The organism is Rhizobacter koreensis, assembly GCF_013366375.1.
In the GTDB taxonomy this organism is placed as follows: domain Bacteria; phylum Pseudomonadota; class Gammaproteobacteria; order Burkholderiales; family Burkholderiaceae_C; genus Schlegelella_A; species Schlegelella_A koreensis.
The window spans coordinates 112,739-169,047 of sequence record NZ_JABWMJ010000007.1; the positions used below are offsets into that span (position 1 = coordinate 112,739).

Annotated in this window: 52 protein-coding genes (2 of these 52 running past the window's edge); 29 read left to right on the forward strand and 23 right to left on the reverse strand. The window is 71.5% G+C overall.

The genetic code is table 11. The features are described from left to right. A protein-coding gene (locus tag HQN59_RS15470) for a response regulator (RefSeq protein ID WP_176070021.1) crosses the window boundary here: on the forward strand, nt 1-250 show its final stretch. Its footprint begins 947 nt before the window's first position; only the last 250 of its 1,197 coding nucleotides appear in the window; the start codon falls outside the window, past its left edge; it ends in the stop codon at nt 248-250. 159 nt (nt 251-409) lie between these two features. Here HQN59_RS15470 and HQN59_RS15475 read toward each other — a convergent pair whose 3' ends face one another. The 3 genes from HQN59_RS15475 to HQN59_RS15485 all read right to left on the reverse strand — a co-directional run bounded on the left by HQN59_RS15475 (nt 410) and on the right by HQN59_RS15485 (nt 2,832). Continuing rightward, nucleotides 410-1,114, reverse strand: coding sequence for a 2OG-Fe dioxygenase family protein (locus HQN59_RS15475; RefSeq protein ID WP_425342735.1), 705 nt, complete (start codon nt 1,112-1,114; stop codon nt 410-412). A gap of 163 nt (nt 1,115-1,277) precedes the next feature. Next, the gene (locus tag HQN59_RS15480) at nt 1,278-2,297 is read right to left on the reverse strand and encodes an LLM class flavin-dependent oxidoreductase (RefSeq protein WP_176070022.1); all 1,020 of its coding nucleotides are present in this window, start codon (nt 2,295-2,297) and stop codon (nt 1,278-1,280) included. A 67-nt stretch (nt 2,298-2,364) separates the two neighbouring features. After that, a complete protein-coding gene (locus HQN59_RS15485) occupies nt 2,365-2,832 on the reverse strand; it encodes a cupin domain-containing protein (RefSeq protein WP_176070023.1) in 468 nt (155 codons plus the stop codon). A 302-nt stretch (nt 2,833-3,134) separates the two neighbouring features. Here HQN59_RS15485 and HQN59_RS15490 point away from each other — a divergent pair, with 302 nt between their 5' ends. Continuing rightward, a complete protein-coding gene (locus HQN59_RS15490) occupies nt 3,135-3,344 on the forward strand; it encodes a cold-shock protein (RefSeq protein ID WP_176070024.1) in 210 nt (69 codons plus the stop codon). 220 nt (nt 3,345-3,564) lie between these two features. Further along, nucleotides 3,565-6,699, forward strand: coding sequence for a PAS domain-containing protein (locus tag HQN59_RS15495; protein WP_176070025.1), 3,135 nt, complete (start codon nt 3,565-3,567; stop codon nt 6,697-6,699). Here HQN59_RS15495 and gorA read toward each other — a convergent pair. Beyond that, nucleotides 6,696-8,048 carry a glutathione-disulfide reductase gene (gene gorA, locus HQN59_RS15500; protein ID WP_176070026.1) on the reverse strand — a complete coding sequence of 451 codons (1,353 nt, stop codon included), beginning with the start codon at nt 8,046-8,048 and terminating at the stop codon, nt 6,696-6,698. The genes HQN59_RS15495 and gorA overlap by 4 nt on opposite strands. Before the next feature lie 75 nt (nt 8,049-8,123). On the opposite strand from gorA, the gene HQN59_RS15505 reads away from it, so the two are divergent. Further along, entirely contained in the window at nt 8,124-8,300 is a 177-nt protein-coding gene (locus HQN59_RS15505; RefSeq protein ID WP_176070027.1) for a hypothetical protein, read from the forward strand. A gap of 18 nt (nt 8,301-8,318) precedes the next feature. Here the strand turns inward: HQN59_RS15505 and HQN59_RS15510 are convergent, their stop codons facing one another. Next, a complete protein-coding gene (locus HQN59_RS15510) occupies nt 8,319-8,591 on the reverse strand; it encodes a hypothetical protein (protein WP_176070028.1) in 273 nt (90 codons plus the stop codon). 116 nt (nt 8,592-8,707) lie between these two features. Between HQN59_RS15510 and HQN59_RS15515 the strand changes: the two genes are divergently transcribed. Further along, nucleotides 8,708-9,262, forward strand: a complete 555-nt coding sequence (locus HQN59_RS15515) for a YaeQ family protein (protein ID WP_176070029.1) — start codon at nt 8,708-8,710, stop codon at nt 9,260-9,262. Continuing rightward, nucleotides 9,259-9,906, forward strand: a complete 648-nt coding sequence (locus tag HQN59_RS15520; protein WP_176070030.1) for a DUF924 family protein — start codon at nt 9,259-9,261, stop codon at nt 9,904-9,906. The genes HQN59_RS15515 and HQN59_RS15520 overlap by 4 nt, the downstream gene beginning before the upstream one ends. A gap of 29 nt (nt 9,907-9,935) precedes the next feature. On the opposite strand, the gene HQN59_RS15525 is transcribed toward HQN59_RS15520, so the two are convergent. The 3 genes from HQN59_RS15525 to HQN59_RS26175 all read right to left on the reverse strand — a co-directional run bounded on the left by HQN59_RS15525 (nt 9,936) and on the right by HQN59_RS26175 (nt 13,585). Then, complete coding sequence (locus HQN59_RS15525) at nt 9,936-10,352, reverse strand: YXWGXW repeat-containing protein (RefSeq protein WP_176070031.1); 417 nt, start codon at nt 10,350-10,352, stop codon at nt 9,936-9,938. Between the two features lie 130 nt (nt 10,353-10,482). Next, entirely contained in the window at nt 10,483-12,201 is a 1,719-nt protein-coding gene (locus HQN59_RS15530) for a long-chain fatty acid--CoA ligase (RefSeq protein WP_342451218.1), read from the reverse strand. A 19-nt stretch (nt 12,202-12,220) separates the two neighbouring features. After that, nucleotides 12,221-13,585, reverse strand: coding sequence for a serine/threonine protein kinase (locus HQN59_RS26175; protein WP_246294946.1), 1,365 nt, complete (start codon nt 13,583-13,585; stop codon nt 12,221-12,223). Nucleotides 13,586-13,720: 135 nt separating this feature from the next. On the opposite strand from HQN59_RS26175, the gene argG reads away from it, so the two are divergent. Together argG and HQN59_RS15540 are read left to right on the forward strand one after the other, a co-directional pair. Further along, the gene (gene argG / locus HQN59_RS15535) at nt 13,721-15,061 is read left to right on the forward strand and encodes an argininosuccinate synthase (RefSeq protein ID WP_176070033.1); all 1,341 of its coding nucleotides are present in this window, start codon (nt 13,721-13,723) and stop codon (nt 15,059-15,061) included. A 19-nt stretch (nt 15,062-15,080) separates the two neighbouring features. Further along, complete coding sequence (locus HQN59_RS15540) at nt 15,081-15,836, forward strand: ZIP family metal transporter (protein WP_176070034.1); 756 nt, start codon at nt 15,081-15,083, stop codon at nt 15,834-15,836. 20 nt (nt 15,837-15,856) lie between these two features. Here HQN59_RS15540 and HQN59_RS15545 read toward each other — a convergent pair whose 3' ends face one another. Together HQN59_RS15545 and murB are read right to left on the reverse strand one after the other, a co-directional pair. After that, nucleotides 15,857-16,651: a glycine-rich domain-containing protein gene (locus HQN59_RS15545; protein ID WP_176070035.1), complete on the reverse strand. Its 795-nt coding sequence runs from the start codon at nt 16,649-16,651 to the stop codon at nt 15,857-15,859. A gap of 13 nt (nt 16,652-16,664) precedes the next feature. Continuing rightward, entirely contained in the window at nt 16,665-17,747 is a 1,083-nt protein-coding gene (murB, locus tag HQN59_RS15550) for a UDP-N-acetylmuramate dehydrogenase (protein ID WP_176070036.1), read from the reverse strand. A gap of 102 nt (nt 17,748-17,849) precedes the next feature. On the opposite strand from murB, the gene HQN59_RS15555 reads away from it, so the two are divergent. Both HQN59_RS15555 and HQN59_RS15560 read left to right on the forward strand, forming a co-directional pair. Beyond that, nucleotides 17,850-18,338, forward strand: coding sequence for a YajQ family cyclic di-GMP-binding protein (locus HQN59_RS15555; protein ID WP_176070037.1), 489 nt, complete (start codon nt 17,850-17,852; stop codon nt 18,336-18,338). Between the two features lie 2 nt (nt 18,339-18,340). Beyond that, nucleotides 18,341-18,997 (forward strand): retropepsin-like aspartic protease family protein, encoded by a 657-nt coding sequence (locus tag HQN59_RS15560; RefSeq protein WP_176070038.1) that lies wholly within the window; start codon nt 18,341-18,343, stop codon nt 18,995-18,997. 54 nt (nt 18,998-19,051) lie between these two features. On the opposite strand, the gene HQN59_RS15565 is transcribed toward HQN59_RS15560, so the two are convergent. After that, on the reverse strand, nt 19,052-21,409 hold the full coding sequence (locus HQN59_RS15565) for an NADP-dependent malic enzyme (protein ID WP_176070039.1): 2,358 nt from the start codon (nt 21,407-21,409) through the stop codon (nt 19,052-19,054). Between the two features lie 185 nt (nt 21,410-21,594). On the opposite strand from HQN59_RS15565, the gene HQN59_RS15570 reads away from it, so the two are divergent. The 11 genes from HQN59_RS15570 (at nt 21,595) to HQN59_RS15620 (ending at nt 34,332) form a co-directional block, all read left to right on the forward strand. Beyond that, nucleotides 21,595-22,782: an acyl-CoA dehydrogenase family protein gene (locus tag HQN59_RS15570; protein ID WP_176070040.1), complete on the forward strand. Its 1,188-nt coding sequence runs from the start codon at nt 21,595-21,597 to the stop codon at nt 22,780-22,782. A gap of 143 nt (nt 22,783-22,925) precedes the next feature. Then, nucleotides 22,926-24,062: an acyl-CoA dehydrogenase family protein gene (locus HQN59_RS15575; RefSeq protein WP_176070041.1), complete on the forward strand. Its 1,137-nt coding sequence runs from the start codon at nt 22,926-22,928 to the stop codon at nt 24,060-24,062. A gap of 117 nt (nt 24,063-24,179) precedes the next feature. Continuing rightward, nucleotides 24,180-24,428: a hypothetical protein gene (locus tag HQN59_RS15580; RefSeq protein WP_176070042.1), complete on the forward strand. Its 249-nt coding sequence runs from the start codon at nt 24,180-24,182 to the stop codon at nt 24,426-24,428. 142 nt (nt 24,429-24,570) lie between these two features. Continuing rightward, on the forward strand, nt 24,571-25,608 hold the full coding sequence (locus tag HQN59_RS15585) for a P1 family peptidase (protein ID WP_176070043.1): 1,038 nt from the start codon (nt 24,571-24,573) through the stop codon (nt 25,606-25,608). Between the two features lie 49 nt (nt 25,609-25,657). Continuing rightward, nucleotides 25,658-27,052, forward strand: coding sequence for an alpha/beta fold hydrolase (locus HQN59_RS15590; protein WP_176070044.1), 1,395 nt, complete (start codon nt 25,658-25,660; stop codon nt 27,050-27,052). An 86-nt stretch (nt 27,053-27,138) separates the two neighbouring features. Further along, nucleotides 27,139-27,858, forward strand: coding sequence for a pseudouridine synthase (locus HQN59_RS15595; RefSeq protein WP_176070045.1), 720 nt, complete (start codon nt 27,139-27,141; stop codon nt 27,856-27,858). 7 nt (nt 27,859-27,865) lie between these two features. Beyond that, nucleotides 27,866-28,900, forward strand: a complete 1,035-nt coding sequence (locus HQN59_RS15600; protein WP_176070046.1) for a bifunctional riboflavin kinase/FAD synthetase — start codon at nt 27,866-27,868, stop codon at nt 28,898-28,900. Nucleotides 28,901-29,016: 116 nt separating this feature from the next. Next, entirely contained in the window at nt 29,017-32,049 is a 3,033-nt protein-coding gene (gene ileS, locus HQN59_RS15605) for an isoleucine--tRNA ligase (RefSeq protein WP_176070047.1), read from the forward strand. Nucleotides 32,050-32,080: 31 nt separating this feature from the next. Then, complete coding sequence (lspA, locus tag HQN59_RS15610; protein WP_176070048.1) at nt 32,081-32,578, forward strand: signal peptidase II; 498 nt, start codon at nt 32,081-32,083, stop codon at nt 32,576-32,578. Between the two features lie 243 nt (nt 32,579-32,821). After that, nucleotides 32,822-33,853: an LLM class flavin-dependent oxidoreductase gene (locus tag HQN59_RS15615; protein ID WP_176070049.1), complete on the forward strand. Its 1,032-nt coding sequence runs from the start codon at nt 32,822-32,824 to the stop codon at nt 33,851-33,853. After that, nucleotides 33,853-34,332, forward strand: a complete 480-nt coding sequence (locus HQN59_RS15620; protein WP_176070050.1) for a methyltransferase family protein — start codon at nt 33,853-33,855, stop codon at nt 34,330-34,332. Before HQN59_RS15615 ends, HQN59_RS15620 begins: the two co-directional genes overlap by 1 nt. 140 nt (nt 34,333-34,472) lie before the next feature. Here HQN59_RS15620 and HQN59_RS15625 read toward each other — a convergent pair whose 3' ends face one another. Next, nucleotides 34,473-35,462: a quinone oxidoreductase family protein gene (locus HQN59_RS15625; RefSeq protein WP_176070051.1), complete on the reverse strand. Its 990-nt coding sequence runs from the start codon at nt 35,460-35,462 to the stop codon at nt 34,473-34,475. Nucleotides 35,463-35,532: 70 nt separating this feature from the next. Between HQN59_RS15625 and HQN59_RS15630 the strand changes: the two genes are divergently transcribed. After that, complete coding sequence (locus HQN59_RS15630; protein ID WP_176070052.1) at nt 35,533-35,844, forward strand: putative signal transducing protein; 312 nt, start codon at nt 35,533-35,535, stop codon at nt 35,842-35,844. A gap of 7 nt (nt 35,845-35,851) precedes the next feature. On the opposite strand, the gene HQN59_RS15635 is transcribed toward HQN59_RS15630, so the two are convergent. Both HQN59_RS15635 and HQN59_RS15640 read right to left on the reverse strand, forming a co-directional pair. Beyond that, a complete protein-coding gene (locus HQN59_RS15635; RefSeq protein WP_176070053.1) occupies nt 35,852-36,634 on the reverse strand; it encodes an SDR family oxidoreductase in 783 nt (260 codons plus the stop codon). Between the two features lie 37 nt (nt 36,635-36,671). Beyond that, nucleotides 36,672-37,535: a DMT family transporter gene (locus tag HQN59_RS15640; protein WP_176070217.1), complete on the reverse strand. Its 864-nt coding sequence runs from the start codon at nt 37,533-37,535 to the stop codon at nt 36,672-36,674. 154 nt (nt 37,536-37,689) lie between these two features. On the opposite strand from HQN59_RS15640, the gene HQN59_RS15645 reads away from it, so the two are divergent. After that, nucleotides 37,690-38,949, forward strand: a complete 1,260-nt coding sequence (locus tag HQN59_RS15645; protein WP_176070054.1) for a putative Na+/H+ antiporter — start codon at nt 37,690-37,692, stop codon at nt 38,947-38,949. 3 nt (nt 38,950-38,952) lie between these two features. On the opposite strand, the gene HQN59_RS15650 is transcribed toward HQN59_RS15645, so the two are convergent. The 7 genes from HQN59_RS15650 to HQN59_RS15680 all read right to left on the reverse strand — a co-directional run bounded on the left by HQN59_RS15650 (nt 38,953) and on the right by HQN59_RS15680 (nt 46,934). Beyond that, the gene (locus HQN59_RS15650) at nt 38,953-40,560 is read right to left on the reverse strand and encodes a gamma-glutamyltransferase family protein (protein WP_342451219.1); all 1,608 of its coding nucleotides are present in this window, start codon (nt 40,558-40,560) and stop codon (nt 38,953-38,955) included. A 144-nt stretch (nt 40,561-40,704) separates the two neighbouring features. Next, nucleotides 40,705-42,213, reverse strand: a complete 1,509-nt coding sequence (locus HQN59_RS15655) for a tripartite tricarboxylate transporter permease (RefSeq protein WP_176070055.1) — start codon at nt 42,211-42,213, stop codon at nt 40,705-40,707. Between the two features lie 21 nt (nt 42,214-42,234). Next, nucleotides 42,235-42,702: a tripartite tricarboxylate transporter TctB family protein gene (locus HQN59_RS15660; RefSeq protein ID WP_176070056.1), complete on the reverse strand. Its 468-nt coding sequence runs from the start codon at nt 42,700-42,702 to the stop codon at nt 42,235-42,237. A gap of 91 nt (nt 42,703-42,793) precedes the next feature. Further along, nucleotides 42,794-44,677 (reverse strand): type IV pilus assembly ATPase TfpB, encoded by a 1,884-nt coding sequence (gene tfpB, locus HQN59_RS15665; protein WP_176070057.1) that lies wholly within the window; start codon nt 44,675-44,677, stop codon nt 42,794-42,796. After that, nucleotides 44,674-45,483 (reverse strand): spermine/spermidine synthase domain-containing protein, encoded by an 810-nt coding sequence (locus HQN59_RS15670; RefSeq protein WP_176070058.1) that lies wholly within the window; start codon nt 45,481-45,483, stop codon nt 44,674-44,676. Before HQN59_RS15670 ends, tfpB begins: the two co-directional genes overlap by 4 nt. Continuing rightward, nucleotides 45,480-45,998, reverse strand: coding sequence for a DNA-deoxyinosine glycosylase (locus HQN59_RS15675; RefSeq protein WP_246294947.1), 519 nt, complete (start codon nt 45,996-45,998; stop codon nt 45,480-45,482). The genes HQN59_RS15670 and HQN59_RS15675 overlap by 4 nt, the downstream gene beginning before the upstream one ends. 120 nt (nt 45,999-46,118) lie before the next feature. Then, entirely contained in the window at nt 46,119-46,934 is an 816-nt protein-coding gene (locus HQN59_RS15680) for a TatD family hydrolase (protein WP_176070060.1), read from the reverse strand. A 151-nt stretch (nt 46,935-47,085) separates the two neighbouring features. On the opposite strand from HQN59_RS15680, the gene HQN59_RS15685 reads away from it, so the two are divergent. The 4 genes from HQN59_RS15685 (at nt 47,086) to HQN59_RS15700 (ending at nt 51,153) form a co-directional block, all read left to right on the forward strand. After that, complete coding sequence (locus HQN59_RS15685; protein ID WP_176070061.1) at nt 47,086-48,063, forward strand: S1C family serine protease; 978 nt, start codon at nt 47,086-47,088, stop codon at nt 48,061-48,063. Nucleotides 48,064-48,125: 62 nt separating this feature from the next. Then, the gene (locus HQN59_RS15690; protein ID WP_176070062.1) at nt 48,126-49,118 is read left to right on the forward strand and encodes an AAA family ATPase; all 993 of its coding nucleotides are present in this window, start codon (nt 48,126-48,128) and stop codon (nt 49,116-49,118) included. Further along, nucleotides 49,115-50,116, forward strand: a complete 1,002-nt coding sequence (locus tag HQN59_RS15695) for a DUF58 domain-containing protein (RefSeq protein ID WP_176070063.1) — start codon at nt 49,115-49,117, stop codon at nt 50,114-50,116. The genes HQN59_RS15690 and HQN59_RS15695 overlap by 4 nt, the downstream gene beginning before the upstream one ends. Continuing rightward, nucleotides 50,113-51,153 (forward strand): VWA domain-containing protein, encoded by a 1,041-nt coding sequence (locus tag HQN59_RS15700; protein WP_176070064.1) that lies wholly within the window; start codon nt 50,113-50,115, stop codon nt 51,151-51,153. The genes HQN59_RS15695 and HQN59_RS15700 overlap by 4 nt, the downstream gene beginning before the upstream one ends. A 387-nt stretch (nt 51,154-51,540) precedes the next feature. Here HQN59_RS15700 and HQN59_RS15705 read toward each other — a convergent pair whose 3' ends face one another. Together HQN59_RS15705 and imuA are read right to left on the reverse strand one after the other, a co-directional pair. After that, nucleotides 51,541-53,166 (reverse strand): DNA polymerase Y subunit UmuC family protein, encoded by a 1,626-nt coding sequence (locus HQN59_RS15705; protein ID WP_176070065.1) that lies wholly within the window; start codon nt 53,164-53,166, stop codon nt 51,541-51,543. Between the two features lie 36 nt (nt 53,167-53,202). Continuing rightward, the gene (imuA, locus tag HQN59_RS15710; RefSeq protein WP_176070066.1) at nt 53,203-54,087 is read right to left on the reverse strand and encodes a translesion DNA synthesis-associated protein ImuA; all 885 of its coding nucleotides are present in this window, start codon (nt 54,085-54,087) and stop codon (nt 53,203-53,205) included. A gap of 247 nt (nt 54,088-54,334) precedes the next feature. Between imuA and HQN59_RS15715 the strand changes: the two genes are divergently transcribed. Beyond that, nucleotides 54,335-55,978: a 3-(methylthio)propionyl-CoA ligase gene (locus HQN59_RS15715; RefSeq protein ID WP_176070067.1), complete on the forward strand. Its 1,644-nt coding sequence runs from the start codon at nt 54,335-54,337 to the stop codon at nt 55,976-55,978. Between the two features lie 55 nt (nt 55,979-56,033). Then, a protein-coding gene (gene rarD / locus HQN59_RS15720) for an EamA family transporter RarD (protein ID WP_176070068.1) crosses the window boundary here: on the forward strand, nt 56,034-56,309 show its 5' end (the start). The gene runs 627 nt beyond the window's last position; only the first 276 of its 903 coding nucleotides appear in the window; its start codon is at nt 56,034-56,036; its stop codon lies beyond the right edge, outside the window.

Here is a 56,309-nt window from a genome sequence, read left to right on the forward strand (position 1 = left end):
CGTCGTGATCACCGACGTCGAGATGCCGCGCATGGACGGCTTCGAACTGACGCGGCACATCCGCCGCGACCCGGCGAGCGCGCACGTCCCGGTCATCATGATCACCGCCGCCAACGACAAGCACGGCGCCGATGCCAGCAGTGCCGGCGTCAGCGTGCTGCTCGGCAAGCCCTACTCGGAAGACGAGCTGATCGCGTACATCCGATCGGCGATGCAGCCGCGGGCGCAGCGCGCGGACGTGGCGGCGTAAGCGCCACTCGCCGGGTCCGGTCGACGCGACCGTTCGCGAACAGTTCGTCAGGACGATCGGCGAGGGCCGCCTCGCCAGCCGGTCCCGCGGGCTGCTCGCCGCCGGCGCGAGCCTGTTGCGCTGCAGCCCGCTTGCCGAGCCGCGCGCGGAGGATGCCCGCTACGCCGTCGGCGCCGGGTCCTGGAACCCGCCCCGCCGCAGCGTCACCACCAGCGTGTCGCGGTGCCCGTGGGCGCCGGTCGGCTGGATCGGCGTGCTCTCGTGGATCACGCGCGCGTCGTCGAGCAGCAGGCAGCTCCACGGCTCGCGCAGCGTGAAGCGCAGACCCGCAGGGCCGGCGGCGTCGAACACCCGGGTCTCGGCGCCCTTGATGCCCTCGCGCGCGACCAGGATCACCGCGACCAGGTCGACGCCGTCGCGATGCGCGCCCTCGGGCGTCGGCCGGCCAATGCCGTCGGTGGTGTCGATGCGGAACTGGTGCGCCTCGACGAACCACGGCTGCGCACTGCGCAGCCCCGACGCCAACGCCCCGAGCGCGCGCAACAGCTGGCGCCAGGCGGTGCTCTGCGCCACCGCCGGCTCGACCGGCTCGAACCAGCGCTCGATGCCGCCGTGCAGCGCGTTGTAGTCGACCGGCTGCCAGTGGGCGCGGTGCGGAACGTCGCGGACTGCGTCGCCGTCGACCACGTACGAGGCGTGGCGGCGCCGCCGGTAGCGCCCGCCGTCGCGCAGGTAGCGGTCGGGCGGCAAGTCGTTCCACGACGCGCCCAGCGCCGCGAAGTCGGCAAGCGGCGTCGCTGCGAGTGCGGCGAGGCTCATGGCATCGAGCACCGCGTGGCCACGGTCGCGCAGCGCGGCCGCCAATGCGGGAAGCGGCGTGAGCGGCGGCGCGAAGCTGCCGGCGTCGGCGTCGGCCGGCGCGGCAGCGCTCGGCGCGACGCCGCTCGGCCCTGCGCCGTGAGCGTACGGGGCTTCTGCAGCAGGGTCCGCGGGACGCCCGTCGACCTCGGTGGGCTGCGCCGCGGCGTCAGCCACCCACGCTCTCCCCGGCCCGCCGCGGCTCGAGCCCGAACACCTTGGCGAGCAGGCCGTAGGAGAGCCGCCGCACCGCCGGGTCGTAGGCCCAGGTGTTGACGACGAGTTCGTTCATCTGCAGCTCGGCGGCCAGGCGCGCGAGCTTGGTCTCGACCGTGGCGGCGCTACCGACGAACGCCTTGCCGCGCATGTTGTTCAGCATCGGCTGCTCGTGACCGGCGAAGCCGCGCGCCGCGATCGCATCGGGCGACTGCAGCGGACCGAGCACGCCGCGTTCGCGGTCGATGCGCCAGCGCTCGCGGCTGAGCGCGTGGTGCGCGGCGTCGGCGTCGCTGTCGGCGGCGAGCGCCCACACGCAGACCGTCGCCTGCGGCTCGGGGTGACGCTCGCTCGGCCGGTAGAGCCGGCGGTAGAGGTCGAGCGCCGCCGCAGCGCCCTGGCCGTCGGTGAAGAAATAGGCGAACGCGTACGGCAGGCCGAAGTGCGCGGCGAGCTGCGCGCCGTAGCTCGAGCTGCCGAGGATCCATACCTCGGGCGCGTGCGCGCCGGTCGGGTGCGCGGTGATGCCGCCGTGCACGCCCGGCGGCGTGGTCCACGCCTGCAGGTCGCGCACCTGGTCCGGAAAGTCGTCGGCCGCGTGCACGGCGTCCGGGTTGAGCGCGCGCGCGGTGCGCATGTCGCCGCCGGGCGCGCGCCCGACGCCCAGGTCGATGCGACCGGGCGCCAGCGCCTCGAGCACCCGGAACTGCTCGGCGACCTTGAGCGCGCTGTAGTGCGGCAGCATGACGCCGGCGCTGCCGATCCGGATGGTCGAGGTGCGCGCGGCGATCGCCGCCATCAGGATCTCGGGCGCGCTGCCGATGATCGTGGGCAGCCCGTGATGCTCGCTGACCCAGAAGCGCGAGTAGCCGAGCCGCTCGCAGTCGACCGCGAGCGCCAGCGTGTCGCGGATCGCCGCGTCCTCGCCGTGGCCGGCGAGCGCCACCGACTGGTCGAGCACGGAAAGGCGCATCAGGAATCTCCCGAACGGTTCGACCATTGGCTGCCCGCCGCCCTCCAGGCGGTGCGCGTCGCCGCGCTCATCCGCGGTGCACCGGGTCGATCCACGGCACGGTCTCGGGCTTCTCGACCGGCTCGATGTCGAGGTTGATCGCGGTCGCCTCGCCGTCGCTGCGCACCAGCACGCACTCGAGCGTCTCGGTCGGGCTGGCGTTGATCTCCTGATGCGGCACGTACGGGGGCACGTAGATGAAGTCGCCCGGCCCCGCTTCGGCGGTGAACTCGAGCGCGTTGCCCCAGCGCATGCGCGCGCGACCCTTGACTATGTAGATCACGCTCTCGAGCGGGCCATGGTGGTGCGCACCGGTCTTGGCGTTGGCGTGGATGTGGACAGTGCCGGCCCAGAGCTTGCGGGCGCCGTTGCGCGCGAACGTGATCGCGGCCTTGCGGTCCATGCCGGGGGTCTGGGCGGTGTTCGAATCGAGCTGGTCGCCGGGCACGACCTGAACCCCGTCGTGCTTCCAGGCTGGCGTCGTGGTGTCGGGCATCGGCGTCTCCTCGCGCGTCGCGGCATCGATTGTGAAGGGCACGGCGCGGCGGCGCTGCCGACCGATCGCGCGCAGCACCGCACGCGATCGTGGTGCACGCCGCCCTCACATCGAAACGGTCATCGCGGTCCGTGTACACTGCTCCCACAGTTATACGCAAGACAGTGCTTCGTTGAGATTCTGCTTCTGCCCACTGCGGTCCTCGCGGTGGCTCGCTCCAGAAATCCCCTGATCGGTTCTTCCGTGTTGCTGCATGCGGCGCATGTGCGTCGCATTCATTTGTAAAGATAGGATCTAGTTCAATGACGACCCAAACCGGAACCGTGAAGTGGTTCAACGAAGCCAAGGGATTCGGCTTCATCGCTCAAGACGCCGGCGGTGCCGACCTCTTCGCCCACTTCCGGGACATCGCCGGCACCGGCTTCAAGACGCTCGTCGAGAACCAGCGCGTCGAGTTCGAAGTCAAGCAAGGCCAGAAGGGCCTGCAAGCAGCCAACATCCGGGTGCTGTAAGTCGCCGGCGGGCTCGAGCCCGCCGCCGGCCGGGGCTTCGGCCCCACCGAAACGAAGCCGCGGCACTGCCGCGGCTTTTTTTGTGCCCGGCGTCCGCGCGCGGGCGCCGCGATGCAACCCGGCGCATCACGCGGAGAGCCCCGCGCGCGAGCGTGGTGCCGCCCCGGCCCATCGGTCGGACCATTCGCGGCCCGGTCGCGACGCTAGACTCGCCCGGCTCATGACCGTCCCGGCCTCGCCACCCCCGACCGACGCGCTCGACGCCATGCCCGCGGCGGTCTGGCGCGCGCTCGCCGAGCAGAGCCGCGAGCTGCTCGCGATCAGCGATGCCGAACGGCGCCTGCTCTGGGGCAACGCGGCGTTCGTGGCGTGCCTCGCGCTGCGGCCGGGCGATCGCTGGCCGCCGCGCGTCGCGGCCGCGGACGGCTCGCCGCTCGACGATGCCGTGGAAGCCGGCCTCGCCGGCGGCCGGCTCGGGCCGATCGAGCTCGACCTGCCCTGCCCGTCGCCGGGCACGTGCACGGTGCGCGCCGAGGCGCGCCGCATCGGTCGCTTTTTCGTCTGGACTCTCCAGGACCTCACCGAGTCGCGGCGCGCGAGCGCCCAGCTGCGGCGCCAGAACGAGCTTCTCGAGATGGCGCGCGAATTCGGCCGCATCGGCATTTGGGAGCGCGACATCGCGACCGGCAGCGGGCGCTGGGACCGCCAGGTGTTCGCGTTCTGGGGCCTCGATCCCGAGCACGGCACCCCGAGCTACGACGAGGCGGTGCAGCGCATCCACCCCGATGACCAGGTCCGCATGAGCTACCCGGCGAGCATGCGCAGCCCGGGCCGCTACGCGCAGCGCTACCGCGTGGTCCATCCCGACGGCAGCACGCGCTGGATCCACTCGCAGTGGGAGGTGCAGAAGTCGCCGGACGGCACCCCCGGCCGCGCGGTCGGCATCATGATGGACGACACCGAGGCGTACGAGGCGGCGCGCACCCTGCACGCGGTGAACGCCCAGCTCGAGATGGCGGTCGATCTCGGCAACATCGCGGTCTGGCGCCAGGACCTGCGCACGCAGGTCGCGCACTGCAATGCGGCCGCCTTCGGCCTCCTCGGCTATGCGCCGCGCGGCGACGGCGTGCCGGTCGGGCGTGCGCGCGCGCTGGTGCATCCCGCCGACCTCCCCGCGGTCGAGGCATCCGCGCGGCGTGCGCTGCGCACCAACCGGCCGAGCGACGTCGAGGCGCGTTATTGCCACGCCGACGGCAGCTGGCGCTACCTGCTGACGCGCCGCGTCGTGCAGCGCGGCCCCAGCAACGAGCCGCTGGCCTTCGTGGGCGTCTCGCTCGACGTCACCGACCGCGTGCTGCCGCTGCGCACCGCGCAGGATCTGGCGCGCCGGCTCGATGCCGCCGCGACCGCAGCGCGGCTCGGCATCTGGACGCTCACCGTCGGCGGCGGGGCCGAATGGAACGCGCAGATGTTCGAGCTGTTCGACGTCGATCCACGCGCGGGGACGCCGACCGTGCACGCCTGGCTCGAGAGCTGCGTCGATCCGCGCGACCGCGCGCGCGTCGCCCGTCTCGCGCTCGAGTACATCCACCACGGCAGCGGGCGCTACGAGATCGAGTTCCGCACCCGGCGCCGCGACGGCAGCAAGCGCTGGATGGTGGTCCGCGCCGACGTCGACCCGGAGCCCGGCGGCACGCGCCGCCTGCTCGGGGTCGCCCTCGACGTGACGGAGCAGCGGCAGATGCTGGAGGCGCTGCGCGACGCCAGCGAGCGCTCGGCGCTGATCACTCGCCATGCCGGCATCGGGACCTGGGAAACCGACGCCGCCGGTGGCCACGAGCGCTGGGACGACCAGATGTTCCACCTGCGCGGCCTGTCGCCGCACGACACCGTGCCGAGCCCGGCCGAGCGGCTCGCCCTGGTGCACCCCGACGATCGAAGCCGCGCGCTCGAGGAGCGCAACCGGGCCGTGGGCTCGGGCCAGCCCGGCGCCTACGAGTTCCGCGTGCGCTGGCCGGACGGCAGCTACCGCTGGCTGGCGTCGCGCTCGGCGCCGCTGCTCGATGCCGACGGCCGCGTGCTGCGCCAGGTCGGCGTCAACTGGGACATCACCGAAAGCAGGAACGCGGAGCTTGCGCGCGCGCAGGCGGCGATCGCCGAGCGCGACATGCAAGCCAAGTCGCAGTTCCTCTCGCGCATGAGCCACGAGCTGCGCACGGCGCTCAATGCGGTGCTCGGCTTCACCCAGCTGTTGCAAATCGAGGCCGAACGCGACGGCATGCAGAGCCAGCTGGACAAGCTGGCGCACATCCGCGCGGCCGGCGACCACCTGCTCTCGCTCATCAACGACGTGCTCGAGCTGTCGGGCATCGAGTCGGGCGACGTCAGGCTGGCGCCGCGGCGCGTCGAGATCGCGACGCTGGTCGGCGAGGCGCTGCCTCTGGTGGCGCCGATGGCCGACCGGCAGCGCGTCACGCTCGGCACCGGGCGGCTCGACGGCGTGGTGCACGCCGACCCGACGCGGCTGCGCCAGGTCCTGCTCAACCTGCTCTCGAACGCGATCAAGTACAACCGCGCCGGCGGCCGTGTCGACGTCGAGAGCACCGCCGCCGGCGAGCGGATGCGGCTCGCCGTTACCGATACCGGACGCGGCCTTGCCGCCAGCCAGCTCGAGCACCTGTTCGAGCCGTTCAACCGCTTCGGCGCCGAGCGCGAAGGCATCGAAGGCACGGGCATTGGTCTGACCATCGTGAAGACGCTGGTCGAGGGCATGGGTGGCTCGATCGCCGTGACCAGCACGCCGGGCCTCGGCTCGCGCTTCGAGCTCGACCTGCCGGCGACCGCACGCTTGGATGATCGCGGCGAGGCAGGTGCGCCCCCAGGCACGGCACACCCGACGTCGCCAGAGGGCGCGGCGCGGCAGCGCGACACGGTGCAGCCTTTCGCGGCCGGCGCCGCCCCGACGCGCCACGCCCGCCTGCTCTACATCGAAGACAACGCGGTCAACGTGCTGCTGGTCGAGGAGCTCGTGCGCAGCATCGGCAGCCTCTCGATCGAGGCGGCGTCGACCGGCGCCGAGGGCGTCGAGCGGGCGCGAAGCCTCCGGCCCGATCTCATCCTCGTCGACTTGCAGCTGCCCGACTTCGACGGCTACGAGGTGCTGCGCCGCCTGCGCGCCGACCCGGCGACGCGCGACATTCCTTGCGTCGCGCTCTCGGCCAACGCCATGCCCGAAGACATCGAACACGGCCTCGAGGCGGGCTTTTGCGAGTACTGGACCAAGCCGATCGACTTCGGCGTGTTCATCGCCGCGCTCGAGCGGCGCTTTCCGCCCGAAACCAGCCAAGCCGGCTAGCTCGCCGGCACCGGCGTTCGCATCGTCACGAACTCCTCGGCCGCGGTCGGGTGGATGCCGATCGTCGCATCGAAGACTGCCTTGGTCGCACCTGCCTTCATCGCGACGGCGAAGCCCTGCACCGTCTCGCCGGCATCGGCGCCGACCATGTGCAGGCCGACGACGCGATCGCTCGCCGCGTCGACCACGAGCTTCATCAGCGTGCGCTCCGAGCTGCCCGAAAGCGTGTGGCGCAGCGGGCGGAACTCGCTCTTGTAGATGCGGACCGACGCAAAGCGGGCGCGCGCATCATGCTCGGAAAACCCCACCGTGCCGATGCTCGGATGCGTGAACACCGCGGTCGGGATGTTCACGTAGTCGACGAAGCGCTCGCCCTCGCCGAACAGATGGTCGACGAGCACCATGGCCTCGGCGAGCGCGACCGGGGTGAGCTGCACGCGATCGATCACGTCGCCGATCGCGTGCACGCTCGGCACGCTGGTGGTGAAGCAGTCGTCGACCAGCACCGCGCCGTTCGGCGCGAGCTTGACGCCGACGTCGTCGAGGCCGAGTCCGCGCGTGTTCGGCTCGCGGCCCATCGCGTACAGCACCGCATCGGCCTGCAGCACGCCGCCGCCGTTGAGCTCGACGTCGATCGCGTCGCCGTTGCGGGCGAGCGCGATCGCCTCGTGCCGGGTGCGGATCGAGACGCCCTTCTTGACCATCTCGACGGCGACGAAGTTGCGGATGTCGTCGTCGAAGCCGCGCAGCACCTGATCGCCCCGGTAGAGCTGCGTCACCTCGGCGCCGAGCCCGTTGAAGATCGACGCGAACTCGCATGCGATGTAGCCGCCGCCGACGATCACCAGCCGACGCGGGAACTGCGGCAGGTCGAACACCTCGTCGGAGGTGATCGCGAGCTCGGCGCCCGGCACCTTCGGCCACACCGGCCGGCCGCCGGTCGCGACGACGATGTGTCGGGCGCGATGGCGCTGGCCGAGCACCTCGACCTCGTTCGGCCCGACGACGGTCGCGCGCCCGCGCAGCATGGTCACGCCGGCGCCTTCGAGCAGCGATGCGTAGACGCCGTTCAGGCGCGTGATCTCCATCGCACGGCGCGACTTCAGCGTCGCCCAGTCGAGCGTCGGCTCGCTCGTCGACCAGCCGTAGCCGTGCGCCTCTTCGAACGACTCGCCGTAGTGCGCGGCGAAGCTGTAGAGCTTTTTGGGAATGCAGCCGAGGTTGACGCAGGTGCCGCCGAGGGCGGCGTCTTCGGCGACGCCGACACGCAGACCGCGCTGCCCGGCGACCCGTGCGGCGCGAACGCCGCCGCTGCCGGCGCCGATGATGAACAGGTCGAAATCTTCCATCGGGGCACTGTAGCGTGCCGCCCGCTTGCCCGTGCGCCGGGGGGCGGTCACACTCGCGGCGCCTCGGGAGCCGGAATGAATCGTTGGACCTGGATCGTCGTCGTGCTGGTGATCGCCGCCGCGCTGGTGGTACTGGTGCGCTACCTCATGCCGGCACCGGTGAAGGTCGCCGCGCCTGCGCCCACGTCGACCGGAGCCCCGGTGCCGGACACGGTCGCATCCGACCCTGCCGTCGACGCGCCGGCCGGCTGAACTCGCCGCCGGCGCCGCTCACTCGAGCCCGCGCTGCAGCAGTTCCGCCGTCAGCGCGTTGAGCCCGCCGTCGTGGCCGGCGGCGCGCTCGTGCAGCGCCTTCACGAGGTTCCCGGGCAGCTTGCAGGCGAACGGCACCAGGCCTGCAGCGGCATCGAGCCGGCGCTGCTCGCGGCGGTCGATGGCAGCGCCCGAGCCGGCGGCGAAGCGGTCGGGGATGCCGGCCGCCTTCATCTGGCCGCCGATCTTGAGGCCGAGGTTCTTCGCGAGGTCGGTCTTCTTGAGGCTCATGGAAAGGGCGGGCCGAGCGGCCTTGCTGCGATCGGGCGCCGATGCTGACACAAGGTCGGGCCGCCGCGACCGCGGGCCGGCAGCGCCCGGCCACGCTGTGGCACAGTCGCGGCCTCATGGCGATCAAGGCAACCATCTTCAAGGCAAACCTCCAGATCGCCGACATGGACCGCCACGTCTACCGCGACCACGCGGTGACGCTGGCGCGGCACCCGTCCGAGACCGACGAGCGGATGATGGTGCGGCTGGTGGTGCTCGCGCTCAACCTGCCGGCCGACGCGGAAGCCGGCACGCTCGAGATCGCCAAGGGCATGTGGGACCCGGACGAGCCCGAGCTCTGGCACCGGGACCTCACCGGCCGCATCCTGCACTGGATCGAGGTCGGCCAGCCCGACGAGCGGCGCCTGCTCAAGGCGAGCGGGCGTGCCGACCGCGTCAGCGTCTACAGCTACAGCGCGAGCCCGCAGCTCTGGTGGGACCCGATCGCCGGCCGCGTCGCCCGCGCCCGCAACGTCGAGGTGTGGCACATCGATCCTGCTGCATCGAGCGCGCTCGCCGCGCTCGCCGAACGGAGCATGCAGCTGCAGGTCAACATCGAAGGCGGCTCGGCGTGGGTGACGAGCGCCGACCGTACCGTCGAGGTGAGCCCGCGCCGGCTCGAAAGCAGATGAACGACTTCCAAGACACGCCCGCCACGTCCGGCAGCACCACGACCGTTGCTGCAAGCCTCGATCCGCGCGCGCGCGAGGTGCTGGACTTCTGGTTCGGCCCGGCTGAAGCCGGCATCACCGACGTGCAGCGCCAGACCTGGTTCTCGAAGGACGAGGCGTTCGATGCGGCGATCGCGACCCGCTTCGGCACGCTGATCGAGCAGGCGCTGCGCGGCGAGCTCGAAAGCTGGGGCGCCGACCCGCACGGCGCCCTCGCCGAGATCCTGCTGCTCGACCAGTTCACGCGCAACGCCTTTCGCGGCACCCCGCGCGCGTTCGCGGGCGATCCGCGCGCCCTCGGTGCGGCGAGCGCGCTCGTCGGTTCGCGCGGCGACCTCACGCTCGAGGTGGAATGGCGGGCGTTCGCCTACATGCCGTTCGAGCACGCCGAGAGCCTGGCGATGCAGGACGAGGCGGTGCGTCTCTTCACCCGGCTGGTGCAGGACGCCGGACGCGAACGCTTCGCGTCGATGCTCGACTATGCCGAGCGGCATCGTGCGGTGATCGAGCGCTTCGGCCGCTTCCCGCATCGCAACCCGATCCTCGGGCGCCAATCGACGCCCGAGGAAGCGGTCTACCTGAGCGAGCCCGGCGCCGGGTTCTGACCCTCGTCAGCCGGCGCGGGGCTCGGCGCTCAGCGCCGGTACGGGTTGTTCGGGCTGTCGTCGCGCCGGTTCGGCACGCCGTCCCCGTCACGGTCTCGATCGAAGCGGTTCGGCACGCCATCGCGGTCGCGGTCGCGCCGGCCGCGCTCCCAGCCGCCGCGCTCGTAATACCAGCGCCCGTTGCGCTCGACCCAGGTCGGCGCCGCGTACACGTAGCCGGGGCGTTCGCGAACCCAGCTGCCTTCGACCCACACGTGGCGACGGCCGCGCCATTCCCAGTGACCCGGCGACCAGACCCAGCCGCGACGCGGCGCCGGCACCACCTCGTGACGCGGCGGCGGCGGGGCGACGTTGATCTCGATGCGCGGCTGCGCGATGGCGGGAGCGGCGACTCCGCCGCCCAGCGAGGCGGCGACGAGGGCAGCGGCGAGCAGTGTTTTCTTCATCACGGAATCTCCGTTGTGAGGGACGCCGGAGTCTTTTCCAGGGACCGCGAAGCCTCCATCGGCGATCCGCGAATGCGCTTGTAGGCGTCGTTCCCACCCCGTAAAGAACCGCTGCTGCCGCGTGAAGCGGCTATGCCCGAGCGGCCGCCTCCTTCTCCTGCAGCAGGCGCCACATCACCTTGCCCGAGCCCGACTTCGGCAGGGCATCGACGAATTCGACGAGCTTGGGCGCCTTGTACGCGGCCATGTGCTCGCGCGCCCACGCGATGATCTCGTCGGCGCTGGTCACGCCCTTGGCCTCGGCGCGCAGCACGATCACCGCCTTGACGGTCTCGCCGCGATAGGCGTCACGTGCCGCGATGATGCAGGCCTCCTGCACCGCCGGATGCTTGTAGAGCAGCATCTCGACCTCGGCGGGCCAGACCTTGAAGCCGCTCGCGTTGATCATTCGCTTGAGGCGGTCGGTGATGAAGAAGTAGCCCTCCTCGTCCATGCGCCCGAGGTCGCCGGTGCGGAAGAACGAACGGCCGTCGAACTCGACGAACGCGTCGCGCGTCGCCTCGGGGTGCTGCCAGTAGCCCTTGAACACCATCGGACCGCGCGTGATGATCTCGCCGACCTCGCCGGGCGGCAGTTCCTCGAGTGTCGTGGGGTCGACCACGCGCGAGTCGACGCCGAAGATCGGGATGCCCAGGCACTGCAGCTTGGCGCGCTCGGGCGGGTTGGCGTGGCTCGGCGCCGCGGTCTCGGTGAGGCCGTAGCCTTCGGCAAAGGTCAGACCAAATTCGTTCTGCAGGCGCTCGGCCACCGCGTGCGGCATCGCCGCCCCGCCGCCGCTCATGTAGCGCATGCTCGAGAGGTCGAAGCTGCGGTAGTTGGGGCTTCCGAACAGGTCGATCACCATCGTCGGGATGCAGGTCCAGTGGGTGATGCGATGGCGCGAGATCAGGCGGCCGGCAAGCTCGCGGTCCCAGCGCGGCATCAGCACGTGGGTCGAGCCGCTGTGCACCACGCCGAGTACGCCGTAGAGCATGCCGGTGATGTGGAACATCGGGACCACGCCGAGGCCGATCGACTCGGGACCGGCGTAGCTCCACTGCCCGCCGACGGTGTTGTGCATCAGCGTGCGGTGCGTGTGCATGCAGCCCTTCGGCAGGCCCGTGGTGCCCGACGTGTACGGCAGCATCGCGAGGTCGTCGGGGCCGGCGGTGTGCGGTCCCGGCACGTGGCCGGACGCGAGCACGTCGGTCCAGCGCACGCAGCCGTCCGGCAGCGGCAGGTCGAGGCGCAGCCACGCCTCCATCGCCGGCGACGGCGTCTCGTCGGGATCGAGCGCGCCCTCGGGCATCGCGTCGGCGTAGCGCGTCGCGATCACGTGGCCGAGGCGCTGCTCGTCCGGCAAGGCACGGTTGGCGTCGTCGACCACGCAGGCGAGGTCGGCGCTGCAGATGACGACCTTGGTGCCCGGGTCGGTGATGTAGTGCCTGAACTCGTCGGCACGATTCATCGGGTTGACCGGCACCACCACCGCGTTGGCGCGCAGCACGCCGTAGTAGGCCGCGGCGAACTGCGGACAGTTCTGCATGAAGAGTGCGACGCGGTCGCCCGCCCCGACGCCCGCGTGCTGCAGCCAGCCGGCAATCGCCTCGGCCTGCGTGTGCAGTTCGCGGTACGAGAGGTCGCGCCCGAAGAAGCGGTACGCCGCCTTGTCCGGGAAGCGCCTGGCCGCGACCTCCAGGTTGAACCAGAGCGAGGTCTCGGGCACGACCAGCTCGCGCGGCAGGCGCTTGGGCCAGATGCGGAAGTGCGGGCGGTCGGCGGGAACGTGGAAGTCGTTGTCGTCGGTCACGGGTTCCTCGGCGGTTGAGTCAGCGCGCGGCGCGCGCCGGTGGATGTCGCTCGGTGGCGCGCGACGCGGCGCCGGATGCCTCGGGGCGCGGGGCGACGCCGCGGCGCGCCGGCACGGTGGTGACCACGACGCCGCTGGCCGCGACCTCCCGCTTCGCGAAGGCGCGTTCCTCGGCGGCATTGAGCAGCGCGATGGCGAGCGCGCCGACCAGCGTGGCAAGGCCGAGGATCAGCACCGCGACGAGTGGCGTCAGCGGCAGCGACAGCCAGCGGCGCACGTGGCGCGGCTCGGCCGCCGGCGGGTGATCGGCGCCGCCCGGCGTCGTCGCGCGCAGGTCCGCGTCGGCGGTGCGGCGCAGCGATGGGGCCGCGGCGGCGGGTGCGTCGGGTTCAGTGGTCGCCGCATCGGCGGCAACGTCGCGGGCGTCGGCCGCCACCACCGTCGCGGCGTCGTCCAGCGGCACCTCGGCGACCCCGTCGAGCACCGCACGCAGCGCCGCGACGTTCGGCGGCCGCCGCTCGGGGCGCACCTCGAGCATCCAGGCGACCGCCTCGACGAAGCGCGGCGAGACGCCGGCGACGATGCGCGCGCCGATCCCCTGCGAGTCGGGCCGCCGCGCACGAGTCGGCGCGGGCGCCGGCGCAACGCCGAACAGCAGCGCGTGCAGCACCGCGCCGAGCGCGTAGAGGTCCGTCCACGGACCGAGGCCACGCGCCTGCGCGTGCCCGCCGTACTGCTCGGGCGCGGCGAAACCGGCGCTCAATGTCGACTCGGGGACCCCGGCGTGCTCGGCGAGCACGCGACGCGCCGCGTCGAAGCCGAGCAGCAGCGGCGGCCCGTCGGCGGGGATCACGATGTGCGTCGACGCGATCGCGCCGTGCACCACGCCCTCGCGGTGCAGGCGGTCGAGGGCGCCGAGCAGCGGCCCGACGAGGCTGCGCAGCCACGGCTCGTCGGGCGGGTACGGCATCGAGCGACGCAGGTCGCGCAGATCGATGCCGCGGGCATCGCGCGTCACGCGGTAGGCCGTACCGCGGTCCTCCCAGAAGCGCTCGACGCGGGCAAGCGACGGATGTTCGAGGCGCGCAAGAAGGCGCGCCTCGTCGACGAACGCGCGCAGGCCGGCCTGATATGCCGCTCCGGCCCCCGCATCGCGCAGGACGACGTCGCGGCCGTTCGCGCGCTGCGCCAACGCCCGCGGCAGGTATTCGTCGAGGACGACCTCGCGATCGTGCGAGCGGTCGCGCGCCACGTAGGCGATGCCGACGTCGTCGACGGCGAGCACGTGCTCGACCTCGAACTCGGCGAAACGGGTGCCGGCTGCGAGCGCGCCCGGCGCGCCGGAAGCCGGAGGATGCGCGGGATCGGGCGCCAGGGTGCTCATCGGACGGGGCCGCGCGGAGGAAGGCGTCGAGCTTACCCGTCGGGCAGCCCGCGCCGGAAGGCCCGACCCTGGGTGAAACCCCGGGTGGCGGCATCGATCCACTTAAGATCGCGCCTTCCGCATCGCTCCTTCGCCATGGCCACCATCCTCCAGCAGCTGCCCGTGGGGCAGAAAGTCGGTATCGCGTTCTCCGGCGGCCTCGACACCAGCGCCGCGCTCCACTGGATGCGCCAGAAGGGCGCCGTTCCGTACGCCTACACCGCCAACCTGGGCCAGCCCGACGAGCCGGACTACGAGGAGATCCCGCGCAAGGCGATGCAGTACGGCGCCGAGGAGGCGCGCCTCGTCGACTGCCGCGCCCAGCTGGTGGCCGAAGGCATCGCGGCGCTGCAGGCCGGCGCCTTCCACATTTCGACCGCCGGCATCACCTACTTCAACACCACGCCGATCGGGCGTGCGGTGACCGGGACCATGCTGGTCGCGGCGATGAAGGCCGACGACGTCAACATCTGGGGCGACGGCAGCACCTACAAGGGCAACGACATCGAGCGCTTCTACCGCTACGGCCTGCTCGCCAACCCCGCGCTCAGGATCTACAAACCGTGGCTCGACCAGGCGTTCATCGACGAGCTCGGCGGCCGCGCCGAGATGTCGGCGTTCATGAGCCAGGCCGGCTTCGCCTACAAGATGTCGGCCGAGAAGGCGTACTCGACCGACTCGAACATGCTGGGCGCGACGCACGAGGCGAAGGACCTCGAGCACCTCGACAGCGGCATCAAGCGCGTCGAGCCGATCATGGGCGTGGCGTTCTGGCGCGAGAGCGTCGACGTGAGGCGCGAAGAGGTGCGCGTGCGCTTCGAGGAAGGCCGCCCGGTCGCGCTGAACGGCACCGAGTACCCCGACCTGGTCGAGCTGATGCTCGAGGCCAACCGGATCGGCGGCCGTCACGGCCTGGGCATGAGCGACCAGATCGAGAACCGCATCATCGAAGCGAAGAGCCGCGGCATCTACGAGGCTCCGGGCCTCGCCTTGCTGTTCGCCGCCTACGAGCGCCTCGTCACCGGCATCCACAACGAAGACACGATCGAGCAGTACCGGGAGAACGGCCGCAAGCTCGGCCGCCTGCTGTACCAGGGCCGCTGGTTCGATCCGCAGGCGCTGATGCTGCGCGAGACCGCGCAGCGCTGGGTCGCGCGCGCGATCACCGGCGAGGTGGCGTTCGAGCTGCGCCGCGGCAACGACTACTCGATCCTCGACACGCGCTCGCCCAACCTCACCTACCACCCCGAGCGCCTGACGATGGAAAAGGGCGAGTCGACGTTCTCGCCGCAGGACCGCATTGGCCAGCTGACGATGCGCAACCTCGACATCGCCGACACCCGCACCAAGCTCGAGACCTACGCCAAGGTCGGGCTGCTGACCGCCGGCGGCAACGAGCTGCTGCCGCAGCTCGGCAGCGACCAGCCGGGCGAGTGAACCCCGCGAGCCCGCCGCGATGCCGACCTGGCTGATCGCCGCGGGCTGGGGCCTCGTCGCCGGCGCGGCGCTGGTGATCGGCGCCGCCCTGCCCTACGTCGTCAAGGTGCCGACGCGGCTGGTGGCCGCGATCATGGCGTTCGGCAGCGGCGTGCTGATCTCGACGCTGTCGTTCGAGCTGATGGACGAGGCGTTCCAGCGCGGCGGGTTCGGCGCGACCGCGACCGGGTTCGTCGCCGGCGCGGCGATCTACTCGCTCGCCAACGCATGGCTGTCGCGGCGCGGTGCGAGGCACCGCAAGCGCTCGGGAGAACAGCAGCCGAGCGAGGCCGACCACGGCGGCAGCGGCCTCGCCATCGCGGTCGGCGCGCTGCTCGACGGGATCCCCGAATCGATGGTGATCGGCCTCAGCCTGCTGCAGGGCGGCGCGGTGAGCACCGTCGCGGTGATCGCGATCTTCCTGTCGAACCTGCCCGAGGGTCTGTCGAGCGCCGCCGGCATGAAGCAGGCGGGCCGCAGCCCGCTCTACGTGTTCGGCGTGTGGGGCGGCATCGCGCTGATGTCGGGCCTCGCCGCGCTCGCCGGCTACGTGCTGTTCGCCGGCACCTCGCCCGCGGTGGTCGCCGCGACCACCGCGGTCGCTGCCGGCGCGATCCTCGCGATGCTCGCCGACACCATGATCCCGGAGGCGTTCGAGGAGGCGCACGACTTCGCCGGGCTGATCACGGTGATCGGCTTCCTGGCCGCGTTCGCGCTCAGCAAGCTGGCTGGCTGATCGCGGCGCGACGCCGGCGTTCAGTCGCCGCCGCAGCCGCTCCCGCCGTCGCCGTCGCCGCCGCCACCATCCGACGATTCGGCCCCGCCGAAGGAGTCGGCGTCGCCGCTGAAGCCGTCGTCGCCGAAGCTGGTGCCGCAGTAGACCGCGCCGTCGCTGCCGCCGGCCGCGCTCTTGGCGAGGATGTCGCGGCAGTCGGTCACGTAGACGAAGCCGCCCGCGATCGCGAGCTTGCGGTCGAGCGCGAACAGGAGCGGCAGCCGCGACGGCTTGCGCGGGTCGATCGACTCGTCCTTGCAGCTCCAGTACCAGGCGCGGCGCAGGCCGTCGTTGTCGCTGGCGCGCGCGCCGAGCGCCTCGGCCGGCGTGTGGTGCAGGAAGCGTCCGAGCGCGAGGTCGCACCACTCGGCATACGCCCGCGTGTGCAGGATGAAGGCGTGCCAGAACGTGTCGACCGCGCGCGAGGGCATCGCCACGAACGCGCGATCGCTGCGTGCGCAGGCGAGGAAGAACTGCCGGAAGCCGCGCTCGACGAGGTCGCAGTCGGCGCCGTCGAGGTGCGGATGCTGCTCGCGGAGCTTGCGCTTGAGGAACGCCGGCAGGGTGCGCTCCCGGATCACGCGCTCGCGCTGCCAGCGCACCCACGCGGTCAGCGCGCCGGCGCCGACGAGCACGACGGCACCGAGCGCGAACCACCACGGACGCGGCCGCGCGCCCATCACGACGGCGCCGACCAGCATCAGCACGGCCATGCCGAGAAGCAGCGCACGCCACGCCGCTGCGCGGCGAAGCAGCAGGCGGGCGGCGGGCGTCATGCGCGCTGGCCGGTCAGACGATCACCGGCTCGGGTTCGAGGCGGATGCCGAAGCGCCCGTAGACGCTCTCCTGGATCGCGCGGGCCAGCGTCATCACCTCGGAGCCGATCGCGGCGCCGCGATTGACGAGCACCAGCGCCTGCTTCTCGTAGACGCCGGCGCCGCCGACGCTCTTTCCCTTCCAGCCGCAGACGTCGATCATCCAGCCTGCGGCGAGCTTCACGCTGCCGTCGGGCAACGGGTAGTGCACGATCTCCGGGTCGCGGCCGATGATGTCGCGGCACTGCTCGGGCGTGACGACCGGGTTCTTGAAAAAGCTGCCGGCGTTGCCGATGGCCGCCGGGTCGGGCAGCTTGGTGCGCCGGATCGCGACGATCCAGTCGTGGATCTGGCGCGGCGTCGGGTTCGTGACACCCGTCTCGAGCATCTTGCGCTGCAGTTCGAGGTAACCGAGCACCGGCTGCCAGGGCCGCGGCAGGCGAAAGCGCACCCGCGTGATCACCTGGCTGCCGGGCGGCGTGCTCGCGCTGCCGGGTGCGGGCGCCGCGGCCGGGGGCGTGTCGTCGACCGGCTCGAACGACGCGCCGCGCTTGAACGCGCTGTCGCGGTAGCCGAAGCGGCAGCGCGCGGCGTCCCAGGTGCGGGTCTCGCCGGTCGCCAGGTCGACCGCATCGAGCGACTCGAAGCGGTCCTTGAGCTCGATGCCGTAGGCGCCGATGTTCTGCACCGGCGAGGCGCCGACCGTGCCGGGAATCGACGCCATGTTCTCGAGGCCGGGGCAGCCCGCCTCGAGCGTGAACGCAACGAGGTCGTCCCAGCCGACGCCGCCGCCCGCCTCGACGATCCACGCGTCGGCGCGCTCCTCGACGACGGCCATGCCCGGCACCTCGACCTTCAGCACCACCTGCGGCATGTCGCGCGTGAGGATGATGTTGCTGCCGCCGCCGAGCACGAACTTGGCGGCGGGGCCGAGCACCGGGTCGGCCACGACCCGGCGCACGTCGTCGTCGCTGCGCACGCGTACGAGCGTGCGCGCCACCGCCGGCAGACCGAACGTGTTGTAGGGTTTGAGGCTCACCCCGGAGTCGACTTGCATGGGAGAATTTTCGCCGATCCGACGCGGCGCAACCGCCTGCCCGCGCTCCCCCCACAGTCGCCGCTCGCGCGTTCGAGCCGGCCCGCCACCGAGGACTCGCCGATGCCCAGCTTCGACACCGTGGTCGACCCGAACCTCGTCGAGGTTCGCAACGCGGTCGACCAGAGCGCGAAGGAGATCGCCACGCGCTTCGACTTCAAGGGCTCGTCGGCCCGCGTCGAGTTGAAGGAGAAGGAGCTGACGCTCTATGCCGACAGCGACTTCCAGATCGGCCAGGTCACCGACATCCTCATCGCCAAGCTGACCAAGCGCAACGTCGACGTGCGCTTTCTCGACCGCAGCGCCAAGATCGAGAAGATCGGCGGCGACAAGGTCAAGCAGGTGCTGCTCGTCAAGAGCGGCATCGACAGCGACACCGCCAAGAAGATCCAGGCCGCGGTCAAGCAGAGCAAGCTCAAGGTACAGGCCGCCATCCAGGGCGAGAGCGTGCGCGTCACCGGCGCCAAGCGCGACGACCTGCAGGCGGCGATGGCGCTGATCCGCAAGGAAGTCGCCGACGTGCCGCTGTCGTTCGACAACCTGCGCGACTGACGATGCCGGACCATACGCGTGGCGCGGTCGCCGCGGCCCTCGCCACGCTCGCGCTGTGCGTCGGCAATGCCGGCGCGCAGACCGTCTCGCTGAGCGGCAGCCTCGGCAGCAAGGCGCTGCTGATGATCGACGGCAAGCCGCGCAGCATCGCGGTCGGCAGCACGGTCGACGGCGTGCGGCTCGTGTCGGTGAGCGGCAGCGAGGCCATCGTCGAAGTCAAGGGCCAGCGCATCACACTCGCGCTCGGCGCCGCGCAGGTGAATGCCGGCGGCCAGCCGAGCCCCGGCAGCGGCAGCCAGATCGTGCTCAGCGCCGACATCAACGGCCACTTCTTCACCGCCGGCACGATCAACGGGCGCGCGGTGCGTTTCGTCGTCGATACCGGCGCGACCTCGATCACCATCGGACAGGTCGAAGCCGACCGCCTCGGCATCGACTACCGCTCGGGCCGCCGCACCTACACCAACACCGCCAACGGCGTCGTGCCGGCATACGGCGTGTCGCTCGGCGTGGTGCAGGTCGGCGACGTCCAGGTCTACAACGTCGACGCGATCGTGCTGCCGGCCGCCATCAGCCACGTGCTGCTCGGCAACAGCTTCCTCACGCGCTTCCAGATGCGGCGCGACAACGACCGCCTCACGCTCGAGCGCCGCTTCTGAGGCGACGCGGCCGCTGCCCGCGAAGGCAGCGGCCGCGCCCGGGGCGCGAAGCCGTCAGGCGGCGTTCGGAACGCCGGCGGCTGCCGGTTCGGTCGCCGCGCCGTACATCGCACCACCGACCGCGAGCGCCGTCATGTTGATGACGCGGCGCGTGGTCGCCGACGGTGTGAGGATGTGCGCCGGCTTGGCCGCGCCGAGCAGGATCGGGCCGATCGTCACGCCCTGGCCGCCCACCACCTTCAGGACGTTGAAGAGGATGTTCGCGGCGTCGAGGTTGGGCAGCACCAGCACGTTGGCCTCGCCGGTGAGCGCGCTGTTCGGCAGGTAGCGCTCGCGGATCACCGCCGAAAGGGCGGCGTCGCCGTGCATCTCGCCGTCGCACTCGATGTCGGGCGCCATCTGGCGGAAGCGGTCGGCGGCGCGCCGCACGCGCTGCGCGGAGGCGCGCTTGGACGAGCCGAAGTTCGAGTGCGAGAGGAACGCCACCTTGGCCGGGAGGCCGAAGCGCCGCACCTCGTTGGCCGCCATCAGCGCGACCTCGGCAAGCTGATCGGCGGTCGGCTCCTCGTTGACGAAGGTGTCGGTGATGAAGAGGCTGCGCTCGCCGAGCGTCAGCGCGTTGAGCGCCGCGAAGGTGTTGGCACCGGGCGCGAGGCCGATCACGTCGCGCACGTGCTCGAGGTGGCCGTCGAAGCGACCGACCAGGCCGCAGAGCAGCGCGTCGGCGTCGCCGCGGTGCAGCATCAGCGAGCCGATCAGCGTGTTCGAGCGCCGCACCGCCGCCTTGGCCATGTCGGGCGTGATGCCCTCGCGGCCCATGAGCTCGTGGTAGTTCTCCCAGTAGGCGCGGTAGCGCGGGTCGCCCTCGGGGTCGACGATCTCGAAGTCGCGACCGGCCTGCAGGCGCAGGCCCGCACGCTCGATGCGCATCTGCACCACCGCCGGCCGGCCGATGAGGATCGGCTTGGCCAAGCCCTCGTCGAGCACCACCTGCACCGCGCGCAGCACGCGGTCGTCCTCGCCTTCGGCGTAGGCGACGCGTGCCGGCTTGGCGCGCGCCACCGCGAACAGCGGCCGCATCATCATGCCGGTCTGGTAGACGTAGCGCGCGAGCGACTGACGGTACGCCTCGATGTCGGCGATCGGCCGCGTCGCGACGCCGCTCTCGGCAGCGGCCGCCGCCACGGCCGGCGCGATGCGCAGGATGAGGCGCGCGTCGAACGGCTTCGGGATGATGTAGTCGGGGCCGAACTTGAGTTCCTGCCCCGCATAGGCGGCGGCGACCTCGTCCGACAGCTCGGCCTTGGCGAGCGCCGCGATCTCGCGCACGCAGGCGAGCTTCATTTCCTCGGTGATGCGCGTCGCGCCGCAGTCGAGCGCGCCGCGGAAGATGTACGGGAAGCAGAGGACGTTGTTGACCTGGTTCGGGTAGTCCGAGCGACCGGTCGCGACGATGCAGTCGGGCTTGGCTTCCTTCGCGAGCTCGGGGCGAATCTCCGGCTCGGGGTTGGCGAGCGCGAGGATGATCGGCTGGTCGGCCATGGTCCGCACCATGTCGGGCGTCAGCACGCCGGCGGTCGAGCAGCCGAGGAAGACGTCGCAGCCGACGACCACGTCGGCGAGCGTGCGCGCCGCGGTCTTCTGGCAGTAGCGCTGCTTCGATTCGTCGAGGCGGCCGCTCCTGGCGTCCTCGCGCTGGTCCTGGATCACGCCCTTCGAGTCGACCGCGTAGATGTTCTCGCGCCTGACGCCGAGGCCGACCATGATGTCGAGGCAGGCGATCGCCGCCGCGCCGGCGCCCGAGGCGACGAGCTTGATCTCGCCGATCGACTTGCCGACGAGTTCCAGGCCGTTGAGCAGCGCGGCGCCCGAGATGATCGCGGTGCCGTGCTGGTCGTCGTGGAACACCGGGATCTGCATGCGCGCCTTGAGTGCCTTCTCGATGTAGAAGCACTCGGGCGCCTTGATGTCCTCGAGGTTGATGCCGCCGAGCGTGGGCTCGAGCGACGCGATGATCTCGATCAGCTTGTCGGGATCCTTCTCGTCGAGCTCGATGTCGAAGACGTCAATGCCGGCGAACTTCTTGAACAGGCACCCCTTGCCTTCCATCACCGGCTTGGCGGCGAGCGGACCAATGTCGCCGAGGCCCAGCACCGCAGTGCCATTGGTGACGACGCCGACCAGGTTGCCGCGCGAGGTGAATTCGGCCGCCTTGGCCGGGTCTTCCTCGATCGCGAGGCACGGGTAGGCGACGCCGGGCGAGTACGCGAGCGAGAGGTCGCGCTGGTTCGACAGCGCTTTGGTCGGCGTGACGGAGATCTTGCCGAACGACGGCGAGCGGTGGTATTCGAACGCCGCGTCGCGCAGGAGTTTCTCGGCATCGCTGAGCGGTTTTTCTTGTGGGTCGGTCATGGACGGTCCTCGTGCCGGAATGCGCCAACCATCGCCGCGCCGGCGTGCCGCGACAAGGGGGGAAACCGCAAGGCTACCGCCTGCGCGCACCGCGTGCCCTCCCGAGCCGCAGCCGGTCGAAACCACGAGCCGGCGATCAGCACGGTCGTGCTAAAACCGCCGCCAACATTGCGACGGAGACTGCGATGAAGCTCGAATTCACGCCCGAGGAACAGGCCTTTCGCGAGGAGATCCGCGCCTGGGTCGCCGAGAACCTGCCGCCCGACATCAGCCACAAGGTGCACAACGCGCTGCACCTGACCAAGGACGATCTGCAGCGCTGGGCCCGCATCCTCGGCAAGCAGGGCTGGCACGGCTGGGGCTGGCCCAAGGAGTTCGGCGGGCCGGGCTGGAACGCGGTGCAGCGCCACCTTTTCGAGGAGGAATGCGCGCTCGCCGGAGCACCGCGCGTGATCCCGTTCGGCCCGGTGATGGTCGCACCGGTGATCATGGCGTTCGGCTCGCCCGAGCAGCAGAAGCAGCACCTGCCGGGGATCATGAGCGGCGAGGTCTGGTGGAGCCAGGGCTACAGCGAGCCCGGCTCGGGCTCGGACCTCGCGTCGGTGAAGACGCGCGCCGAGCGCGTGATGAAAGACGGCCGCGAGGTCTACGTCGTCAACGGCCAGAAGACCTGGACCACGCTCGGCCAGTACGGCGACTGGATCTTCTGCCTGGTGCGCACCAGCAACGAAGGCAAGCCCCAGACCGGCATCAGCTTCCTGCTGATCGACATGAAGAGCCCCGGCATCACGGTGCGCCCGATCATCACGATGGACGGCGAGCACGAGGTCAACGAGGTCTGGTTCGAAAACGTCGAGGTGCCGGTCGAGAACCGCGTCGGCGAGGAGAACAAGGGCTGGACCTACGCCAAGTACCTGCTCGCGCACGAGCGCACCAACATCGCGGACGTCAACCGCGCCAAGCGCGAGCTCGAGCGCCTCAAGCGCATCGCCAAGGCCGAGGGCGTCTACGACGATGCGCGCTTCCGCGACCAGATCGCGCAGCTCGAGGTCGACGTGGTCGCGCTCGAGATGATGGTGCTGCGCGTGCTGAGCGCCGAGAAGAGCGGCAAGCAGTCGCTCGACGTGGCAGGCCTGCTGAAGATCCGCGGCAGCGAGATCCAGCAGCGCTACACCGAGCTGATGATGCTGGCCGCCGGCCCGGCGAGCCTGCCGTTCGTCCGCGAGGCGATGGAAGCGGGCTGGCAGGGCGACCAGGCGCTCGCCGCGGTGGCGCCGCTCGCGCCGACCTACTTCAACATGCGCAAGACGACGATCTACGGCGGCTCGAACGAGGTGCAGCGCAACATCGTCGCGCAGACGGTCCTCGGCTGAAAGCCGAGACCGTTCGCGCCGCGCAGGCGGACAGGGTTGCTCCTTTCCCTGCCCTGTCCCTCCGGGAGGGAAAGGGTTCCAGTCAGATCGACCAAGGCATGGCGACGGTCGGCGGTGTCCGACGACAGCCCAGGAGACACGAGATGGACTTCGATTTCAGCGACGACCAGGAAATGCTGCGTGATTCGGTGCGGCGCTGGGTGGAGCGCGGCTACACGTTCGAGCGCCGGCGCGGCATCGTGCAGGGCGGCGGCTTCGCCCGCGACGCCTGGCAGGAGATCGCCGACCTGGGCCTCCTGGGCCTGCAGGTGCCCGAGCAGCACGGCGGCATGGGCTTCGGGCCGGTCGACGCGATGGTCGTGATGCAGGAGCTCGGCCGCGCGCTCGTCCTCGAGCCGTACGCGCCGGTCGCGCTCGTCGCGACGAGCCTGCTCGCCGCGGGCGATGCCGGTACCGCTGCGTCGTGGCTCGAGGGCGTCGCGAGCGGCGAGAAGATCGTCGTGCTCGCGCACCAGGAGCGCCGCGCGCGCCATCGGCTCGAGCAGATCGAGACACGCGCCGAGCGGGCCGGCGACGGCTGGCGCCTCACGGGCACCAAGATCGTGGTGCCGGCCGCCGGTCATGCCGCTGCGTTCATCGTGCCGGCGCGAGTGGCCGACGCGCCCGAGGGCGCCGGCGGCATCGGGCTCTTCCTCGTCACGGCCGGCGACGGCGTCCGGGTCGATGCCTACGTCACCCAGGACGGCGCTGCATCCGGCGACCTGCGGCTCGACGGCGCGAGCGGCACCGAGCTGCTGGCTCCCGGGGCGGCGTTCCCCGCGCTCGAGCGCGCCGTCGACGTCGGCATCGCCGCCCTCGCGGCCGAGGCGGTCGGCGCGATGGACCGCTTGGTCGAGGTCACGGTCGAGTACATGAACACGCGCAAGCAGTTCGGCGTGACGATCGCGACCTTCCAGGCGCTGCGCCACCGCATCGCCGACGTGAAGATGCAGCTCGAGCTCGCGCGCTCCATGAGCTACTTCGCCACGCTCAAGCTCGACGACCCGGAGCCGCAGCGCCGCCGCGCCCTCTCGCAGGCCAAGGTGCAGCTCGGTCAGTCGATGCGCTTCGTCGGCCAGCAGTGCATCCAGCTGCACGGCGGCATCGGCGTGACCGACGAGTACATCGCGGGCCACTACTTCAAGCGGCTCACGGTGATGGAGATGACCTTCGGCGACACCCTGCACCACCTGGGCGAGGTGTCGGCGCGCATGGAAGACACCGCCGGCGTGTTCGCCTGATGACGCCCGCGTGCCGCCGCGCGGGCGGCGCGGCGCCCGTGTGCGCGGTGTCGGCGTTCCCCTACAGCTCTCGCGCGCGACGGTTGCTAAGCTGGCCTTTTCACCCCAGGAGGCAGCATGCAGGAACCGTCATCCGATCCGCATCCGCTCAGCGACCTCGCGTACGACTGGATCACGCTGATCCAGAACAAGGCGCAGGCGCTGATCGCCTACGACCAGTACATCAAGGACGCCGAGGCCGCCGGCTCGCCCGAGTGCGCCGCGTTCTTCCGCAAGGTGCACGACACCGACAAGGCGCAGCTTGCCGAAGCCAAGGAGCACCTCGTGATGGTGCTGCAGGGCAAGATGGGCGCCGGCACGCGGTAGGGGCCCCTTGCATGGCCGCAGCCAGCGCAGCGCGCGCTGCGGCGTTTCCACCCGAACGGTTCGCGCGCGCGGGTCGGCATCGGCCGAGCGACACGTGCGGCTCGAACGCCGCGATCGGCGCCGCGGGCGAGGCGGCCTGCCGATGAGCCTGGCACGTGCCGCCTCGGACGCCGTGGCCGGGCCCGCACCGTTCGGCCTCACCGCCGTCGCCGGTCTCGAGGTCGGCCACTTCACGGACTCGCGCCGGCCGACCGGCTGCACCGTGGTCCTCGCGACCGACGGCGCCGTCGCCGGCGTCGACGTGCGCGGCGCCGCGCCCGGCACGCGCGAGACCGATCTGCTGGCGCCGCTCAACACCGTGGACCGCGTGCACGCGGTGCTGCTCGCGGGCGGCAGCGCGTTCGGGCTCGACGCCGCAGGCGGCGTGATGCGCTGGCTCGACGAGCGCGGCGTCGGCTTCGCGCCGCTGCCGGCCGACCCCACGCTGCGCGTGCCGATCGTGCCGGCGGCGATCCTGTTCGACCTGACGGTCGGCGACCCGCGCATGCGCCCCGATGCGGCCAGCGGCTACGCCGCGTGCGAGGCGGCGAGCACGGCGACGCCGGCCGAAGGCAGCGTCGGCGCGGGCGCGGGCGCGAGCGTCGGCAAGCTGTTCGGCATGGAGCGCGCGATGAAGGCCGGTGTCGGCACTGCGTCGATCTGCGTCGACGGCGTGACCGTCGCCGCGCTGGTCGCCGTCAACGCGTTCGGCGATGTGGTCGATCCGTCGTCGGGTCGCACGCTCGCCGGCGTGCGCGGCGCGGCTGGCAAGCCGATCGGCGCGATGGCCGCGCTGCGAGGCGGCGAATGGCCGCCCGCGCTACCTTCCGGAGCCGCGACCACGCTGGCGGTCGTGGCCACCGACGCCATCGTCGGCAAGCCCGCCGCGAGCCACATGGCGCGGATGGCGCACGACGGGCTCGCCCGCACGATCAACCCGGTTCACAGCGCGAGCGACGGCGACGTCGTGTTCGCGCTCGCGACCGGGCGCGCCGGTCGCAGCGCGCACGTCAGCTGGCTCGGGGCGCTCGCCGCCGACGTGCTCGCCGAAGCGGTGCTGCGCGCGGTGCGCGCCGCCGGGCGTGTGTCGGGGCCCGGCGTTCCGGACCTGCCGACCGCCGCCGAGCTCGGCACGGCCTGAACGCGGTGCACGCCGCCGAACCCCTCTTTCCCAGCCTTCACGAGGTCTCATGTCCGATCGATCCTGGAGCCGGCGCCGCTGGCTCGTCACCACCAGCAGCGCGGCCGCGCTCGTGAGCACGCTCGGCGCGTGCGCCACCGGCGCGCCGTCGGGCGTCGCGCACCCGCCGATCGTCTTCGTGCACGGCAACGGCGACACCGCCGCCCTGTGGACGACGACGATCTGGCGCTTCGAGTCGAACGGCTGGCCGCGCGACCGCCTGTACGCGATCGACCTGCCGTATCCGCTCGCGCGCGACGACGACGGCCGCGCTCAACCGGGTCGCACCTCGACCACCGAGCACATGCAGTTCCTCGCCGCCGAAGTGCGCAAGGTGCTCGCCGCGACCGGCGCGAGCAAGGTCGTGCTGATCGGCAACTCGCGCGGAGGCAACGCGATCCGCAACTACATCGCCAATGGCGGCGGGGCGGCGCTGGTCTCGCACGCGATCCTCGGCGGGGCGGTCAACCACGGCGTCTACGCCGACCCGAACCGCGCGCCGGGCAGCGAGTTCAACGGCGCCGGCCCGTTCCTGCGGGGGCTCAATGCGCCGCAGCCGAGCGGCGACGAGGTGACGCCGGGCGTGCGCTGGATGACGATCCGCTCGGACAACAACGACAAGTACGCGCAGCCGGACGGCGTGTGGCTCGGCCGGCGCGGCGAGCCGACCCACGTGTCGTACGACGCGCCGGCGCTCAAGGGCGCCGAGAACCTCGTACTCCCCGGCGTCGATCACCGCGAGACGGCGTTCAGCCCGCAGGCGTTCGCGGCGATGTATCGCTTCCTCACCGGCCGCGAGCCGGCAACGACGACGCCGGTGCCGGAGGCGCGCGTCGTGCTCGACGGCGTGGTGAGCGGCCTCGGCCTCGACAACGCGCAGGGCAACTTCCCGACCAACCTGCCGCTGGTCGGCGCGACCGTCGAGGTCTACCCCGTCGATCCGGCGACCGGGGAGCGGCGCGCGATCGCCATGCACCGGAAGACGATCGGCGCCGACGGCCGGTGGGGCCCGTTCACCGGCGAGCCCGACGCGACCTACGAGTTCGTGATATCGGCGCCGGGCTACGCGACGACGCACGTGTACCGCTCGCCGTTCGCGCGCTCGTCGCGCATCGTCAACCTGCGCGCCGAGCGCCTGCTGGACGCCGACAAGGACGCCGCCGCGGTGGTCACGCTGACGCGTCCGCGCGGCTACTTCGGCGTGCCGCGCGACCGCATCGAGCTCGACGGCAAGAGCCCGCCGGCCGGCATCCCTCCCGGTGTCGCCGGCGTCTCGTCGTCGAAGCTGAAGATCACCGATGCCGCCGGCCGCGCGGTCGCGGGCGCCTTCAACGACGAGCGCATCGTCGGTCGCGCGTGGCCGGTTGCGGGCAACCACGTCGTCGTGCTCGAACTCACGTACTGACGGCACGCCGCGCTGCACGCGCCGCGCGTCGCTCGGCCGCGTTGCCGGGCGCGCGCCGCGCTCTCCGACCCGACTCACGAACCGCCGTGGAACTCTCCAAGCTGCTCTTCTCGCAAGGCTTCGGCGCGCGTCGCGAGTGCGAAAGCCTGGTCGCCGCCGGCCTCGTCACGGTCGCCGGCAGCGTCGTCGACGACCCCTGGTTCGAGGTCGAGCCGGCCGGCCTCGAGTTCACCGTGCGCGGCGAGCGCTGGGCGTACCACGAGCGCGCCCTCGTCGTGCTGAACAAGCCGGCCGGCTACGAGTGCTCGCAGAAGCCCAAGCACCATCCCAGCGTCTACAGCCTGCTGCCGCCGCCGCTCAGGACGCGCGGCGTGCAGGCGATCGGCCGGCTCGACGAGGACACCACCGGACTGCTGCTGCTCACCGACGACGGCGCGCTGATCCACCGCCTGACCTCGCCGAAACACCACGTGCCGAAGGTCTACGAGGTCGGCTGCAAGCACCCGGTCGACGCCGATCAGGTCGAGCGCCTGCTCGGCGGCGTCACGCTGGTCGACGACCCGGTGCCGGTGCGCGCTGCCGCCTGCGAGGCGACCGGCGAGCGGACGCTGCGCCTGACGCTCACCGAAGGCAAGTACCACCAGGTCAAGCGCATGGTCGCGGCGGTCGGCAACCGTGTCGAGACGCTGCACCGCAGCCGGGTCGGCAGCCTCGAGCTGCCGGCCGACCTGCCGCCCGGCGGGTGGCGCTGGGTCGACGACGTCGCCAGCGTCGGCGGCCTGGCGCCGGCGGGTCGCGCCCGATAATTCCCCGATGCGCGTCTTCCACGGCTTCCACCATCCCGGGGTGGCCGACGCGTGTGCGGTGACGATCGGCAACTTCGACGGCGTGCATCGCGGCCATCAGGCGATGCTGGCGCTGCTGGCCTCGGAAGCCGCGCACCGCAACCTGCCGTCGTGCGTGCTCACCTTCGAGCCGAACCCGCGCGACTTCTTCGCGCTCAAGAGCGGCAAGCCCGAGCTCGCGCCACCGCGCATTGCGACGCTGCGCGACAAGCTGGTCGAACTCGAGCGCTGCGGCGTCGACCAGACCGTGGTGCTGCGCTTCGACGCCGCCTTCGCGGCGCAGTCGCCCGACGCCTTCGTGCGCAACGTGCTGGCGGGCGGCGTCGGCGCGCGCTACGTGCTGGTCGGCGACGACTTCCGCTTCGGCGCCCGACGCGCCGGCGACTACGCGATGCTCGACGCCGCCGGCCAGGTTCACGGCTTCGACGTGGCGCGGATGATGAGCTACGAGGTGCACGGCATCCGCGTCTCGAGCTCGGCGGTACGCGCCGCGCTCGGCGCCGGCGACATGCAGCAGGCGCGCACGCTGCTCGGCCGGCCGTACAGCATCAGCGGTCACGTGATCCACGGCGCCAAGCTCGGGCGCGCGCTCGGCGCCAGCCGCGCGGGCGCGGGCGACGGCTTCCGCACGCTCAACCTGCGCTTCCCGCACCCGCGGCCGGCGGCGATGGGGATCTTCGTCGTGCGCACGCACGGCCTCGGCCCGGAACCGCTCGACGGCGTCGCGAGCCTCGGGCGCCGCCCCACGGTCGACGACAGCGGCCGCGTGCTGCTCGAGGTGCACTGCTTCGACTGGCCTGCCGAGCTCGGCCCCGAGGGGGGCTACGGTAAACTCGTCCGCGTGGAATTGCTGCACAAGCTGCGCGACGAAGCGCGTTACGAGAGCCTCGACGCGCTGACCGCCGCCATCGCGCGCGACGTCGCCGACGCCCGCGCGATCGCGCTCGCCCAGCCGGCCGCGCCGGCGGCGACCGCACGCCAGACCACGCGCGACCGAATTTGACCGTCGGCGGCGCGGCGCCTGCCGAGCGCCGCCGTCCAGCCGCCGAACCGCCGCTCGGCGCCCCTCCCCGCCCGTTGCCGCTGCACCGCGTGTCGGCGCAGCACCGAAGGACTGCCATGGCTGACGAGTCGCCCGCTCGCCCCGACTACCGCTCGACCCTCAACCTTCCCGACACGCCGTTCCCGATGCGCGGCGACCTGCCCAGGCGCGAGCCGGGCTGGGTGAGGCAATGGAACGACGAGGGCGTGTACCAGCGCCTGCGCGACGCGCGCTGCGAGAGGCCCCGCTTCGTGCTGCACGACGGCCCGCCGTACGCCAACGGGCAGCTGCACGTCGGCCACGCCGCCAACAAGATCCTCAAGGACATGATCGTCAAGGCGCGTCAGCTCGCCGGCTTCGACGCGCGCTACACGCCGGGGTGGGACTGCCACGGCCTGCCGATCGAGAACCAGGTCGAGAAGACGTTCGGGCGCAACCTCGGCCGCGACGAGGTGCAGGCGAAGAGCCGTGCCTATGCGAAGGAGCAGATCGCCCAGCAGATGGCCGACTTCAGAAGAGTCGGCGTGCTCGGCGACTGGGACCGCCCGTATCTCACGATGGACTTCGGCAACGAGGCCGGCGAGATCCGCGCGCTGAAAAGGATCATCGAGCGCGGCTTCGTCTATCGAGGCCTCAAGCCCGTGTACTGGTGCTTCGACTGCGGATCGTCGCTGGCCGAATTCGAGATCGAGTACGCCGACCGCAAGTCGACCACGGTCGACGTGATGTTCCGCGCCACCGACCCGGCGCGCCTCGCCGCGGCGTTCGGCGTCGAGCGCCTCGCCAAGGACGCGTTCGCGGTGATCTGGACCACGACGCCGTGGACGCTGCCGGCGAACCAGGCGCTCAACCTCAATCCCGACCTCGACTATTCGCTGGTCGACACCGGGCGCGGCCTGCTGCTGGTCGCGAGCGAGCTCGTCGAGCGTTGCCTGCAGCGCTGGAAGCTCGCCGGCACGGTGATCGCCACCACGCGCGGCCTGCATCTCGAAGGCCTGCGCTTCGAGCACCCGCTCGCCGAGGTCGACGCCGGCTATGCGCGCAGCGCGCCGGTGTACCTCGCCGACTACGCCACCGCATCCGAAGGCACCGGCATCGTCCACTCGGCCCCGGCCTACGGCATCGACGACTTCAACTCGTGCCGCGAGCACGGCATGGCGGTCGACGACATCCTCAACCCGGTGCAGGGCGACGGCCGCTACGAAGCGGCGCTGCCGCTGTTCGGCGGGCTCGAGATCTGGAAGGCCAACCCGAAGATCGTCGACGCGTTGCGCGAGGCCGGACGCCTGCTCGACAGCGGACCGCTGCAGCACAGCTATCCGCACTGCTGGCGCCACAAGACGCCGGTGATCTACCGCGCCGCGGCGCAGTGGTTCGTGCGCATGGATGCGCCGAGCGGCTCGAACGCCGGCGTGTTCGCGAGCGACCCGCCGCCCGAGACGTTGCGCAATCTGGCGCTCAAGGCGATCGAGGAGACCCGCTTCTACCCCGAGAACGGCAAGTCGCGGCTGCACGACATGATCGCCAACCGGCCCGACTGGTGCATCAGCCGCCAGCGCAACTGGGGCGTGCCGCTGCCGTTCTTCCTGCACAAGGTGACCGGCGAACTGCACCCCGACACGATGGCGCTGATCGACCGCGCCATCGAGGTCGTCGCCGAAGGCGGCGTCGAGGCGTGGTCCAAGCTCACGGCCGAAGACGTGCTCGGCGCCACCGGCGAGCACTCGGCCGAGAACTACGCCAAGAGCAACGACATCCTCGACGTCTGGTTCGACTCGGGCTCGACGTTTTTCCACGTGCTGCGCGGCAGCCACCCGGGCATGACGGACCCGTCGGCCGAGGGTCGCGGCCCCGAGGCCGACCTCTACCTCGAAGGCCACGACCAGCACCGCGGCTGGTTCCACTCGTCGCTGCTGATCGCCTGCGCGATGGAAGGCCACGCGCCGTACCGCGGCCTCCTGACGCACGGCTTCACCGTCGACGGGTCGGGCCGCAAGATGAGCAAGAGCCTCGGCAACTTCATCGCGCTGCAGCAGGTGACCGAGAAGCTCGGCGCCGAGATCATCCGCCTCTGGTGCGCGTCGACCGACTACTCGGGCGACCTCGCGATCGACGACAAGATCCTCGCGCGCGTGGTCGACGCCTACCGGCGCATCCGCAACACGCTGCGCTTCCTGCTCGCCAACACCAGCGACTTCGACCCGGAGGCCGACGCGGTGCCGCTCGAGAACATGCTCGAGGTCGACCGCTTCGCGCTGGCGCGCGTCTCGGAGCTGCAAGCCGAGATCGTCGGCACCTTCGACCCCGCCAAGGGCGTGTTCGAGGGCGGTCACTTCGGCTCGTACGAGTTCCACCCGGTGGTCGCCAAGCTGCAGGTCTACTGCAGCGAGGACCTCGGCGCGTTCTACCTCGACGTGCTGAAGGACCGCCTCTACACGACCGGCGCGAGCTCGCTGGCGCGCCGATCGGCGCAGACGGCGCTCTGGCACATCGCGCACGCGATGCTGCGCTGGATGGCGCCCTTCCTCAGCTTCACCGCCGAGGAGGCGTGGCAGGTGCTCGCGGGGCGCGGTGCGGTCGTCGGCGCGCCGGCGAAGGTTCGCGCGGCGAAGCCCGGCGAGGCTGCCGCGGCAGCCGCGGTGGGCGGTGGCAAGACCACCGCCGACGCCCGCAAGCCGTCGATCTTCGTCGAGACCTACGTCGATGCCGACCGCTGGCGCGACGACACGCTGCTCGCCAAGTGGCGCGAGATCGGCGCGGTACGCGCCGAGTCGAACCGGCAGATCGAGGTGCTGCGGAGCGGCGGACAGCTCGGCTCGTCGCTGCAGGCGATCGTCGACGTGCGGGCGCGCGGCGAGCTGCACGAGCAGCTCGCGAGCCTCGGCGACGACCTGCGCTTCGTGCTGATCACCTCGGGCGCCCGCCTGGGCGCACTGCCGGACGACGCCGCGATCGCGTTCGAGGTCGAACCGACGGTCAGCCCCGACCCGAAGTGCGAGCGCTGCTGGCACTACCGCGCCGACGTCGGCGCCGATGCCGAGCACCCGACGATCTGCGGCCGGTGCACCAGCAACCTGTTCGGCGCCGGCGAGCGCCGCCACGCGGCATGACGCGGGCGGCAGCAGCACGCCGGAGCGCCGCATGACGGCGCGCGCGAAAGGCTCCGCGCGCGGGCTCGCGTTCTGGCTCGGCATCGCGCTCGCGCTGATCGTCGTCGACCAGCTCGTCAAGTACTGGATCGCCAGCACGTTCCGGCTGCACGACGTGCGCACCGTCACGCCGTGGTTCGACATCGTGCGGGCGCACAACACCGGCGCGGCGTTCTCGTTTCTCGCGAGCGCCGGCGGCTGGCAGCGCTGGTTCTTCACGGCCATCGGTGCGGTGGCCGCGGTGTTCATCGTCTGGATGCTCAAGCGCCACGGCAACCAGCGCCTGTTCTGCTGGGCGCTCACGCTGATCCTCGCCGGCGCGCTCGGCAACGTGATCGACCGGGTGTGGCACGGCCACGTGATCGACTTCATCCAGGTGCATTGGGGCCGCGCCTACTTCCCGGCGTTCAACGTCGCCGACAGTGCGATCACGATCGGCGCCGCCCTGCTGATCCTGGACGAGCTGCAGCGGGTGCGGCGCGGGCGCTGACGTCGTCGAAGCGGTGGCGCAGGCCAAGAGGCCGGGCCCTGCGCCGCTCCCGCGTCGCTTCGCGCCACCGGCGCCACCCGACATCGGCGGAACGCCGGCGCGGCGCCGATTTCCCGCAGGTGTCGGGGAAGGCGGCGTCGCGCGCGTTCCAGGTCCCCACCGGTGAAGCGGCTTCCACGGGCGAGGCCGGCGGCGATTCACGCCTGCGCCTATCGTGTCGGCCCCTTCCCTCTCGTACCTGCGATGAAAGCGCTCCCGCCGCTCTCCGTTCTAGACCTGGTGCCGGTGCCGCAAGGCGCGCGGCCCGCCGACGCGCTGCGCAGCAGCCTGGAGCTCGCCCGCGCGGCCGAGCGCCTGGGCTACACGCGCTACTGGGTGGCCGAGCACCACAACATGACCGGCATTGCGAGCGCCGCGACCTCGGTGGTGATCGGCTACCTCGCCGGCGGCACCTCGACGATCCGCGTCGGCGCCGGCGGCGTCATGCTGCCGAACCACTCGCCGCTCGTGATCGCCGAGCAGTTCGGCACCCTGGCATCGCTCTACCCGGGGCGCATCGACCTCGGCCTCGGCCGCGCGCCGGGAACCGACCAGACCACGTTGCGCGCGCTGCGCCGCACGCCGCAGGCAGCCGAGAGCTTTCCCGACGACGTGCAGGAGCTGCAGGCCCTCTTCGCGCCGGCGCGGCCGGGCCAGGCGATCCAGGCGGTGCCCGGCGCCGGCCTCGAGGTGCCGCTGTGGATCCTGGGCTCGAGCCTGTTCGGCGCGCAGCTCGCCGCGGCGCTCGGCCTGCCGTACGCGTTCGCGTCGCACTTCGCGCCCGATGCACTCGACGACGCCCTGATGCTGTACCGGCGCCACTTCCGGCCGTCGAAGCAGCTCGAGCGTCCGCACGCGATGGTCGGCCTCAACGTCGTCGCCGCCGAGACCGACGACGAGGCGCGGCGCCTCTTCACGTCGCAGCAGCAGGCGTTCGCCAACCTCGTGCGCGGCCGGCCGGGGCCCTACCCGCCGCCGGTCGACGACATCGATGCCTACTGGACACCGGCCGAACGCCAGCACGCGTCGCGCATGCTCGCCTGCTCGGTGGTGGGCTCGCCCGCGACCGTGCGCGAGGGCGTGGCCCGCTTTGCCGCCGAGACCGGCGCCGACGAGCTGATGGTCGTGTCGGCGATCTTCGACCCGGCCGCGCGCCAGCGCTCGTACGAGATCCTCGCCGACGTCGCGGGGCTCGGCGCGCGCCGCGTCGAGGCGCCCGCGTCGGCCGCCGTGTGATGGCCAGCGGCTCCCGCGGGCTCGAGCTGCGGGTGCCGCCGCTTCTGGTGGTGCTCGTCGCCGCGGCGGCGATGGCCGGCATCACGCGGGTGGCGCCGATGTTCGACGTCGCGATTGCCGCGGGGTGGCGAAGCGCGCTCGCGGCGCTGCTGCTCGCGCTCGGCATCGGCTTCGCGGTCGCGGGCGTCGTCGCGTTCCGGCGCGCGAACACGACGGTCGACCCGATCCGGCCCGATGCGGCGAGCGCGCTGGTCGCCGTCGGCGTCTACCGGGTCAGCCGCAACCCGATGTACGTGGGGTTCGTATTGGCGCTCGCGGCATGGGCGGTGTGGCTCGCCAACGCACTCGCCGTGGTGGTGCTGCCGCTCTTCGTGGCATACCTCGACCGCTTCCAGATCGTTCCCGAGGAGCGGGCTCTGGGCGCCCGCTTCGGCGCGTCGTACGACGCCTACCTGCGCAGGGTGCGGCGCTGGCTGTAGCAGCCGCCGCGCCATCACGCGGGCCGCACTGAAGCCGCAGGCCGCTCGGCAGCCCTCGATCGACCGCGGGTGAAAGCGCGGGTCTCGTGCTTCTCGCCTCGAGGCGGCCAGAGCCCGCGCAGCGGCTCCTGCGGCCTCGTTCACACCACGAGCACGCTCGATCCCGTGGTCTTGCGCGCCTCGAGGTCGCGGTGCGCCTGCACCACGTCGGCGAGCGCATAGCGCTGGTCGATGCGGATCGTGACGGCGCCGCTCAGCACGGTCTGGAACAGGTCGTCCGCCATCGCCTGTGTCGACTCGCGCGTGGCGATGTGCGTGAACAGCGTGGCGCGGGTAAGGAAGAGCGAATTCTTGGCGAGCTGCGCGACCTCGATCGGCGGCGGCTTGCCCGACGACGCGCCGAAGCTCGCCATCAGCCCGAGCGGCTCGAGGCTCTCGAGCGAGCCCTGCCAGGTGTCGTTGCCGACCGAGTCGTAGACCACCTTCACGCCGCGCCCGCCGGTGATCTCGCGCACCCGGTCGACGAAGTTCTCGCGGCGGTAGTTGATCGTGAACTCGGCGCCGTGCTCGGCGGCGAGCGCGCACTTGGCGTCGCTGCCGGCGGTGCCGATGAGGCGCAGGCCCAGCGAGCGCGCCCACTGGCAGGCGATCAGCCCGACGCCGCCCGCGGCGGCGTGAAACAGGACGAAGTCGCCCGCGCGCAAGCCCGATGGCGGCGTCGTCTTGCGCAGCAGGTACTGCGCGGTGAGCCCCTTGAGCATCATCGCGGCGCCGGTCTCGAAGCTGATCGCGTCGGGAAGCTTCACGACGCAGGTCGCCGGCATGACGCGCAGCGCGCAATAGGCGCCCGGCGGCTGGCTTGCGTAGGCGGCGCGGTCGCCCGCCTTCAGATGCGTGACGCCCTCGCCGACCGCCTCGACCACGCCGGCGCCTTCCATGCCGAGCGAGAGCGGCAGCGGCAGGTCGTAGACCCCCGAGCGCTGATACACGTCGATGAAGTTGAGCCCGCATGCGTGGTGGCGGATGCGGATCTCGCCCGGACCGGGCTCGCCGACCGGCAGGTCGACGAGGTGCATCGCCTCGGGCGGACCGGGGCGATCGATGCGGACGGTGGGGCTGGTCTGGGACATGGAGCAGTCGCTGGCGGCAAGGGGTGCGCTATCGTGCCAGAGCCTCTCGTCTCGCGCCGCTCGCCTCGCCATGAAACGACTCACGACGGCCCCGAACCTCGCGCTCGCCACGCTGTGGGCCGACCTGCTCAGCCACGCGGGCGTCGCGACCACGGTGCAGCGTGCCTACGCGAGCAGCATCGCCGGCCAGGTGCCGCCCGACCAGACGCTGCCCGAGCTCTGGATCGACGACGAGGACCAGATCCACAAGGCGCGCCAGCTGCTGCACGACCTGCGCCATCCGGTGCACCGGGTGTGGGCCTGCCCGGGCTGCCACGAGGTGATCGACGGGCCGTTCGAGCAGTGCTGGAACTGCGGCCACGCGATGCCGCCCCCGCCCTGAGCCGGCGTCAGAAGGTGCCGGGGTAGGCGCCGCCGTCGAGCAGGATGTTCTGACCGTTCAGGAAGCCGGCGTGCACGCTGCAAAGGAAGGCGCAGACCGCGCCGAACTCGGCGGCGCTGCCGAAGCGCTGCGCCGGGATCGCCGAACGACGTGACGCCGCGAACTGCTCGACGTCCTTGCCCGAGTTGGCGGCGCCGGCTTCCATCGTCTTGCGCAGGCGATCGGTATCGAAGGCACCCGGCAGCAGGTTGTTGATCGTCACGCCCTTGCCGGCCACCGGACTGCGCGCGAGCCCCGCGACGAAGCCGGTGAGACCGCTGCGCGCCCCGTTCGACAGGCCCAGCACGTCGATCGGCGCCTTCACCGCGCCCGACGTGATGTTGACGACGCGGCCGAAGCCGCGCGCCGCCATGCCGTCGACGGTCGCCTTGATCAGCTCGATCGGCGTCAGCATGTTGGCGTCGAGCGCGGCGAGCCAGGCGTCGCGGTTCCAGTCGCGGAAGTCGCCGGGCGGCGGGCCGCCGGCGTTGTTGACGAGGATGTCGACCTGCGGGCAGGCGGCGAGCGCGGCGGCGCGTCCGTCGGCCGTCGTGATGTCGCCGGCGACGGTGCGCACCTCGCCGCGACCGATCGCGCGCAGCTCGGCCGCGGTCGCCTCGAGCGCGTCGGCGCCGCGCGCCGTGACGACGACGTTCGCGCCCGCCTCGACCAGCGCCTGCGCGCAGCCCTTGCCGAGCCCCTTGCTCGCGGCGCAGACGAGCGCCCACTTGCCGTCGATTCCGAGGTCCATCTTCAGTCTCCGTTGATGTTGAGTGATGCGCGCCGGCCTAACGGCGCCGCGTGAGCAGCCAGATTCCGCACAGCACCAGCAGCGTACCAGCGACGGTCCAGGCGGTGAACGGCTCGCCGAGGATGACGATGCCCATGAGGATCGTGGAAATTGGTCCGACCATCCCCACCTGCGCGGCGACGCCGGCGCCGACGCGCTCGATCGCCATCATCAGCATGAGCACCGGCGCGAAGGTGCAGAGCGTCGCGTTCAGCACCGAGAGCGCGATCACCTCCGGCGCGACCAGCGCTGCCGACAATGGTCGGACCAGCAGGAACTGCGCGATGCAGAACAGGCAAGCCACGCTGGTGGCGAGCCCCGTGAGGCGCAGCGCGCCCAGGCGCTTGACCACCTGCTGGCTGAACACCAGGTAGAGCGCGTAGCTCACCGCGCTCGCGAACACCAGCACCGCACCGAGCACGACGTCCTGGCCCTGCAGGTTGACCTCGTGGCCGAACACCACCAGGCAGCCGGCGTAGCTGGTCACCAGCGCGAGCAGCTGCCGCCCGGTCACCGGGCGCTTGAACATGAGCGCGCCGAGCGCGAGCACCAGCGTCGGGTTGAGATAGAGGATCAGCCGCTCCAGGCTCGCGCTGATGTACTGCAGCCCGGCAAAGTCGAGGAAGCTCGAGAGGTAGTAGCCGCTGAAGCCGAGCCCGATCACGGCGAGCCAGTCGCGGCCGGCGAGCGGCGCCTTGCCGCGCCCGGCCCACCACACGAGCAGCAGGAACAGCGGCAGCGCGAACAGCATGCGGTACATGATCAGCGTCACCGCGTCGACGCCGTAGCGGTACGCGAGCTTGACGATGATCGCCTTGCCGGCGAACGCGACCGAGCCGGCGACCGCGAGGGTCACCCCCAGGCGCGCCTACGGCAGCGCGGCCGCGGCAGGCGAGCCGGTGGAAGGGGCTGCGGGCATCCGCGCGATTCTAGGGAGAGCCTCCGAGGCCGTCTGCCACCTCAGGCGCGCCGCGCCCGGCCGCTAACATCGCGCGCTTCGACGCTCGGTGCACATCTTGGGAAACAGCTCGATCCAAATCGTCGCAGCCGTCATCTTCGCCATCGCGTTGCTCCACACGTTCTCGGTCAAGCTGTTCGAGCACCTGGCGCATCGCTTCCCTCGTCACGCCGGGCTGCTGCACCTGCTGGGCGAGGTCGAGGTGGTGTTCGGCTTCTGGGCCATCGTGCTCGTCGTGGTGATGGCGCTGATGACCGGCGGCGGCCCTGCTCTGGCCTACGCCGAGTCGCGCCACTACGCCGAGCCGCTGTTCGTGTTCGTCGTGATGGTGGTCGCGGCGTCGCGCCCGATCCTGCAGTTCGTGCGACTTCTCGTGACCGCCCTGACTCGGCTGCTGCCGGTGCCGGCGCCGCTCGCTTCGGCGTGGCTCTGCCTGTGCGTGGTCCCGCTTTGCGGATCGCTGATCACCGAGCCGGCGGCGATGACGATCGCCGCGATGATGCTGGCGCCGCAGGTGTTCCGGCCCGAGGTACCCGAGCGCCTGAAGTACTTCGCGCTCGGCGTGCTGTTCGTCAACGTCTCGATCGGCGGCACGCTCACGTCGTATGCGGCACCGCCGGTGCTGATGGTGTCGCAGACCTGGAGCTGGGACTCCGCCTACATGGCATCGACCTTCGGCTGGAAGGCGGCCCTCGCCGCGGCGATCAACGCGACCGCGGTCACCGCGCTGCTGCGCACTCATCTGCGAAGAGTGCCGGCGACGCCGGTCGACGCGGTGCGTTCACCGGTTCCGTGGTCGGTGATCGTCGTGCACGTGCTGGTGCTCGCGGGCGTCGTGCTGCTGGCGCACCACCCCGTCGCGTTCCTCGGCCTCTTCCTGCTCTTCCTCGGCTTCGCGCAAGCCTACGAGCGGCACCAGAGCCCGCTGATCATCCGCGAGGCGCTGCTGGTCGCGTTCTTCCTCGCCGGGCTGGTGGTGCTCGGCGGCATGCAGCACTGGTGGCTGCAGCCGATCGTCTCGAGCCTCTCGCCGCAGGCGCTGTTCTTCGGCGCGCTTGGCCTGACGGCGATCACCGACAACGCGGCGCTCACCTATCTCGGCTCGCTGATCATCGGCATTTCCGACACCGCCAAGTACATGCTGATGGCGGGCGCACTGGCCGGCGGCGGCCTCACCGTGATCGCGAACGCGCCCAACCCGGCGGGCGTCGCGCTGCTCAAGGGCGGCTTCGAGGACGAGTCGATCGGCGCGGTCGAGCTGCTGCTCGGCGCGCTGTTCCCGACCACCGTGGCGGTGGCGGCGTTCCTGCTGCTCTAGGCGTCAGAACGCGCCGGCCTGGCCGTCGCGACGCGGGTCGCTCGCGGCGACGTAGCCGTCGCGCGCCGGATCACCCAATCGCCAGATGAACTGCCCGGCGCCGAAGTCCTGGTAGCTGTCGTCGATCACGTCGATGCGATGCCCGCGCTCGGCGAGCCCCTGCACCAGCTTCGGGTCCATCGTCGCCTCGACGTTGATCTCGAGGTCCTGGTTGAAGCGCCAGCGCGGCGCGTCGCACGCGGCCTGCGGATGCTGACGGTGATCGAGCATCCGCACGACGGTCTGCAGCTGGCCCTGCGGCTGCATGTTGGCGCCCATCACGCCGAAGCTCATCTGCGGCTGCCCGTCCTTGGTGAGAAACGCCGGAATGATGGTGTGGAACGGGCGCTTGCCCGGCGCGACGACGTTGGGGCTCGTCGGGTCGAGGCTGAAGCCGTGGCCGCGGTTCTGCAGCGAGACACCCCAGTCGGGCACCACGACGCCGGAGCCGAAGCCCATGTAGTTGCTCTGGATGAAGCTCACCATCATGCCGTTCTCGTCGACGGCGCTGAGGTAGATGGTGCCGCCGCGCAGCGGGGTGCCGCTCTCGAACACCTGCGCGCGCCTGGGGTCGATGAGGCGCGCCCGCGACGCCAGGTAGGCCTCGTCGAGCAACTGGTCGCTGGTCACGTGCGCGCTGCGCGCATCACAGACGTGGCGGTAGGCGTCGGCGAACGCGAGCTTCATCGCCTCGATCTGCAGGTGGTACGCGTCGACGCTGTCGACCGGCAGCGAGGCGAGGTCGAAGTGGCGCACGATGCCGAGCGCGATCAGCGTGGCGATGCCCTGCCCGTTGGGCGGGATCTGGTGCATGCGGTGGCCGGCGTAGTCGATGCCGATCGGGTCGACCCACTCCGGCCGGTAGTTGGCGAGGTCGGCCGCCGTCATCGAGCCGCCGTTCGCCGCGGCGTGGGCAACCATGGCCGCGGCGACCTCGCCGCGGTAGAACGACTCGCCGCGCGATTCGGCGATCGCACGCAGCGTGCGCGCCGCCGCCGGCATGGCGAAGCGCTCGCCGATCGTCGGCGCGCGGCCGTTCGGCAGGAACGTCTCGGCAAAGCCCGGCTTGTCGCGCAGGATTGGCTCGGCGGCGCGCCACTTCTGCGCCACCACCACGGGCACCGCATAGCCACGCTCGGCGACCTCGATCGCCGGCTCGAGCAGGTCGGCGAACGGCAGCTTGCCGAAGCGCGCGCTGAGCGCGGCCCACGCGCCGACCGCGCCGGGCACGGTCACCGAGTCCCAGCCGCGCGTCGGCAGCGTCGGTGCAACGCCGTAGCGGCGCGTGAAGTACTCGGGGGTCCATGCCGCCGGCGCGTGTCCCGACGCATTGAGCCCGTGCAGTTGCTCGCCGTCCCACAGGATGCAGAAGGCGTCGGAACCCAGGCCGTTGCTGCACGGCTCGACGATGGTCATGGTGGCTGCGGCGGCGACCGCGGCATCGACCGCGTTGCCGCCGCGCAGGAGCATGCGCAGGCCGGCCTGCACCGCGAGCGGATGCGACGTCGCGACGACGTTGCGCCCGAACACGGGCAGGCGGACTGATGGATACGGGCTGGCCCAGTCGAACACGTCAGGCTCCTGGCGCGCACGCGACCGCGTGCAGGCAGATCACGGAAAAGCGAACGGCGCGCCGGACGAGTCCGCACGCGCCGTTCGGAGGCCGCCGCGCGCTCATCGCTGCACGCAGCGAGCGCCGGGCCGGCCGGGTTGCGCTCAATCCTCCTGGAACGCGACCTCGCGCTTCTTGCGGATCGCCGGAAGGGCCACGATGATCAGCATCAGCAGTGCCGCGAACAGCAGGCCGGCGGAGAGACCGCGCGTCACGAAGGTGGTCCAGTCGCCGCGCGACAGCAGCAGCGCACGACGCAGGTTCTCTTCCATCATCGGACCGAGGATGAAGCCGAGCAGCAGCGGCGCGGCCTCGCAGCTCAGCTTGTAGAACACGTAGCCGAGGACGCCGAAGCCGGCGGTCATGAACACGTCGAAGCTGTTGTTGTTGAGCGTGTACGTGCCGATGCAGCAGAACAGCGTGATCGCCGGGAACAGGTACTTGTAGGGGACCGTCAGCAGCTTGATCCAGATGCCGATCAGCGGCAGGTTCAGGATCACCAGCATCGCGTTGCCGATCCACATCGACGCGATCAGGCCCCAGAACAGCTGGGGGTTGCCGGTCATCACCTGCGGGCCCGGCTGGATGCCCTTGATCGTCATCGCGCCGACCATCAGCGCCATCACGGCGTTGGGCGGAATGCCGAGCGTGAGCATCGGGATGAACGAGGTCTGCGCGCCGGCGTTGTTGGCCGACTCGGGGCCGGCGACGCCGCGGATATCGCCCTTGCCGAACGTACCGCTGGGGCCGGCGAGCTTCTTTTCCATCGTGTACGACGCGAACGACGACAGCAGCGCGCCGCCGCCCGGCAGCACGCCGAGCGCCGAGCCGAGCGCGGTGCCGCGCAGCACCGCCGGCCACGCCTGCTGGAAATCCTTGCGGGTCGGCCACAGGCCCTTCACGTCCTTGGTGAACACCTCGCGGTTCTCGGCCGGCTGGCCGAGGTTGGCGATGATCTCGCCGAAGCCGAAGATGCCCATCGCCACCGCGACGAAGTTGATGCCGTCGGTGAGCTCCGGAATGCCGAAGCTGTAGCGCGCGGTCCCCGAGATCACGTCGGTGTTGATCTGCGCGAGCAGCAGGCCGAGGATGATCATCGCGATGGCCTTCAGCAGCGAGCCCGACGCCAGCACCACCGCGCCGATGAGGCCGAGCACCATCAGCGAGAAGTATTCGGCGGGGCCGAACTTGAACGCGAGTTCGGTGAGCGGCGGCGCGAACGCCGCGATGATCACGGTGCCCACGCAGCCGGCGAAGAACGAGCCCAGGCCCGCCGCCGCGAGCGCGGAGCCGGCGCGGCCCTTGCGCGCCATCTGGTAGCCCTCGATCGCGGTCACCACCGAGCTCGACTCGCCCGGCACGTTGATCAGGATCGCGGTGGTCGAGCCGCCGTATTGCGAGCCGTAGTAGATGCCGGCCAGCATGATGAGCGCCGGCGTGGCGTCAAGGCCGTAGATCGACGGCAGCAGCATCGCGATGGTGGCGGTGGGGCCGATGCCGGGCAGCACGCCGACCAGCGTGCCGAGCACGCAGCCCATGAAGCCGTACAGCAGGTTCTGCACCGTGAAGGCGACGCCGAACCCGAGGGCGAGGTTTTGCAGCATTTCTTGCATGGCGGTCTCTTCTTCTCGTTATCAGGGCGTCAGCATGAAACGGGGCAGGACCGGGATGATCAGCTTGAGCCCGAGCACGAAGATGGCCCAGGCGCCGATGGTCAGCACGATCGCGTTGATGATCACCCCGCGCCACTTGAACTCGTCGCTCGCGAAGCTGACGATGACGACGAGCAGGGGGAAGGTGATAAAAAGGCCGAGGCGGTCGAGCGCGAAGCCGAAGAAGATGATGCCGCCGATGATGATCGAGAGCGGGCGCCAGGCCACGGCGCCGATGCGCTCGCCGTCGAGCGCCTCGACGACCATCGACTCGATGAGCAGGATGAGGCCGAGAATGGCCAGGATGGCGCCGAGCCCGAGGGGGAAATAGCCGGCGCCCGGGCGGGCCGACGTGCCCATCGAGTAGTTGGTCGCCCCGATCGCGAAGCCGACCCCGATCAGGATGAACATGACGCCGGACCAGAAGTCCCGCTGGCTCTTGATTCTCAAAATGTGCTCCCTCGACGGGCCGTCGTCGTCAGGCGCCGGATTCTAGGCACCCACCCTCTGGGCCCGATGTGGGTTTACACGTAAGCAGCCGCTATTCCCAGGCCGGGGTCGCGCGCAGCACTTCCTCGAGCGTGGTGACGCCTTCGGCCACCTTCATCGCCCCCGCGAGGCGGAGCGGCCGCAGGCCGTCGCGCAGCGCCTGCTGGCGCAGCCGGGTCTGGTCGGGTACCGGCGAGATGCACTCGCGCGCCGCATCGGTGACGGTCAGCAGCTCGTAGAGCCCGGCCCGACCCCGAAACCCGGTCATGCGGCACTCCAGGCAGCCGACCGGCTTGTACGCGGAAACCTTGCCGTTCAGGCGCCACGGCGCCACCACCTCGTGCAGCGTCTCGCGGGTGGTCTCCTCGTCGGGCACCTTGCACGCCGGGCACAGGGTGCGCACGAGGCGCTGGGCGAGCACGCCGATCAGCGTCGAGCCGACCAGGTACGGCGGCACGCCGAGGTCGTTCATGCGCGTCACGGCCGAGGCCGAGTCGTTGGTGTGCAGCGTGCTGAACACCAGGTGACCGGTCAGTGCGGCCTGGATCGCCATCTCGGCGGTCTCGAGGTCGCGGATCTCGCCAACCATGATGATGTCCGGGTCCTGGCGCATCAGCGCGCGCAGGCCGTCGGCGAAGTTGAGATCGATCGCCGGCTGCACCTGCGTCTGGTTGAACGCCGGCTGGATCATCTCGATCGGGTCCTCGACCGTGCAGACGTTGACCTCGTCGGTCGCGAGGCGGCGCAGCGTGGAGTAGAGCGTCGTCGTCTTGCCCGAGCCCGTCGGCCCGGTGACGAGGATGATCCCGTGCGGCTTGGCGACGAGCTCTTCCCAGCGCCGACCGTCGTGGCTGCCGAAGCCGAGGTCGTCGAGCGATTTCACGGTGGTGTCCGGATCGAAGATCCGCATCACCATCTTTTCGCCGAACGCCGTGGGGATGGTCGCGAGGCGCATCTCGACCTCGTCGCCGTTCGGATTGCGCGTCTTGATGCGACCGTCGAGCGGGCGTCGGCGCTCGACGACGTCCATGCGGCCGAGCAGCTTGACGCGCGCGATCATCGCGCTCATCACGCCGGGCGGCAGCTGGTAGACGGTGTGCATCACGCCGTCGATGCGGAAGCGGATCACGCTGCGCTCGCGGCGCGGCTCGAGGTGGATGTCGGAGGCACGCTGGTCGAACGCGTACTGCCAGAGCCAGTCGACCACCTGCACGATGCCGGAGTCGTTGGCGTCGAGCTGCTTGGTGGACTTGCCGAGCTCGACCAGCTGCTCGAAGTTGACGATGGCCGACGTCTCGCCGGTCTTGATCGCCTGCCGCACCGAACGCGACAGCGTGTAGAACTCGGTCGTGTAGCGCGCGATCTCGACCGGGTTGACGAGCACGAGCTTGACGCTCTTGCGCGTGTGCGCCTCGATCTCCTTGATCCAGTCGAGGTCGAGCGGCTCGCAGGTCGCGATCGTCACGTCCGCGAGGCCCACGTTCAGCGGCAGCGCGTGGCGCCGCTCCGCGTACGTGATCGACATCACCTCGGCGACCCGGCCGACGTCGACCTTGAGCGGGTCGATCCGCAGGTACGGCATCTTGCAGTGCCGCGCCAGCCACTCGGTGAGCAGCTCCACGTCGAGCACCTTGCCGTCGGCGACGCGCTTGAGACCGACGCCGCCCAGCCGCACCAGCGGGTGCTGCGCGCTGTTGCCGCCGGCGAAGCGGCGCGCGGTGTTCTCGGCGTCCTCGGCGCTGATCACGCCGTCCTCGCGCAGCCAGGTGACGAGGGTGCGCCATTGCAGCTTGCCCGACGTCTGCACGGCGGTGCTCAGCTCGGTCGGCGCAAAGGTGAGCGGGCGCGACGGGCGATCGGCGTCGGCGACGCCGCCACGCGTCGCAGCGCGCACCGACGGGCTCTCGGGTTCGGGCGTGGCGGAGCGGGTCTTCATGCAGGGGGTGGCGTGGCGCCGGAGGGGCCGGCGGCCCCCGGCTCCGGCTCGGGAAGCAGCTGGATCATGCGCAGCCACTTGCGGGCCGGCAGCTTGAACCGAGTTTCGATGTTTTGCGCACGCTCGGCAAGCAAGGCCCGGTCCGGCGCCGTGACTTGCTTCATCGCGACGACGACCTGATTGCCCTCCCGCGTCGGACTCAGCGTCCGCACCGCGTCGCGCCCGAACGCGGCGACGATGCGGCCGACGCTGACGTCGAAGCTGGCGTCGCGGCCGAACAGGTCGACGGTCATCACGCCGCCATCGGCGAGCAGCCGCCGGCAGTCGCGATAAAACGCCACGCTGTCGAGCACCGGGCTCGCCGCCTCGTGGTCGTAGAGGTCGACGCAGAGCACGTCGGCGCTGCCGGCCCGCTCGGGGTCGCCTGCGAACGCGGCGGCGTCCATCTCGAGCAGCGTGAAGCGCGCCGACTCGGCGGGGAGCCGGAACCAGAGCCGGCAGGCGTCGATGACGGTCGGGTTGAGCTCGACCGCGGTGGTGCGCATCTTCAGCACCTGATGGCAGAAGCGCGTGATCGCGCCCGCCCCGAGCCCGAGCTGCACCGCATGTCCGCTCGTCAGCTCGGCCGCGGGCCGGAACAGCATCCACACCATCATGCGCTGCACGTACTCGAGCTCGAGCGCCTCGGGCTTGCGAATCCGCATCGCACCCTGCACCCACGGCGTTCCGAGGTGCAGGTAGCGCACGCCGGCGTGCTCGGAGATCGTCGCGGGCTCGAGCTCGCGGGCGGCGGGCTTGCTGCTCATGCGAGTCCGTGTGCGTGGAAGAAGGCGCGCCAGGCGGCGAGCTTGCGCTCGAAGGTCCAGCTCGCGTTCGCCGGGCTGGTCGACGGCAGCCGGACGACGTGGACGCCGAGCCCGGCGCTGTGCCGCATGGCGCGCGCCGACTCGCCGCCGTTGTGGCCGATCGCCTCGAGGCGCGGGGCGCGCCGGGCGAGGCTCGCGAGGTCGTTCAGCTCGGGTTGCTCGATCGCGGAGTCAAGGCTGCCCTTACGGCGGCAGCTCGCGTACACGTCCCAGAGGCCGAGCCCGCGCGTCCGCAGCGCCGCGAGCCGGTCGGCGTAGCTCGCGCGGGCGAGGTCGATGCCCCAAAGCGTCGACAGCAGCGGCCAGAAGTGGTTGCGCGGGTTGCCGTAGTACTCGGCCGCACGCAGCGACGCCGCGCCGGGGAAGCTGCCGAGCACGATCACCCGGGTGTCGGGGTCGACGACCGGCGGCAGCCCACGCAGCGGTTCAGGAGGGTTCGCAACGAGGGGGTTCAAGAAAGCCTTGCCGGATGCCGCGCGGACGTGGCTGCCCGCATCCGCGATCCGCACGCAGCCGTCGCACGCGGCGCGAGATTGTGGCCGAGGCATTCCCGATGCAGCCAGGCGCACCGCGCATCACCCTGCCAGCGCGCGCAGCCGCGGCAGCACTGCGTACGCGTTCTCGTTCGTCGCGGCGGCGAGCGCGTCGGGCGTGACGCCGCGCAGCTCGGCAAGCACGCCGGCGATGCGCGCGAGCTCGGCGGGCTCGTTGCGCATCGTCGCGCCGGCAGCGCGCTCGGCCGCCGTCTGGTAGAGCCATTGCGGCGCGATGTCGGGCGCGTCGGTCTCGAGCACGATCAGCTCCGGCGCCACCTGCGCGGCGACGTGGCGGATGCGGCGCGCCCGGTCGAAGGTGACGTTGCCGCCGAAGCCGAGCTTGAAGCCGAGCGCGCCGAACACCTCGGCCTGCTGCTCGCTGCCGTTGAACGCGTGCGCGATGCCGCCCGGCACGCTGAGCGCGCGCAGGTGCTTGAGCACCGCATCGACCGAGCGCCGCACGTGCAGCAGCACCGGCAGTCCGAACTCGCGCGCGAGGCGCAGCTGCGCGGCCAGGAAGCGGTCCTGCCGGGCGTGGTCGAGACCGGGCACGAAATGGTCGAGACCGATCTCGCCGACCGCGACGAGGCGCGGATCGGCGCGGTGTTCGGCGAGCGCGCCGCGCAGCCGGTCGAGGTCGGCGTCGGCGGCACGGTCGACGAGCAGCGGGTGGATGCCGAGCGCGTAGGCGAGGCCGTGCCGATGCGCGAGCTCGCGCACGGCGTCGAAGTTGCCGACGTCGACCGCCGGCAGCACGATCTGGCGCACACCGGCGGCCATGGCGCGCGCGACCACGGCCTCGCGATCGGGCTCGAATTCGGCGGCGTCGAGGTGGCAGTGCGTGTCGATCCACATGGCGCCCGATGATGCCCACTCGCCCCGCTGCCGTCCGGGCGGGCCGTCGAGACAGGGCCCGGCGTGCGTGCTACCGTACGTTCGCTCATCGGGGGGCGTTTCGCGGTTGCAGCGGCGCCGGGTCCGACGTGCCTCGGCGGGGAAATCGACGATGAAGAAACAGCCGCTCTACAGCCGCTCCCGCCGCGCGCCCGACTCCGGCGCGAGCGCCGCGCAACCGGCCGGAGATCCGCCGCAGGCCGCGCCGAACGCCGAAGCCGCCGCCCCGGTGGCGCTGGGCGCAAGTTCCCCGCCCCCGGCCCGTTCGCCCGGCCGCGTGCGCGCCTTCGCGCTGCGCAACGAGCGCCGCCTCTGGCTCGTCGCCGTGCTGGCGCTGATCAGCGCCGCCTGGCTGTTCAACCCTCGCCTCGTCGCCGAGCCCGCGCTGACCATCGAGCAGATCGACAAGGCGGTGCGCAGCTCGATCGAGGAGAAGCCGCTGCGTTCGCCGGAGACCCGCGCCTACGAGACGATCGCGCCGTCGGTCGTGCGCGTCATCGGCTTCATGAGCGAAAACGACGACGGCAAGGACGACATGCCGCGTGCCAAGCACGATCGCGGCGTCGGCACCGGCGTCGTCATCATCGACAACGGCACCATCCTCACCAACCTGCACGTCGTCTCGGGCGCCCGGCGCGTCAACGTGACGTTCGCCAACGGGGCGCAATCCGATGCCGTCGTGATCAGCACGCAGCCCGAGAACGACCTCGCAGTGCTGCGCGCGCTCACCATTCCCGACGACCTGGCCGCGGCGACGATGCGCAGCACGGGCGATCTCTCGCCCGGCGACCACGTGATCGCGGTCGGCTTCCCGTTCGGCATCGGCCCGTCGACGTCGTCGGGTGTCGTCTCCGGGCTCAAGCGCCAGTTCCGCTCGCCGGACGGCCAGCAGATGATGTCGAACCTGATCCAGTTCGACGCCGCCGCCAACCCCGGCAACTCGGGCGGCCCGCTCGTCACCATGGACGGCGAGGTCGTCGGCATCGTCACCGCGATCCTCAACCCCTCGCAGCAGCGCGTCTTCGTCGGCATCGGCTTCGCCGTCCCGATCGAGAACGCCGCCAGCGCGGCCGGTCTGCCGCCGTTCTGATCCCTGGCGCCGCGCGACGCGCGGCGCATCCTCGCCCGCCCCGTCCAGGAACCTCTTCGCGCATGGAAAGCAGCCAATTCCCGAACGCCGACGCCGCCACGCTGATGGAGCGCGTGCTCTACGAGGTCAAGCGCGTCGTCGTCGGCCAGGATCACTTCCTCGAGCGCGTGATGGTCGCGGTGCTCGCGCAAGGCCACCTGCTGGTCGAGGGCGTGCCGGGCCTGGCCAAGACGCTCACCGTCAAGACGCTCGCCCAGACGCTGCGCGGCACGTTCAAGCGAATCCAGTTCACCCCCGACCTGGTGCCGGCCGACCTGGTCGGCACCCGCATCTACAACCCGCGCAGCGGTGACTTCAGCACCTCGCTGGGGCCGGTCTTCACGCACCTGCTGCTGGCCGACGAGATCAACCGGGCGCCTGCCAAGGTGCAGAGCGCGCTGCTCGAGGTGATGCAGGAACGCCAGGTCACGATTGCCGGCGAGACCCACAAGGTGCCCGAGCCGTTCCTCGTCATGGCGACGCAGAACCCCATCGAGACCGAGGGCACCTACCCGCTGCCCGAAGCGCAGGTCGACCGCTTCATGATGAAGGTGCTGGTCGACTACCCGAGCGAGGACGAGGAGCTCGTGATCGCGCAGCGCGTCACCGGCGCGCCCGCCGTCGTGTCGGCGGTCGCCAGCATGAGCCAGCTCGCCGAACTGCAGCATGAGTGCCGGCAGGTCTACGTCGATCCGTCGCTGATGCAGTACGCGGTACGGCTGGTGAGCGCGACGCGCCGGCCCGATCGCTACGACCTCGCCGACATCGCCAAGTACCTGACCTTCGGCGCGAGCCCGCGCGCGACCATCGGCCTCATCGAGGGCGCGCGCGCGCTCGCCTTCATGCGCGGTCGCAACTACGCGCTCCCGGAAGACATGAGCGTGCTGATCGGTGACGTGCTGCGGCACCGTCTCGTCCTCTCGTACGAGGCGCTCGCCGAAGGTCTGGACGCCGACCAGCTGATCGCGCGCATCGTGCGCAAGATCCCGGTGCCCGACAAGCCGCTCGAGCGATGAACGCGCGCACGCGCCCGGCGCCCGAACCCGCCGCACCCGCGGCGGCGTCCGACGCGGCCGGCGCCCAGGCGCTGCTGACGCGCCTCGAATGGACCGTGCTGCGCCGCCTCGACGGCATGCTGCAGGGCGACTACCGCACCCTGCTGCGCGGCTCGGGGCTCGACCTGGCCGACCTGCGCGAGTACCAGCACCACGACGACGTCCGCCACATCGACTGGAACGTCACCGCACGCCTGCAGCAGCCCTACGTGCGCCAGTTCACCGAGGACCGCGAGGTCTCGGCGTGGTTCCTGATCGACCTTAGCGGCAGCGTCGACTTCGGTTCCGACCGCCTGACCAAGCGCAACGTGTCGCGCGAGTTCGTCGCGGTGCTCGCGCGCCTGCTCACGCGCCACGGCAACCGCGTCGGCGCCCTGCTCTACGGCAGCTCGGTCGACGCCATGCTGCCGGCGCGCGGCGGACGCGCCCACGTGCTGCAGCTGCTGCAGCTGATGGCGGCCCGGCCTGCCGAGTCTCGCCCCGGCCCCACAGACCTGCGCGAGCTGCTGGCCGCGGGGCAGCGCACGATCCAGCGCCGCAGCAGCGTCTTCGTGCTGTCCGACTTCATCAGCGCACCCGGCTGGGAGCCGCTGCTCGGCCAGCTCGCGATGCGCCACGACGTGACGGCGGTGCGCCTGTTCGACCCGCTCGAGCTCGACCTCCCGGACATCGGCCTGGTCACCATGCGCGACGCCGAGACCGGCGAGCAGATCGTCGTCGACACCCACGACCGACGCTTCCGGGCGCGCTTCCAGGCCGCCGCCGAGCGCCGCGAGAACGCCCTGCGCGAGGCGCTCGGCGCCGCCGGCGTCGACACGCTCGAGCTCGCCACCGACGACGACCTGCTCGACGCCATCATGCGTTTCGCCGAGATGCGCAAGCAGCGCAGCCGACTCGCCAACTGGACCGGCGGGCGCGGCTCGGTGGGGCATCTCGCCCAAGCCAAGACATCGCCATGAATTCGCTCGTCACCTTCATCTGGCCGACCCTGCTGTGGGGCCTGGTCGCCGTCCCGCTGCTGGTCCTGCTCTACGTGTGGCTGCTCAGGCGCCGCAAGCAGACGACGCTGCGCTACGCCAGCCTCGGCCTCGTGAAGGAGGCGCTCGGCGCGCGGCGCGGCTGGCGTCGCCACGTGCCGCCGCTGCTGCTGCTGACCGCGATCATCGCGCTGCTGCTCGCGGCGGCGCGGCCCGCCGCGCTGATCGCGCTGCCCATGACGCAGGAGACGATCGTCCTCGCGATGGACGTCTCGGGGAGCATGCGAGCGACCGACGTGCAGCCGAACCGGCTGATCGCGTCGCAGGAAGCGGCCAAGGCATTCGTCGCCGACCTGCCGCGCGACGTTCGCGTGGCGGTGGTCGCGTTCGCCGGCACCGCCGCGGTGGTGCAGGCGCCGACGCTGAGCCGGGAGGACGTCTACGCAGCGATCGACCGCTTCCAGCTGCAGCGTGCCACCGCGATCGGCAGCGGCATCGTGCTCTCGCTCGCGACGCTGTTCCCGGAAGCGGGCATCGACCTCTCGCAGATCACCGGCCAGCGCAACATGCCGCCAGGCCCGAACGACAAGCCCAAGCCCGAGTTCAAGCCGGTGCCGCCCGGCTCGTACACGTCGGCCGCGATCATCCTGCTCACCGACGGCCAGCGCACCACCGGCCCCGACCCGATCGAGGCCGCCAAGATGGCTGCCGACCGCGGCATACGCGTCTACACCGTCGGCATCGGCACCAAGGAAGGCGAGACGATCGGCTTCGAGGGCTGGTCAATGCGCGTGCGGCTCGACGAGGAGACGCTCAAGACGATTGCCAACCTGACGCGCGCCGACTATTTCTACGCCGGCACCGCCGCCGACCTGAAGAAGGTCTACCAGGGCCTCAGCAACCGCTTCGTCGTCGAGAAGAAGGAAACCGAGATCAGCGGCCTGCTCGCGGGGTTCGGCGCGCTGCTCGTGATGCTGGCGGCGGGGCTTTCTGTCTGGTGGTTCGGAAGGATCGCTTAGTGGCGCTGGCGAATCGCTGCGCGATTCGCCAGCGGATCTGATCAGTGTGATCAGGACCGGCGGAGCCGGATCCTGGCCCCATGAGAGGTCGCGCTGCGTGTGCCTGCGCGCGACCTGGAGCAGGCAGCTGCGCTGCCTGCGTAGCGAGGCAGCCAGCGCGGACGCCTCGCTGCGCCGGCTTGTGCATAGCACTGAAAACGCCAGGACGGCGGCGATTTGGGTCGGCGCTTGACTTTCAGCTTGCCGCCGGAGGCACGGCCGTTCGCTGAACGCTCGCACCACATCCAGTTTGCAACTGTGGCCGGGGATTGCTTCGCGTGCGGCAGCGGGGATGAGCGGGAGCGTTCGGCCTCATCTCCTGCGGACGCATCAACCGGCTGATACAGCTCAACCGAACCGCCCCTGCATGAACCAGCCCTGGCGAGGTTCACCGTCGGTCTCCAGCGGCAGGCGGGCGCGGTAGATCCAGACCAGGGCGCCATCGCCGTTCTGGGCGATGAAGTAGTCGCGTTCGGCGAGGCTGCAGTCCCACCAGCCGGTCTCGATGCGCTCGGGGCCGCTCAGCAGTTGCAGCGGCGAGCCGTCGAGGAAGGGGCGCGACTGGCGCTCGGGGAGCGGCTGCGGCTCGGGCAGCAGCCAGACCGGGCGGCGCGCGGCGCCGGCAGCCCCTGCGATCGACGAGCCGGCGGCGCGGGGCGCCTTCACGAGACGCTCGACGCGTGCGGCGTCGACCGCCTGCAGCGCGCTCGCGCGCTCGGGGCGGTGCTCGTCGAGCGGCGCGAGGCGCTGCACCTGCGCGGCGCCCAGGCGCGCCTGCAGGCGCTCGATCAGCCGGGTCAGGCCTTCGACCTCGCTGCGCGCGGTCGGGAACAGCTCGCTGTTCGGCGCGGCACGGCGCGCGATGTCGGCGGCGGCGAGGCGCAGATCGAGCGTCGGCGCCGGCAGCTCGATGCGCGCGAGCCGCTCGCGCAGCAGCACCAGGAGGTGCTCGCGGTCGCGCGACGGCTCCGCGAGCGCGATCTCGAGCACGCTCTCGGCGGGCGTCGCGCTGCTGCGGCGCCAGCGCGTCTCGTGCTGCATCACCAGCGTGAAGCGGCGCACGAACGCGTGCTGCGCGCTCAGCCAGGCGACGAGCCGCGCCAGCAGCACCGCCGCGCCGTGCAGCAGCTGCTCGGTGGTGTCCGCCCGCGCGAACAGTTCGAGGCGGCTTTCGAAGGTCGCCGGCAGTGCCAGCGGGACGCGCGGATCGGGCCGTGTGCCGAGCGCGGCGTCGAGCTCGGCGAGCAGCGCCTCGCCGAAGCGCCGCGCCAGCCCGGCGCGTGGCAGGGCGCGCAGGTCGCCGAGCGTGCGCAGCCCCATCGCCTGCAGCGCGTCGCGGTGCTCGCGGCCGGCGCCGAGGCGCCACACCGGCAGCTCGTCGAGCGCGCGCTGCAGCGCCGCGTCGTCGGCGCAATGGCAGTCGGGGTGCTGACGCGCGAGCAGCGCGGCGCCCTGCGCGGTCGGCGCGGTTGCGCAATGCACCACGTGGCCGAGCGGCGCGAGTGCGCGGCCGAGCCGCTGCAGCAGGCGCTCGAGGCCGCCGAAGTAGCGCAGGCTCGCCTCGACCTCGAGCAGCACGGTGTGCGCGTCGTCGAACGGGTGGCCCGCGCGCGCGATCACGACCTGCGGGGTGAAGGCGAGCGCGGCGTGCGCGACCGGCAGCAGCGCGGCCGCGTCGCGCGCGGCGTCGGCCTGGCCGAGCACGAGCTGCGGCGCGAGCGCGAGCGCGGTGGCGCGCTTGAGCCCGGGCCGCACGCCGAGCGCCTGCGCAACGGCGTTGCCCGCGACGATGCGGTGCGCGTCGATCAGCGCGATCGGTGCCGGCGTGGCCGAGTCGCTGCCCGCTCCCGCAGCGGTGCCTGCGCCGCCGTCGCCGGCATGCACCTCAGTGCCTGCCGCTGCGGGCCTGCCAGCGAGCGTCGCCTCGAACGACTCGAGCGACAGCGACGGCAGATGCAGCGCGATCCAGAGCACGACGTCACCCGGCGCTTCACGGCGAACGGCCGGCCGTCAGGCCAGGTTCACGAAGGTCGCGGCGCGCAGGGCGAGCGCGTCGGGCACCCGTGCGCGCTGACGCGCCGCGGCCGACAGCACCGGCGCCAGCGCGAGCTGCAGCGGCGTCTCGAGCGGCGGCCCGCGGCGCTTGAGGATGCGCAGCTCGAGCCGGTCGGCGCCGCCCGGCCGCAGCGCCAGGCGCAGCGGCGACGCGGTCGGGCGCGCCTCGGCGGCCATCTCGCGCAGCACGAACGCCGGGCCGTCGTGGGCGTGCGCGGCGATCTGCAGGCGGCGCAGGTGCTCGGCGCGAAGGCGCGCCGGCAGCCACGCGACGATCGCGCCGACGTGGCCGCTCTTCAAGGCCTGCTCGAGCGCCCACAGGCTGTCGCTGCCTGGAATCACGCGCGCGCGCGTGTGGATGATCAGCAGCTGCTCGACGTCGAAGCCGAGCTGCTGGAGCGCCGCCGCCGAGAGCGCCGCCGGCGGGTCGAACAGCATCACCAGACGGCCGGCGCGCTGCGTCGCGACCAGCGCCGGCGCGAGCAGGCGGATCTCGCCGACACCCGGGTGCCGCAGCAGCAGTTCGCTGAGCACGCGGCGCGGCCAGCCGCCGCCCGGCAGTTGCGCGTTGAGCGCCGCGAAGCCGCTCGGCAGCGTGTCGGCGCCCTGGCGGCCGAGCTGGCTCCCCAGCCAGAGCATCGGGTGCAGCGTCTCGGGCGAGCGCACGTCGGCCGGCGGGGCATCCGAAAGCACAGCCTCCGCAGACGGAGCGCGAGCTGCCACCGGCTCTGCTGCAAGGCTGTGCACCGGGAGCGCCTGCCCTGCGGTGGGCGCGCGCAGCGCCGCCTCGCCGGATCGAACCGGTGCGGGCGGCGTGGCGAGGGCGGGTGCGGCGTCCATGTCGGTACTGTACGTTTATACAGTACCCGCTTCAAATGCGCGACGCGGTCGGTTCGCACGGCCGACCGGTTCGATGCCGCCCGCCGCGGGTTCGAGAGCGCTGCCGCGGAACCCGTCGAGCCCGCCACGACCTGCCGAAGCGCCCGTCACCGGGGTCGATCGGGATGTCGCCGCCGAGGACGGCTTCGTATCATCGCCCGCAGCCGCCGCACGCCTTGCGGCGCAGCCAACGAACGCGGGAGACACGATGAATGGCTCGATGATGCAGCAGCCGCTGCTGATTTCCTCGCTGCTGGTCCACGCCGAGCGGCACCACGGCGAGCAGGAGGTGGTGTCGCGGCGCGTCGAGGGCGACATCCACCGCTACACCTACCGCGACATGGCGGCGCGCTCGCGCCGCATGGCCAACGCCCTCGCGACGCTCGGCGTCGCCGACAGCGAGCGCGTCGCCACCCTGGCATGGAACGGCTACCGCCACATGGAGCTGTACTACGCGGTGTCGGGCAGCGGCGCCGTGCTGCACACGCTCAACCCGCGCCTGCACCCCGACCAGCTGCTCTACATCGTCGACCACGCCGAGGACGCGCTGCTGTTCTTCGACCTGACCTTCCTGCCGCTGGTCGAGGCGATCGCCTCGCGCGTGAAAACGGTGCGCCGCTTCGTCGCCATGACCGACCGCGCGCACATGCCCGCGTCGACCAAGATCCCCGACCTGCTCTGCTACGAGGACCTGATCGACGCCGAGAACGACCGCTACGTCTGGCCGAGCTTCGACGAGAACCATGCCTCGTCGCTCTGCTACACGTCGGGCACCACCGGCAACCCGAAGGGCGTGCTGTACAGCCACCGCTCGACGCTGCTGCATACCTACGCGATCGCCCTGCCGGACTCGCTCGGCTGCTCGTCGGCCGACGCCATCCTGCCGGTGGTGCCGATGTTCCACGTCAACGCATGGGGCCTGCCGTACGCGGCTTGCATGACCGGCTCGAAGCTGGTGTTTCCCGGCCCCGGGCTCGACGGCAAGTCGCTCTACGAGCTGTTCGAGTCCGAGCGCGTCACCGTCTCGGCGGGCGTGCCGACGGTCTGGCAGGGCCTTCTCGGCTATGTCGAGGCCAACGACCTGCGCTTCTCGACCATGCGGCGCACCGTGATCGGCGGCTCGGCGTGTCCGCCGGCCATGATGACGGCGTTCCAGGAGCGCTACGACGTGCGCGTGCTGCACGCCTGGGGCATGACCGAGATGAGTCCGGTCGGCACGGTCGCCATCCTCAAGGGCCGCCAGCTCGAGCGCAGTGCCGAGGAGCGCTTCGCCCTGCAGAGCAAGCAGGGCCGCGCGGTGTTCGGCGTCGACATGAAGATCGTCGGCGCCGACGGGGCGGAGCTGCCGTGGGACGGCAAGACCTCGGGTGAGCTGATGGTGCGCGGGCCGTGGGTGGTCAGCGAGTACTTCAAGGGCGAGGGCGGCAACCCGCTCGTCGAGGACGCGGCCGGCCACGGCTGGTTCCCGACCGGCGACGTCGCGACCATCGACGCCGACGGCTTCATGCAGATCACCGACCGCAGCAAGGACGTCATCAAGTCCGGCGGCGAATGGATCGGCTCGATCGACCTCGAGAACATCGCGATGGCGCACCCCAAGGTCGCAATGGCCGCCTGCATCGCCGCCCAGCACCCCAAGTGGGACGAGCGTCCGCTGCTGGTGGTGGTCAAGAAGCCGGGCGCCGAGCTCGAGCGCGACGAGCTGCTGTCGTTCTACGAGGGCCGCATCGCCAAGTGGTGGACGCCCGACGACGTGGTCTTCGTCGATGCGATCCCGCTCGGCGCCACCGGCAAGATGCTGAAGAACCGGCTGCGCGAGCAGTACGGCCGCCACCTCGTCGAGCGCGCTTGACGCCAGCTTCCGCCTCGGCGCCGCGGCGCGGCCGCGGTGCCGGGGCCCGCGTGCGATGAACGTCGGCGCCCTCGCCGCCGGCATGGCGTTCATCCTCTGGGGCCTGATGCCGCTCTACCTGCGGCTGGTGCCCGGCGTGCCGCCGCTCGAGGTGCTGTCGAACCGCATCGTCTGGGCGCTCGCGGTGCTCTGGGTCGCGATGGTCTGGCGCGGCCGCTGGGGCTGGCTGCGCACCGCGCGCGAGCCGCGCGTGCTCGCGGCGTTCGCGGCGAGCGCGCTGCTGCTGTCGGCGAACTGGGTCACCTACATCTGGGCCGTCGGTCAGGGCCGC

Bases quoted from the DNA above. Each gene is read 5' to 3' on its own strand.
- HQN59_RS15585 (WP_176070043.1), top strand. From the start codon at position 24,571: ATGAGCCTGGCACGTGCCGCCTCGGACGCCGTGGCCGGGCCCGCACCG.
- HQN59_RS15635 (WP_176070053.1), bottom strand. From the start codon at position 36,634: ATGGACCTCGGAATCGACGGCAAGTGGGCGCTCGTCTGCGCCGCGAGC.
- HQN59_RS15495 (WP_176070025.1), top strand. From the start codon at position 3,565: ATGACCGTCCCGGCCTCGCCACCCCCGACCGACGCGCTCGACGCCATG.
- HQN59_RS15540 (WP_176070034.1), top strand. From the start codon at position 15,081: ATGCCGACCTGGCTGATCGCCGCGGGCTGGGGCCTCGTCGCCGGCGCG.
- HQN59_RS15625 (WP_176070051.1), bottom strand. From the start codon at position 35,462: ATGTCCCAGACCAGCCCCACCGTCCGCATCGATCGCCCCGGTCCGCCC.
- murB (WP_176070036.1), bottom strand. From the start codon at position 17,747: ATGCAAGTCGACTCCGGGGTGAGCCTCAAACCCTACAACACGTTCGGT.
- HQN59_RS15480 (WP_176070022.1), bottom strand. From the start codon at position 2,297: ATGCGCCTTTCCGTGCTCGACCAGTCGGTGGCGCTCGCCGGCCACGGC.
- HQN59_RS15620 (WP_176070050.1), top strand. From the start codon at position 33,853: ATGGCCAGCGGCTCCCGCGGGCTCGAGCTGCGGGTGCCGCCGCTTCTG.
- HQN59_RS15490 (WP_176070024.1), top strand. From the start codon at position 3,135: ATGACGACCCAAACCGGAACCGTGAAGTGGTTCAACGAAGCCAAGGGA.
- HQN59_RS15700 (WP_176070064.1), top strand. From the start codon at position 50,113: ATGAATTCGCTCGTCACCTTCATCTGGCCGACCCTGCTGTGGGGCCTG.
- HQN59_RS15555 (WP_176070037.1), top strand. From the start codon at position 17,850: ATGCCCAGCTTCGACACCGTGGTCGACCCGAACCTCGTCGAGGTTCGC.
- HQN59_RS15525 (WP_176070031.1), bottom strand. From the start codon at position 10,352: ATGAAGAAAACACTGCTCGCCGCTGCCCTCGTCGCCGCCTCGCTGGGC.
- HQN59_RS15680 (WP_176070060.1), bottom strand. From the start codon at position 46,934: ATGTGGATCGACACGCACTGCCACCTCGACGCCGCCGAATTCGAGCCC.
- HQN59_RS15690 (WP_176070062.1), top strand. From the start codon at position 48,126: ATGGAAAGCAGCCAATTCCCGAACGCCGACGCCGCCACGCTGATGGAG.
- HQN59_RS15655 (WP_176070055.1), bottom strand. From the start codon at position 42,213: ATGCAAGAAATGCTGCAAAACCTCGCCCTCGGGTTCGGCGTCGCCTTC.
- HQN59_RS15565 (WP_176070039.1), bottom strand. From the start codon at position 21,409: ATGACCGACCCACAAGAAAAACCGCTCAGCGATGCCGAGAAACTCCTG.
- HQN59_RS15590 (WP_176070044.1), top strand. From the start codon at position 25,658: ATGTCCGATCGATCCTGGAGCCGGCGCCGCTGGCTCGTCACCACCAGC.
- HQN59_RS15715 (WP_176070067.1), top strand. From the start codon at position 54,335: ATGAATGGCTCGATGATGCAGCAGCCGCTGCTGATTTCCTCGCTGCTG.
- HQN59_RS15630 (WP_176070052.1), top strand. From the start codon at position 35,533: ATGAAACGACTCACGACGGCCCCGAACCTCGCGCTCGCCACGCTGTGG.
- argG (WP_176070033.1), top strand. From the start codon at position 13,721: ATGGCCACCATCCTCCAGCAGCTGCCCGTGGGGCAGAAAGTCGGTATC.
- lspA (WP_176070048.1), top strand. From the start codon at position 32,081: ATGACGGCGCGCGCGAAAGGCTCCGCGCGCGGGCTCGCGTTCTGGCTC.
- HQN59_RS15570 (WP_176070040.1), top strand. From the start codon at position 21,595: ATGAAGCTCGAATTCACGCCCGAGGAACAGGCCTTTCGCGAGGAGATC.
- HQN59_RS15575 (WP_176070041.1), top strand. From the start codon at position 22,926: ATGGACTTCGATTTCAGCGACGACCAGGAAATGCTGCGTGATTCGGTG.
- HQN59_RS15510 (WP_176070028.1), bottom strand. From the start codon at position 8,591: ATGAGCCTCAAGAAGACCGACCTCGCGAAGAACCTCGGCCTCAAGATC.
- HQN59_RS15545 (WP_176070035.1), bottom strand. From the start codon at position 16,651: ATGACGCCCGCCGCCCGCCTGCTGCTTCGCCGCGCAGCGGCGTGGCGT.
- HQN59_RS15515 (WP_176070029.1), top strand. From the start codon at position 8,708: ATGGCGATCAAGGCAACCATCTTCAAGGCAAACCTCCAGATCGCCGAC.
- HQN59_RS15505 (WP_176070027.1), top strand. From the start codon at position 8,124: ATGAATCGTTGGACCTGGATCGTCGTCGTGCTGGTGATCGCCGCCGCG.
- HQN59_RS15695 (WP_176070063.1), top strand. From the start codon at position 49,115: ATGAACGCGCGCACGCGCCCGGCGCCCGAACCCGCCGCACCCGCGGCG.
- imuA (WP_176070066.1), bottom strand. From the start codon at position 54,087: ATGGACGCCGCACCCGCCCTCGCCACGCCGCCCGCACCGGTTCGATCC.
- ileS (WP_176070047.1), top strand. From the start codon at position 29,017: ATGGCTGACGAGTCGCCCGCTCGCCCCGACTACCGCTCGACCCTCAAC.
- HQN59_RS15560 (WP_176070038.1), top strand. From the start codon at position 18,341: ATGCCGGACCATACGCGTGGCGCGGTCGCCGCGGCCCTCGCCACGCTC.
- HQN59_RS15485 (WP_176070023.1), bottom strand. From the start codon at position 2,832: ATGCCCGACACCACGACGCCAGCCTGGAAGCACGACGGGGTTCAGGTC.
- tfpB (WP_176070057.1), bottom strand. From the start codon at position 44,677: ATGAAGACCCGCTCCGCCACGCCCGAACCCGAGAGCCCGTCGGTGCGC.
- HQN59_RS15600 (WP_176070046.1), top strand. From the start codon at position 27,866: ATGCGCGTCTTCCACGGCTTCCACCATCCCGGGGTGGCCGACGCGTGT.
- HQN59_RS15580 (WP_176070042.1), top strand. From the start codon at position 24,180: ATGCAGGAACCGTCATCCGATCCGCATCCGCTCAGCGACCTCGCGTAC.
- HQN59_RS15615 (WP_176070049.1), top strand. From the start codon at position 32,822: ATGAAAGCGCTCCCGCCGCTCTCCGTTCTAGACCTGGTGCCGGTGCCG.
- HQN59_RS15685 (WP_176070061.1), top strand. From the start codon at position 47,086: ATGAAGAAACAGCCGCTCTACAGCCGCTCCCGCCGCGCGCCCGACTCC.
- HQN59_RS26175 (WP_246294946.1), bottom strand. From the start codon at position 13,585: ATGAGCACCCTGGCGCCCGATCCCGCGCATCCTCCGGCTTCCGGCGCG.
- gorA (WP_176070026.1), bottom strand. From the start codon at position 8,048: ATGGAAGATTTCGACCTGTTCATCATCGGCGCCGGCAGCGGCGGCGTT.
- HQN59_RS15670 (WP_176070058.1), bottom strand. From the start codon at position 45,483: ATGAGCAGCAAGCCCGCCGCCCGCGAGCTCGAGCCCGCGACGATCTCC.
- HQN59_RS15520 (WP_176070030.1), top strand. From the start codon at position 9,259: ATGAACGACTTCCAAGACACGCCCGCCACGTCCGGCAGCACCACGACC.